Origin of the sequence: Arthrobacter zhaoguopingii (assembly GCF_009828595.1) — a bacterium.
In the GTDB taxonomy this organism is placed as follows: domain Bacteria; phylum Actinomycetota; class Actinomycetes; order Actinomycetales; family Micrococcaceae; genus Arthrobacter_D; species Arthrobacter_D zhaoguopingii.
Genome location: NZ_WPNY01000001.1, coordinates 281,355 through 337,828 on the forward strand (window position 1 = coordinate 281,355; position 56,474 = coordinate 337,828).

The 56,474-nt window shown below is 66.2% G+C and carries 64 protein-coding genes (2 of these 64 cut by a window edge); 49 read left to right on the plus strand and 15 right to left on the minus strand.

Annotation, left to right across the window (positions count from 1 at the left end):
- The 36 genes from GVV86_RS01360 to truA form a co-directional block, all read left to right on the plus strand.
- Positions 1-742 carry the end of a DNA-directed RNA polymerase subunit beta' gene (locus GVV86_RS01360; RefSeq protein ID WP_159800977.1) on the plus strand. Its footprint begins 3,149 nt before the window's first position, so the window shows 742 of its 3,891 coding nt (coding positions 3,150-3,891); its start codon lies off the left edge, out of view; its stop codon occupies positions 740-742.
- A 515-nt stretch (positions 743-1,257) separates the two neighbouring features.
- Positions 1,258-1,632, plus strand: a complete 375-nt coding sequence (gene rpsL, locus GVV86_RS01365) for a 30S ribosomal protein S12 (RefSeq protein ID WP_120164735.1) — start codon at positions 1,258-1,260, stop codon at positions 1,630-1,632.
- A 1-nt stretch (position 1,633) separates the two neighbouring features.
- The gene (gene rpsG / locus GVV86_RS01370) at positions 1,634-2,104 is read left to right on the plus strand and encodes a 30S ribosomal protein S7 (protein ID WP_043440595.1); all 471 of its coding nucleotides are present in this window, start codon (positions 1,634-1,636) and stop codon (positions 2,102-2,104) included.
- Positions 2,105-2,188: 84 nt separating this feature from the next.
- On the plus strand, positions 2,189-4,303 hold the full coding sequence (gene fusA, locus GVV86_RS01375; RefSeq protein ID WP_159617667.1) for an elongation factor G: 2,115 nt from the start codon (positions 2,189-2,191) through the stop codon (positions 4,301-4,303).
- A gap of 209 nt (positions 4,304-4,512) precedes the next feature.
- Positions 4,513-5,703 carry an elongation factor Tu gene (gene tuf / locus GVV86_RS01380; protein ID WP_120164739.1) on the plus strand — a complete coding sequence of 397 codons (1,191 nt, stop codon included), beginning with the start codon at positions 4,513-4,515 and terminating at the stop codon, positions 5,701-5,703.
- A 906-nt stretch (positions 5,704-6,609) separates the two neighbouring features.
- A complete protein-coding gene (locus GVV86_RS01385; RefSeq protein WP_159800979.1) occupies positions 6,610-7,446 on the plus strand; it encodes a PDDEXK family nuclease in 837 nt (278 codons plus the stop codon).
- A 652-nt stretch (positions 7,447-8,098) separates the two neighbouring features.
- A complete protein-coding gene (rpsJ, locus tag GVV86_RS01390) occupies positions 8,099-8,407 on the plus strand; it encodes a 30S ribosomal protein S10 (protein WP_026531952.1) in 309 nt (102 codons plus the stop codon).
- Between the two features lie 16 nt (positions 8,408-8,423).
- Positions 8,424-9,080: a 50S ribosomal protein L3 gene (gene rplC / locus GVV86_RS01395; protein WP_159617665.1), complete on the plus strand. Its 657-nt coding sequence runs from the start codon at positions 8,424-8,426 to the stop codon at positions 9,078-9,080.
- Between the two features lie 4 nt (positions 9,081-9,084).
- Complete coding sequence (gene rplD, locus GVV86_RS01400) at positions 9,085-9,708, plus strand: 50S ribosomal protein L4 (RefSeq protein ID WP_159617664.1); 624 nt, start codon at positions 9,085-9,087, stop codon at positions 9,706-9,708.
- Positions 9,705-10,010, plus strand: coding sequence for a 50S ribosomal protein L23 (gene rplW / locus GVV86_RS01405; protein ID WP_120164745.1), 306 nt, complete (start codon positions 9,705-9,707; stop codon positions 10,008-10,010). The genes rplD and rplW overlap by 4 nt, the downstream gene beginning before the upstream one ends.
- Before the next feature lie 31 nt (positions 10,011-10,041).
- Positions 10,042-10,881, plus strand: a complete 840-nt coding sequence (rplB, locus tag GVV86_RS01410; RefSeq protein ID WP_120164747.1) for a 50S ribosomal protein L2 — start codon at positions 10,042-10,044, stop codon at positions 10,879-10,881.
- A 12-nt stretch (positions 10,882-10,893) separates the two neighbouring features.
- Complete coding sequence (gene rpsS / locus GVV86_RS01415; protein ID WP_026549122.1) at positions 10,894-11,175, plus strand: 30S ribosomal protein S19; 282 nt, start codon at positions 10,894-10,896, stop codon at positions 11,173-11,175.
- A 38-nt stretch (positions 11,176-11,213) separates the two neighbouring features.
- A complete protein-coding gene (gene rplV / locus GVV86_RS01420) occupies positions 11,214-11,579 on the plus strand; it encodes a 50S ribosomal protein L22 (protein WP_120164749.1) in 366 nt (121 codons plus the stop codon).
- Positions 11,580-12,410: a 30S ribosomal protein S3 gene (gene rpsC, locus GVV86_RS01425; protein ID WP_120164750.1), complete on the plus strand. Its 831-nt coding sequence runs from the start codon at positions 11,580-11,582 to the stop codon at positions 12,408-12,410. It begins immediately after the preceding gene.
- On the plus strand, positions 12,411-12,827 hold the full coding sequence (gene rplP / locus GVV86_RS01430) for a 50S ribosomal protein L16 (RefSeq protein ID WP_049829176.1): 417 nt from the start codon (positions 12,411-12,413) through the stop codon (positions 12,825-12,827).
- Position 12,828: 1 nt separating this feature from the next.
- Positions 12,829-13,170, plus strand: coding sequence for a 50S ribosomal protein L29 (gene rpmC / locus GVV86_RS01435; RefSeq protein WP_159617663.1), 342 nt, complete (start codon positions 12,829-12,831; stop codon positions 13,168-13,170).
- Positions 13,167-13,472: a 30S ribosomal protein S17 gene (rpsQ, locus tag GVV86_RS01440; protein ID WP_159617662.1), complete on the plus strand. Its 306-nt coding sequence runs from the start codon at positions 13,167-13,169 to the stop codon at positions 13,470-13,472. The genes rpmC and rpsQ overlap by 4 nt, the downstream gene beginning before the upstream one ends.
- A gap of 263 nt (positions 13,473-13,735) precedes the next feature.
- Entirely contained in the window at positions 13,736-14,104 is a 369-nt protein-coding gene (gene rplN, locus GVV86_RS01445; RefSeq protein ID WP_049829173.1) for a 50S ribosomal protein L14, read from the plus strand.
- Positions 14,105-14,107: 3 nt separating this feature from the next.
- Positions 14,108-14,485 (plus strand): 50S ribosomal protein L24, encoded by a 378-nt coding sequence (gene rplX, locus GVV86_RS01450; RefSeq protein WP_120164755.1) that lies wholly within the window; start codon positions 14,108-14,110, stop codon positions 14,483-14,485.
- Positions 14,485-15,060, plus strand: a complete 576-nt coding sequence (rplE, locus tag GVV86_RS01455) for a 50S ribosomal protein L5 (RefSeq protein ID WP_120164756.1) — start codon at positions 14,485-14,487, stop codon at positions 15,058-15,060. The genes rplX and rplE overlap by 1 nt, the downstream gene beginning before the upstream one ends.
- Before the next feature lie 96 nt (positions 15,061-15,156).
- A complete protein-coding gene (rpsH, locus tag GVV86_RS01460; RefSeq protein ID WP_043440638.1) occupies positions 15,157-15,555 on the plus strand; it encodes a 30S ribosomal protein S8 in 399 nt (132 codons plus the stop codon).
- A gap of 17 nt (positions 15,556-15,572) precedes the next feature.
- Positions 15,573-16,109 carry a 50S ribosomal protein L6 gene (rplF, locus tag GVV86_RS01465; protein WP_120164758.1) on the plus strand — a complete coding sequence of 179 codons (537 nt, stop codon included), beginning with the start codon at positions 15,573-15,575 and terminating at the stop codon, positions 16,107-16,109.
- A 2-nt stretch (positions 16,110-16,111) separates the two neighbouring features.
- On the plus strand, positions 16,112-16,495 hold the full coding sequence (rplR, locus tag GVV86_RS01470; RefSeq protein WP_120164759.1) for a 50S ribosomal protein L18: 384 nt from the start codon (positions 16,112-16,114) through the stop codon (positions 16,493-16,495).
- Complete coding sequence (gene rpsE / locus GVV86_RS01475; RefSeq protein ID WP_120164761.1) at positions 16,492-17,229, plus strand: 30S ribosomal protein S5; 738 nt, start codon at positions 16,492-16,494, stop codon at positions 17,227-17,229. The genes rplR and rpsE overlap by 4 nt, the downstream gene beginning before the upstream one ends.
- Positions 17,229-17,447, plus strand: a complete 219-nt coding sequence (rpmD, locus tag GVV86_RS01480) for a 50S ribosomal protein L30 (RefSeq protein WP_120164763.1) — start codon at positions 17,229-17,231, stop codon at positions 17,445-17,447. The genes rpsE and rpmD overlap by 1 nt, the downstream gene beginning before the upstream one ends.
- A complete protein-coding gene (rplO, locus tag GVV86_RS01485; RefSeq protein WP_159617661.1) occupies positions 17,447-17,938 on the plus strand; it encodes a 50S ribosomal protein L15 in 492 nt (163 codons plus the stop codon). Before rpmD ends, rplO begins: the two co-directional genes overlap by 1 nt.
- A 202-nt stretch (positions 17,939-18,140) precedes the next feature.
- Positions 18,141-19,454, plus strand: a complete 1,314-nt coding sequence (gene secY, locus GVV86_RS01490) for a preprotein translocase subunit SecY (protein WP_159617660.1) — start codon at positions 18,141-18,143, stop codon at positions 19,452-19,454.
- Complete coding sequence (locus tag GVV86_RS01495; RefSeq protein WP_159617659.1) at positions 19,451-20,023, plus strand: adenylate kinase; 573 nt, start codon at positions 19,451-19,453, stop codon at positions 20,021-20,023. Before secY ends, GVV86_RS01495 begins: the two co-directional genes overlap by 4 nt.
- A 10-nt stretch (positions 20,024-20,033) precedes the next feature.
- Positions 20,034-20,861, plus strand: coding sequence for a type I methionyl aminopeptidase (map, locus tag GVV86_RS01500; RefSeq protein ID WP_159801190.1), 828 nt, complete (start codon positions 20,034-20,036; stop codon positions 20,859-20,861).
- A 206-nt stretch (positions 20,862-21,067) separates the two neighbouring features.
- The gene (gene infA, locus GVV86_RS01505) at positions 21,068-21,289 is read left to right on the plus strand and encodes a translation initiation factor IF-1 (RefSeq protein WP_019481515.1); all 222 of its coding nucleotides are present in this window, start codon (positions 21,068-21,070) and stop codon (positions 21,287-21,289) included.
- Positions 21,290-21,310: 21 nt separating this feature from the next.
- Positions 21,311-21,424 carry a 50S ribosomal protein L36 gene (gene rpmJ, locus GVV86_RS01510; protein ID WP_043440658.1) on the plus strand — a complete coding sequence of 38 codons (114 nt, stop codon included), beginning with the start codon at positions 21,311-21,313 and terminating at the stop codon, positions 21,422-21,424.
- Between the two features lie 164 nt (positions 21,425-21,588).
- Entirely contained in the window at positions 21,589-21,966 is a 378-nt protein-coding gene (gene rpsM / locus GVV86_RS01515) for a 30S ribosomal protein S13 (protein ID WP_120164771.1), read from the plus strand.
- 140 nt (positions 21,967-22,106) lie between these two features.
- Positions 22,107-22,508: a 30S ribosomal protein S11 gene (gene rpsK, locus GVV86_RS01520; RefSeq protein ID WP_120164773.1), complete on the plus strand. Its 402-nt coding sequence runs from the start codon at positions 22,107-22,109 to the stop codon at positions 22,506-22,508.
- 155 nt (positions 22,509-22,663) lie between these two features.
- Entirely contained in the window at positions 22,664-23,674 is a 1,011-nt protein-coding gene (locus GVV86_RS01525; RefSeq protein ID WP_120165531.1) for a DNA-directed RNA polymerase subunit alpha, read from the plus strand.
- A 60-nt stretch (positions 23,675-23,734) separates the two neighbouring features.
- A complete protein-coding gene (gene rplQ / locus GVV86_RS01530) occupies positions 23,735-24,355 on the plus strand; it encodes a 50S ribosomal protein L17 (protein ID WP_159617658.1) in 621 nt (206 codons plus the stop codon).
- 27 nt (positions 24,356-24,382) lie between these two features.
- Entirely contained in the window at positions 24,383-25,336 is a 954-nt protein-coding gene (gene truA / locus GVV86_RS01535; RefSeq protein WP_159617657.1) for a tRNA pseudouridine(38-40) synthase TruA, read from the plus strand.
- Here the strand turns inward: truA and GVV86_RS01540 are convergent.
- A complete protein-coding gene (locus tag GVV86_RS01540) occupies positions 25,333-26,001 on the minus strand; it encodes a prepilin peptidase (protein ID WP_159617656.1) in 669 nt (222 codons plus the stop codon). The two genes, truA and GVV86_RS01540, sit on opposite strands and share 4 nt — an antisense overlap.
- A 223-nt stretch (positions 26,002-26,224) precedes the next feature.
- On the opposite strand from GVV86_RS01540, the gene GVV86_RS01545 reads away from it, so the two are divergent.
- Entirely contained in the window at positions 26,225-27,016 is a 792-nt protein-coding gene (locus GVV86_RS01545; RefSeq protein WP_159800981.1) for a response regulator transcription factor, read from the plus strand.
- A gap of 75 nt (positions 27,017-27,091) precedes the next feature.
- Positions 27,092-27,673, plus strand: coding sequence for a dihydrofolate reductase family protein (locus GVV86_RS01550; RefSeq protein WP_159800983.1), 582 nt, complete (start codon positions 27,092-27,094; stop codon positions 27,671-27,673).
- A gap of 88 nt (positions 27,674-27,761) precedes the next feature.
- Here GVV86_RS01550 and GVV86_RS01555 read toward each other — a convergent pair whose 3' ends face one another.
- From GVV86_RS01555 to GVV86_RS01600, 10 genes are all read right to left on the minus strand, one after another.
- Complete coding sequence (locus tag GVV86_RS01555) at positions 27,762-28,784, minus strand: DUF808 domain-containing protein (protein WP_159617653.1); 1,023 nt, start codon at positions 28,782-28,784, stop codon at positions 27,762-27,764.
- A 183-nt stretch (positions 28,785-28,967) separates the two neighbouring features.
- Positions 28,968-29,426 (minus strand): Hpt domain-containing protein, encoded by a 459-nt coding sequence (locus tag GVV86_RS01560; protein ID WP_159800985.1) that lies wholly within the window; start codon positions 29,424-29,426, stop codon positions 28,968-28,970.
- Between the two features lie 110 nt (positions 29,427-29,536).
- Positions 29,537-30,415, minus strand: coding sequence for a type II secretion system F family protein (locus GVV86_RS01565; RefSeq protein WP_159800987.1), 879 nt, complete (start codon positions 30,413-30,415; stop codon positions 29,537-29,539).
- A gap of 9 nt (positions 30,416-30,424) precedes the next feature.
- The gene (locus GVV86_RS01570) at positions 30,425-31,198 is read right to left on the minus strand and encodes a type II secretion system F family protein (protein ID WP_246669836.1); all 774 of its coding nucleotides are present in this window, start codon (positions 31,196-31,198) and stop codon (positions 30,425-30,427) included.
- A gap of 185 nt (positions 31,199-31,383) precedes the next feature.
- Complete coding sequence (locus tag GVV86_RS01575) at positions 31,384-32,838, minus strand: TadA family conjugal transfer-associated ATPase (RefSeq protein WP_159800991.1); 1,455 nt, start codon at positions 32,836-32,838, stop codon at positions 31,384-31,386.
- 14 nt (positions 32,839-32,852) lie between these two features.
- On the minus strand, positions 32,853-34,052 hold the full coding sequence (locus GVV86_RS01580; RefSeq protein ID WP_159800993.1) for a CpaE/TadZ family protein: 1,200 nt from the start codon (positions 34,050-34,052) through the stop codon (positions 32,853-32,855).
- Positions 34,049-34,810, minus strand: coding sequence for a Flp pilus assembly protein CpaB (gene cpaB, locus GVV86_RS01585; protein WP_159800995.1), 762 nt, complete (start codon positions 34,808-34,810; stop codon positions 34,049-34,051). Before cpaB ends, GVV86_RS01580 begins: the two co-directional genes overlap by 4 nt.
- 68 nt (positions 34,811-34,878) lie before the next feature.
- A complete protein-coding gene (locus tag GVV86_RS01590; RefSeq protein WP_159800997.1) occupies positions 34,879-35,928 on the minus strand; it encodes a pilus assembly protein TadG-related protein in 1,050 nt (349 codons plus the stop codon).
- Positions 35,916-36,353 (minus strand): TadE/TadG family type IV pilus assembly protein, encoded by a 438-nt coding sequence (locus GVV86_RS01595; protein WP_343206276.1) that lies wholly within the window; start codon positions 36,351-36,353, stop codon positions 35,916-35,918. The genes GVV86_RS01590 and GVV86_RS01595 overlap by 13 nt, the downstream gene beginning before the upstream one ends.
- 56 nt (positions 36,354-36,409) lie before the next feature.
- On the minus strand, positions 36,410-36,625 hold the full coding sequence (locus tag GVV86_RS01600; protein ID WP_159801001.1) for a Flp family type IVb pilin: 216 nt from the start codon (positions 36,623-36,625) through the stop codon (positions 36,410-36,412).
- Positions 36,626-37,124: 499 nt separating this feature from the next.
- Here GVV86_RS01600 and rplM point away from each other — a divergent pair, with 499 nt between their 5' ends.
- From rplM to glmM, 3 genes are all read left to right on the plus strand, one after another.
- Positions 37,125-37,568 carry a 50S ribosomal protein L13 gene (gene rplM, locus GVV86_RS01605; RefSeq protein ID WP_159617642.1) on the plus strand — a complete coding sequence of 148 codons (444 nt, stop codon included), beginning with the start codon at positions 37,125-37,127 and terminating at the stop codon, positions 37,566-37,568.
- A gap of 41 nt (positions 37,569-37,609) precedes the next feature.
- Complete coding sequence (rpsI, locus tag GVV86_RS01610) at positions 37,610-38,107, plus strand: 30S ribosomal protein S9 (RefSeq protein WP_159801003.1); 498 nt, start codon at positions 37,610-37,612, stop codon at positions 38,105-38,107.
- A 125-nt stretch (positions 38,108-38,232) separates the two neighbouring features.
- Positions 38,233-39,597 carry a phosphoglucosamine mutase gene (gene glmM, locus GVV86_RS01615; protein WP_159801005.1) on the plus strand — a complete coding sequence of 455 codons (1,365 nt, stop codon included), beginning with the start codon at positions 38,233-38,235 and terminating at the stop codon, positions 39,595-39,597.
- Positions 39,598-39,703: 106 nt separating this feature from the next.
- On the opposite strand, the gene GVV86_RS01620 is transcribed toward glmM, so the two are convergent.
- The 3 genes from GVV86_RS01620 to coaA are packed head-to-tail and all read right to left on the minus strand — an operon-like array spanning position 39,704 to position 42,003.
- Positions 39,704-40,129 (minus strand): hypothetical protein, encoded by a 426-nt coding sequence (locus GVV86_RS01620; RefSeq protein WP_159801007.1) that lies wholly within the window; start codon positions 40,127-40,129, stop codon positions 39,704-39,706.
- Positions 40,130-40,177: 48 nt separating this feature from the next.
- A complete protein-coding gene (locus GVV86_RS01625; protein WP_159801009.1) occupies positions 40,178-41,029 on the minus strand; it encodes a M15 family metallopeptidase in 852 nt (283 codons plus the stop codon).
- Complete coding sequence (gene coaA / locus GVV86_RS01630; protein ID WP_159617637.1) at positions 41,026-42,003, minus strand: type I pantothenate kinase; 978 nt, start codon at positions 42,001-42,003, stop codon at positions 41,026-41,028. Before coaA ends, GVV86_RS01625 begins: the two co-directional genes overlap by 4 nt.
- Before the next feature lie 63 nt (positions 42,004-42,066).
- Between coaA and glmS the strand changes: the two genes are divergently transcribed.
- From glmS to mgrA, 8 genes are all read left to right on the plus strand, one after another.
- The gene (glmS, locus tag GVV86_RS01635) at positions 42,067-44,010 is read left to right on the plus strand and encodes a glutamine--fructose-6-phosphate transaminase (isomerizing) (RefSeq protein WP_159617636.1); all 1,944 of its coding nucleotides are present in this window, start codon (positions 42,067-42,069) and stop codon (positions 44,008-44,010) included.
- Between the two features lie 21 nt (positions 44,011-44,031).
- Positions 44,032-44,388: a holo-ACP synthase gene (locus GVV86_RS01640; RefSeq protein ID WP_159617635.1), complete on the plus strand. Its 357-nt coding sequence runs from the start codon at positions 44,032-44,034 to the stop codon at positions 44,386-44,388.
- A gap of 48 nt (positions 44,389-44,436) precedes the next feature.
- A complete protein-coding gene (locus GVV86_RS01645; RefSeq protein ID WP_159617634.1) occupies positions 44,437-45,987 on the plus strand; it encodes an NAD(P)H-hydrate epimerase in 1,551 nt (516 codons plus the stop codon).
- Positions 45,988-46,169: 182 nt separating this feature from the next.
- A complete protein-coding gene (gene glgX, locus GVV86_RS01650; RefSeq protein WP_159801011.1) occupies positions 46,170-48,356 on the plus strand; it encodes a glycogen debranching protein GlgX in 2,187 nt (728 codons plus the stop codon).
- Positions 48,357-48,448: 92 nt separating this feature from the next.
- Positions 48,449-50,767: a malto-oligosyltrehalose synthase gene (gene treY, locus GVV86_RS01655; RefSeq protein WP_159617632.1), complete on the plus strand. Its 2,319-nt coding sequence runs from the start codon at positions 48,449-48,451 to the stop codon at positions 50,765-50,767.
- On the plus strand, positions 50,764-52,515 hold the full coding sequence (gene treZ / locus GVV86_RS01660; protein WP_159801013.1) for a malto-oligosyltrehalose trehalohydrolase: 1,752 nt from the start codon (positions 50,764-50,766) through the stop codon (positions 52,513-52,515). The genes treY and treZ overlap by 4 nt, the downstream gene beginning before the upstream one ends.
- 17 nt (positions 52,516-52,532) lie before the next feature.
- Positions 52,533-54,068 carry an FAD-dependent monooxygenase gene (locus GVV86_RS01665; protein ID WP_201291321.1) on the plus strand — a complete coding sequence of 512 codons (1,536 nt, stop codon included), beginning with the start codon at positions 52,533-52,535 and terminating at the stop codon, positions 54,066-54,068.
- Positions 54,069-54,107: 39 nt separating this feature from the next.
- On the plus strand, positions 54,108-55,154 hold the full coding sequence (gene mgrA, locus GVV86_RS01670; protein WP_159801017.1) for an L-glyceraldehyde 3-phosphate reductase: 1,047 nt from the start codon (positions 54,108-54,110) through the stop codon (positions 55,152-55,154).
- 86 nt (positions 55,155-55,240) lie between these two features.
- Here the strand turns inward: mgrA and GVV86_RS01675 are convergent, their stop codons facing one another.
- Positions 55,241-56,474, minus strand: the 3' portion of a protein-coding gene (locus tag GVV86_RS01675) for a family 4 glycosyl hydrolase (protein WP_159801019.1). Its footprint extends 125 nt past the window's final position; the window shows 1,234 of its 1,359 coding nt (coding positions 126-1,359); the start codon falls outside the window, past its right edge; the stop codon is at positions 55,241-55,243.

The window sequence follows — 56,474 nt, forward strand, 5'->3', positions numbered from 1 at the left end:
TCGCCTGGTGGTCACCCCTGACGACGGCTCGGAGGAGATCGCGTACCCGGTCCTGCGCCGTGCACGCCTGCTGGTCGCCGACGGCGAGCACGTCGAGGTCGGGCAGCAGCTCGTCTTCGGTGCGGTCGACCCCAAGCAGATCCTGCGTATCCTCGGCCCGCGCAAGGCCCAGGAGTTCCTGGTGGACGAGGTCCAGCGCGTGTACCGCAGCCAGGGTGTCGGCATCCACGACAAGCACGTGGAAGTCATCGTCCGGCAGATGCTGCGCCGCGTGACCGTCATCGAGTCCGGTGAATCGGATCTCCTCCCCGGAGAGCTGGCCGAGCGCCGCCGCTTCGAGGACGAGAACCGCCGCGTGGTGTCCGAGGGCAAGAAGCCGGCCTCAGGCCGTCCCGAGCTCATGGGCATCACCAAGGCCTCACTCGCCACCGAGTCGTGGCTGTCGGCCGCTTCCTTCCAGGAGACCACGCGTGTTCTCACGCAGGCCGCCATGGAAGGCAAGAGCGATCCGCTGCTGGGCCTGAAGGAGAACGTGATCATCGGTAAGCTCATCCCGGCCGGAACCGGCCTGGACCGCTACACGAAGATCACGGTCGAGCCCACCGAGGAAGCCAAGGCCAACCTCTTCACCGGTCCGAGCGCGTTCAGCGACTTCGACTACGCCGGCGTCGAGGGCGGAATGAACCCCGAGTTCCACGCCATCCCCCTGGATGACTACGACCTCGGCAACGACTTCCGCTAGGAAGCCCGCGCTGCGCGAGCAGCGGTAGAACACGGCGGAAGGCCCCGGACCCGAAACGGTCCGGGGCCTTCCCCGTTCCCGGTGTCCCGGTCTGGTTTCGGGGGCCCGGGACGCCCGCCCGGTTCCGGCAGCAGCCGCCGCGGCCCCCAGCTGCCGCCGTCGTCGTCGCGGCTTCATGCGCCGCCGTCAGCGGAGCATTCCACCGCCTCGATCCGCGTGTTTCCGGGCCAGGGGAGGGGGAGCGGCGCGGCCGCGGCCCAATCTCTGCTAGACTTGACCTCAATTGTTTGTGTGGCAGTGGATTGGCGTTGCGAAACGTATCTCCGTGTTGTAGGGATCTTGTACAACGAATGCCACATTTTTGCACGCCTACGGTCGTTTTGCGGCAGCTAGTCAGGCGGCGCCAAACGACTGAGAACCCCCGCTCACGGGTGGTCCGCTGCCCCCGGGGTTTCGGATGACCGCAGGGTCGGGCTAACAGAGAACTCATCCGAGACATTACGGAGAACACGAAAGTGCCTACGATTAACCAGCTGGTCCGCAAGGGCCGGTCACCGAAGGTCGCCAAGACCAAGGCGCCCGCACTGAAGGGCAGCCCGATGAAGCGCGGCGTCTGCACCCGCGTCTACACGACCACCCCGAAGAAGCCGAACTCCGCGCTCCGCAAGGTTGCCCGCGTGCGTCTCAACGGCGGCATCGAAGTCACCGCCTACATCCCCGGTGTTGGGCACAACCTTCAGGAACACTCCATCGTGCTGGTGCGCGGCGGACGTGTGAAGGACCTTCCGGGTGTCCGTTACAAGATTGTCCGTGGGGCGCTGGATACCCAGGGCGTCAAGAACCGTAAGCAGGCCCGCAGCCGCTACGGCGCAAAGATGGAGAAGAAGTAATATGCCTCGTAAGGGCCCGGCCCCGAAGCGGCCGCTCGTTGTAGATCCCGTCTACGGTTCCCCCCTGGTCACTCAGCTGATCAACAAGGTTCTCGTCGACGGCAAGAAGTCCACCGCCGAGCGCATCGTCTACGGTGCACTCGAAGGCGCACGCGCCAAGTCCGGCGGCGACCCCGTCGCAGCACTGAAGAAGGCAATGGACAACGTCAAGCCGACCCTCGAGGTCCGCTCACGCCGTGTCGGTGGCGCCACCTACCAGGTTCCCGTCGAGGTCAAGCCGGGGCGTTCGACCGCCCTCGCCCTCCGCTGGCTGGTCGGGTACTCCAAGGCCCGCCGCGAGAAGACGATGACCGAGCGCCTGCAGAACGAAATCCTCGACGCCTCCAACGGCCTCGGCGCCGCAGTCAAGCGCCGCGAAGACACGCACAAGATGGCCGAATCCAACAAGGCCTTCGCACACTACCGCTGGTAAAACGAGCTCCCGGCGGGGCCTGCCGATCGGCAGTTCCCGCCCGGGGGTCCAGCAGAACTCCATCTTCGTCAAAAGGGAGACACCGTGGCACAGGACGTGCTTACAGACCTTACAAAGGTCCGCAATATCGGCATCATGGCGCACATCGATGCCGGCAAGACCACTACTACCGAGCGCATCCTGTTCTACACGGGTGTAAACCACAAGATCGGCGAGACCCACGACGGCGCCTCGACGACCGACTGGATGGAACAGGAAAAGGAACGCGGCATCACCATCACGTCTGCCGCCGTGACCAGCTTCTGGCACAACAACCAGATCAACATCATCGACACCCCCGGCCACGTTGACTTCACCGTCGAGGTTGAGCGCTCACTGCGCGTCCTCGACGGCGCCGTCGCCGTGTTCGACGGCAAGGAGGGCGTTGAGCCCCAGTCCGAGACCGTCTGGCGCCAGGCCGACAAGTATGAAGTTCCCCGCATCTGCTTCGTCAACAAGATGGACAAGCTCGGTGCCGACTTCTACTTCACCGTCGACACCATCATCAGCCGCCTCGGCGCCAAGCCGCTGGTCCTCCAGCTGCCCATCGGTGCCGAGAACGACTTCATCGGCGTCGTCGACCTGATCGAAATGCGCGCCCTGGTCTGGCCGGGCGACGCCAAGGGCGACGTGACGATGGGTGCCAAGTACGAGGTCCAGGAGATCCCCGCCGATCTCAAGGAAAAGGCCGAGGAATACCGCGCCGCGCTCGTCGAGACCGTGGCAGAGTCCTCCGACAACCTCATGGGCAAGTACCTCGAGGGTGAAGAACTCACCGTCGAGGAAATCAAGGCCGGCATCCGCAAGATGACGATCGCCTCCGAGGTCTACCCGATCCTCTGCGGCTCCGCGTTCAAGAACCGCGGCGTCCAGCCGATGCTTGACGCCGTCGTCGACTACCTGCCGTCCCCGCTCGACGTTCCCGCCATGGTCGGTCACGACCCCCGCGACGAGACCGTCGAGATGACCCGCAAGCCGAGCACCGACGAGCCGTTCTCGGCCCTGGCGTTCAAGGTTGCGACCCACCCGTTCTTCGGCCAGCTGACCTTCATTCGGGTGTACTCCGGACAGGTCTCCGCCGGCACCCAGGTGGTCAACTCCACCAAGGGCAAGAAGGAGCGCATCGGCAAGCTGTTCCAGATGCACGCCAACAAGGAAAACCCTGTTGACGAGGCGCTGGCCGGCCACATCTACGCAGCGATCGGGCTGAAGGACACCACCACCGGTGACACCCTCTCCGATTCCGGCAGCCAGATCGTCCTCGAGTCCATGAGCTTCCCGGAGCCCGTGATCTCGGTTGCGATCGAGCCCAAGACCAAGGGCGACCAGGAGAAGCTGTCGACGGCTATCCAGAAGCTCTCGGCCGAGGACCCGACCTTCCAGGTCTCCCTCAACGAGGACACCGGACAGACGATCATCGCCGGTATGGGCGAGCTCCACCTGGACATCCTGGTGGACCGCATGCGCCGCGAATTCAAGGTCGAGGCGAACGTGGGCAAGCCTCAGGTCGCCTACCGCGAAACGATCAAGCGCACGGTCGCCAAGCACGACTACACGCACAAGAAGCAGACCGGTGGATCGGGCCAGTTCGCGAAGATCCAGATCGCGATCGAGCCGCTGGACACCGCCGAAGGCGAGCTGTACACCTTCGACAACAAGGTCACCGGTGGACGCGTTCCGCGCGAGTACATCCCCAGCGTTGATGCAGGCATCCAGGATGCCCTCAACGACGGCGTGCTCGCCGGCTACCCGGTTGTCGGCATCAAGGCGACGCTGCTTGACGGCGCCTACCACGACGTCGACTCCTCCGAAATGGCCTTCAAGATCGCCGGTCGCATGGCGTTCAAGGAAGCCGCTCGGATGGCGCAGCCGGTGCTGCTCGAACCGCTCATGGATGTTGAGGTCCGCACGCCCGAGGAGTACATGGGCGAAGTTATCGGCGACCTGAACTCCCGCCGCGGCCAGATGCAGTCCATGGAGGACGCAAGCGGCGTAAAGGTCATCCGCGCCCTCGTGCCCCTGTCCGGAATGTTCGGTTACATCGGCGACCTGCGGTCCAAGACCCAGGGCCGCGCCGTGTACTCGATGCAGTTCGACAGCTACTCGGAGGTCCCCAAGGCTGTTGCCGACGAGATCATCCAGAAGACCCGCGGTGAGTAACTTCGGATCCCCGGTCGGCAACGGCTGAGGCATCCGGCGGGGCCGGCGGACATCCCGTCCGCCGGCCCTCCACCAGCCAACGGCCCCTCGGGGCCGGCAGTACCCTGCAATTTCAAGAAAACCAAAGCCCCCAAGTAGACTTGCATGAGTTTCAGCTGCGAAAAGCGCGGCTGGGAAGCAAATCTTCTCAAACGTTCTAGGAGGAACCCGTGGCGAAGGCAAAGTTCGAGCGGACTAAGCCGCACGTTAACATCGGCACCATCGGTCACGTTGACCATGGAAAGACGACGTTGACGGCTGCCATTTCCAAGGTGCTTTACGACAAGTACCCCACTCTCAACGAGCAGCGTGACTTCGCGTCGATCGACTCGGCTCCCGAGGAGAAGCAGCGCGGCATCACCATCAACATCTCGCATGTTGAGTACCAGACTGAGAAGCGCCACTACGCACACGTAGACGCTCCCGGTCACGCTGACTACATCAAGAACATGATCACCGGTGCGGCACAGATGGATGGCGCCATCCTCGTTGTTGCCGCAACCGACGGTCCGATGGCCCAGACCCGCGAGCACGTTCTGCTCGCCCGCCAGGTTGGTGTTCCCTACCTGCTGGTCGCGCTGAACAAGTCCGACATGGTCGAAGACGAGGAACTGCTTGACCTCGTCGAGATGGAGGTCCGCGAGCTGCTCAGCGCGCAGGGCTTCGACGGTGACGAAGCTCCCGTCGTCCGCGTTTCCGGCCTGAAGGCCCTCGAGGGCGACGCCCAGTGGGTCAAGTCCGTCGAGGACCTGATGGCTGCTGTGGACGAGTCCGTTCCGGACCCGATCCGCGACAAGGACAAGCCCTTCCTCATGCCTGTCGAGGACGTCTTCACCATCACCGGCCGTGGCACCGTTGTAACGGGCCGCGCCGAGCGTGGAACCCTGAAGATCAACTCCGAGGTCGAGATCGTCGGCATCCGTCCGGTCCAGAAGACCACGGTTACCGGTATCGAGATGTTCCACAAGCAGCTCGACGAAGCATGGGCTGGCGAGAACTGTGGCCTGCTGCTCCGCGGCATCAAGCGCGAAGATGTCGAGCGCGGCCAGGTCATCGTCAAGCCGGGTTCGATCACCCCGCACACCGACTTCGAGGCCAACGTCTACATCCTGGCCAAGGACGAGGGCGGGCGTCACAACCCGTTCTACTCGAACTACCGCCCGCAGTTCTACTTCCGCACCACGGACGTAACCGGCGTCATCACCCTCCCCGAGGGTACTGAAATGGTTATGCCCGGCGACAACACTGAGATGACCGTTGCGCTCATCCAGCCGATCGCAATGGAAGAGGGCCTCGGCTTCGCTATCCGCGAAGGCGGCCGCACCGTTGGTTCGGGACGTGTCACCAAGATCATCAAGTAGTCTTCCGACTGCCTGAGTCTTAACGGAAGGGCCCCGCTGCTTCGGCAGCGGGGCCCTTTTGTGTGCACCGCTCCCGGTTGCGTCCCGGGTGCCCGAAATCGACGGCGGCGCCGGATTTATCCGGTCCGTTTGTCGCAATCGGGTACGCCGGTCGCATTCAGGTACGCCGGTCGCAGTGTGCGGCGGCGGTGGCCCCGCGGGCCGGCAGCCCCGGAGGAGGTTCCCGGGGACGGTTGCGACCCGGGTGCCGGAAAGCGACGGCGGCGCCGGATTTGTCGGGTCCGCGCGTCGCAATCGGGTCCGCACGTCGCAATCGGGGACGCCGGTCGCCTTCAGGTACGCCGGTCGCAGTGTGCGGCGGCGGTGGCGCTGCCCTCGGGCGGTCATCGGGGGAGGGTTCCCAGGGCCGGTTGCGTCCCGGGTGCCCGAAAGCGACGGCGGCGCCGGATTTGTCGGGTCCGCGCGTCGCAATAGGGTCCGCCGGTCGCATTCAGGTACGCCGGTCGCAGTGTGCGGCGGCGGTGGCGCAACCGCAAGGCGGTCACCGGGGGAGGTTCCCGGGGGCGGTTGCGTCCCGGGTACTCGAAAGCGACGGCGGCGCCGGATTTATCCGGTCCGTTTGTCGCAATCGGGTACAGAGGTCGCACCCTGTGGCGACGACGTCGAACGGGAAGGGTACTCGCGAGCAGCACTCCGCCGGCCCGGATGCGGTTGCCGATCCACATAACGACGGCCACGGCTGGCGGACAGAGGCCCTGCCGTCAATGTTGAGGCATGACGACGTATTCCACGCTCAGAACTTTCGTGCTGTCTACTGCGGAACTCTCGGCTCAGGGCCTGAGCTCCCGATCGCTCCAGCGGAGCTGCGCAGCCGGAGACCTGGTTCGGATCCGGCAGGGGCTCTATGTGACCAGCAAAAGATGGGCCGCCCTCGATCGCTGGGACCGCTATCGAATGAGGGTCCTGGCCGTGCACCTGACAGCGGACCACCCGCCCGTCTTCTGCCGTGAAACGGCGGCGCTGGTCCATGGACTACCGCTTGTCACGGTCCCTTCCCACGTGCATGTCCAGCAACTCCCCGACGGCTCGGCGCACTCGCGCGGAGGGGTCCGGCGTCATTGCAGCTCGATGACTGCGCCCCCGGTGGTCCGCATTTCCGGGCTGCAGGTGACTTCGCTCGAGTCGACGATCGTCGCCCTAGCCATCGGTTCGGGTTTCCCTGCCGGAGTTCTCGCTCTCGATGACGCGCTGCGTCGGGGGACGACTGATCTGGCAAGGGTATCCGAGCTGGCGCAGATGGCGCGGACGGCTGCCGCCCGGACTCGGATTGCAGCGGTGCTCGATTTTGCCTGCGGCGACGCCGAGTCACCGGGGGAGTCGCTAAGCCGGGTGCAGATGATGGTGATGGGCTTCCCGGCGCCGGAACTGCAGCGGGTGTTCAGTGATGCTCGGGGATTCATCGGCCGCGTCGACTTCTACTGGCCGGAGGCACGTCTCGTGGGGGAGTTCGATGGGCTGGTGAAGTACTCGAAGCCGGAGTTCCTCAACGGCAGGACCCCCAGCGAGGTCGTCATCGAGGAAAAGCGCAGGGAAGACCGGCTGCGGGCGCTCGGACTGCGTGTGGTGCGCTGGACCTGGGACGACCTTCGCGATCCCGCACTCCTGCGTGAGCTTCTCACCTCGGCAGGCCTTGTTCCGGGGCGGCCCATCATTCCGGGACGTGTACTCCGCGCCCGAGGATAGGAACTACCTGACTCTCTGGAGCGCGCCGGCGCATCAGCCAGCGTGTCAGTGCCCGGCAGGGGTGGTTGCAATCCGCACCGACCGCCGAAAACGACAAACTGCCCCGATATTTCCGGTCCGCAGGTCGTTTTCGGGCGTGCTGGTCGGGATCAGGTGCGCGGGTCGTCATCGGGCGCAGCCGGCGACGTCGGCACGCCCGCCGCCCGGCGCGGCACCCTACGCACTGCTGACGGCCGGGGGAGAGGCCGGTCACACCGCTTACCGGGCGCGACACGCCGCGCAGAGAGCCGCAAATCCCCGCGGATTGGCGTTTGCACGGTATCTCTGCCAGACTAGACAAGTTGTTCAAGTGCTTGCGCGTGCGGTTTGAGACCCGGGTCCCGGTCAGGATAATGCCTGATGCAGGGTCAAGGTTCACCGGTCAGCGTGGCCCAAATATAATCCATCCCGTTCAGCCTGGCTGATATGCGCGGAGTGTGTGTGTCGAGAAAAACGCGACACGCCCGAGCGCGGGGGTCGGAGCCTCAGCAGGGTGAGGAACCCGGAATCGTCCGGATTCAGCCTGTGGGGGAGCGCCGAACAACGGGCGCAGACAATGTACGTACCGGAACTGCCCCCGGCAGTTTTCATGTAGAGAGAGAGTCGAGACGCCATGGCGGGACAGAAGATCCGCATCCGGCTGAAGTCATATGACCACGAGGTCATTGATGTTTCAGCGCGGAAGATCGTTGAGACGGTGACGCGCGCAGGCGCTACGGTAGTTGGCCCCGTGCCGCTGCCGACGGAGAAGAACGTTTTCGTTGTGATCCGGTCCCCGCACAAGTACAAGGACAGCCGTGAGCACTTTGAAATGCGCACTCACAAGCGTCTGATCGACATCATTGACCCCACGCCTAAGGCCGTTGATTCGCTGATGCGTCTCGACCTGCCTGCGGACGTGAACATCGAAATCAAGCTGTAAGGGAGAGCGGATACACATGTCTACTTCACTTACGCGCCAGGTCAAGGGCCTGCTGGGCATCAAGCTCGGCATGACCCAGGTCTGGGATGAGAACAATCTCCTCGTTCCTGTCACCGTCGTCCAGGCAGACTCGAACGTCATCACGCAGCTGCGCACCGCGGACAAGGACGGCTACAGCGCCGTGCAGATCGGCTTCGGCCAGATCGACCCCCGCAAGGTGACCAAGCCGCTGGCAGGCCACTTCGACAAGGCCGGGGTCACCCCGCGCCGTCACGTGGTCGAGCTGCGCACCGCCGACGCCGACACCTACGAGCTGGGCCAGGAACTCTCCGTTGAGATGTTCGCTGCCGGCCAGACGGTCGACGTTATCGGCACCACCAAGGGCAAGGGCTTTGCCGGCGTCATGAAGCGCCACGGTTTCCACGGCGTCGGTGCCTCGCACGGTGCCCACAAGAACCACCGCAAGCCCGGCTCCATCGGTGGTGCGTCCACCCCCAGCCGCGTCTTCCGGGGCATGAAAATGGCCGGCCGCATGGGCGCCGTTCGCCAGACCACGCTGAACCTCACGGTTCACGGCGTGGACGCCGAGAAGTCGCTGCTGCTGATCAAGGGCGCTGTACCCGGCGCCCGCGGCCAGGTCGTCCTCGTACGCACCGCCGTGAAGGGAGCATAGCCAGATGGCTGTCCAAACAGTAAAGGTTGATCTCCCCGCAGAGATCTTCGACGTTCAGACGAACGTGCCGCTGCTGCACCAGGTTGTCGTGGCCCAGCTTGCGGCTGCCCGTCAGGGTACCCACAAGACCAAGACCCGCGCCGAGGTGAGCGGTGCAGGCCGCAAGCCGTTCAAGCAGAAGGGCACCGGCCGCGCCCGCCAGGGTTCGATCCGCGCCCCGCACATGACCGGTGGTGGCGTTGTCCACGGGCCCACGCCCCGCGACTACAGCCAGCGCACCCCCAAGAAGATGAAGGCCGCCGCGCTGCGCGGAGCCCTCTCGGACCGCGCCCGCAACGGCCGCATCCACGTTCTTGAGTCCCTGGTGGCCGGCGACAAGCCGTCGACCAAGGGTGCCATCGAGACGCTGCGTTCGATCTCCGAGCGGCCCAACCTGCTCGTGGTCATCGAGCGCGCCAACGACGTATCGGCTCTGTCGGTACGCAACGTCCCCGGGGTTCACGTGCTGTACGTTGACCAGCTCAACACGTACGACGTGCTGGTTTCCGACGATGTGATCTTCACGAAGGCCGCCTACGACGTGTTCGTCCAGTCGGCTGACGCAACATCGAAGGAGGAGGCCAAGTGAGCGGCAGCATCGCAAAGGATCCGCGCGACGTCGTCATTGCACCCGTCGTCTCGGAAAAGAGCTACGGCCTGATCGACGAAGGTAAGTACACCTTCCTGGTCGACCCGCGTTCCAACAAGGAAGAGATCAAGCTGGCCGTGGAGAAGATTTTCTCCGTCAAGGTCGACTCGATCAACACCATCAACCGTGTCGGTAAGCGCAAGCGCACCAAGTTCGGCTGGGGACAGCGCAAGGGCACCAAGCGTGCCATTGTGTCCCTCAAAGAAGGCACAATCGACATCTTCGGCGGTCCGCTCGCCTAGAGCGGAGACCACTTTAACGAGGAAATGACACATGGGAATCCGTAAATACAAGCCGACAACGCCGGGCCGCCGCGGCTCCAGCGTTGCCGACTTCGCAGAAATCACACGATCGACACCGGAGAAGTCCCTGGTGCGTCCGCTCCCCAAGAAGGGCGGCCGTAACAACACCGGCAAGATCACGACCCGTCACAAGGGTGGTGGACACAAGCGTCAGTACCGTCTGATCGACTTCCGCCGACACGACAAGGACGGCGTTGACGCCCGCGTAGCTGAGATCGAATACGATCCCAACCGCACGGCGCGCATCGCACTCCTGCACTACGTTGATGGCACCAAGCGCTACATCGTTGCGCCGAACAAGCTCAAGCAGGGCGACTTCGTCGAGGCCGGAGCCGGGGCTGACATCAAGCCCGGCAACAACCTTCCGCTGCGCAACATCCCCGTTGGTACGGTCATCCACGCTGTGGAGCTCCGTCCGGGCGGCGGCGCCAAGATGGCCCGCTCCGCCGGTGCGTCCGTCCAGCTCGTCGCCAAGGAAGGTCGCTTCGCCCAGCTGCGTCTGCCTTCCGGTGAAATCCGCAACGTCGACGTCCGCTGCCGTGCAACGGTCGGCGAGGTCGGCAACGCCGAGCAGTCGAACATCAACTGGGGCAAGGCCGGCCGTAACCGCTGGAAGGGCATCCGCCCGACCGTCCGTGGTGTGGCCATGAACCCCGTCGACCACCCCCACGGTGGTGGTGAAGGTAAGACCTCCGGTGGACGCCACCCGGTCAACCCCAACGGCAAGGCAGAGGGACGCACCCGCCGTCCCAACAAGGAAAGCGATTCACTTATTGTGCGTCGTCGTCGTTCCGGCAAGAACAAGCGATAGGAGCCTGGGAACATGCCACGCAGCCTGAAGAAAGGCCCCTTCGTCGATCAGCACCTTTACGTAAAGGTCGCTCGCGAGAACGAATCGGGCACAAAGAACGTCATCAAGACGTGGTCCCGCCGCTCCATGATCGTCCCCGACATGCTCGGGCACACGATCGCGGTGCACGACGGACGCAAGCACATTCCGGTGTTTGTCACCGAGTCGATGGTCGGGCACAAGCTCGGCGAATTCGCTCCTACGCGGACCTTCCGCGGCCATGTTAAGGACGACCGCAAGGGCAAGCGCCGCTAGGCGCTGGCTTTTACGGCTAAGACGAGAGAAGGAAAGCAATGGAAGCCAAGGCAATTGCGCGTCATATCCGCGTAACGCCTATGAAGGCCCGGCGCGTCGTCAACCTTGTTCGTGGTAAGCAGGCGAATGAGGCTCTGGCTATTCTGAAGTTTGCCCCACAGGTTGCTTCAGAGCCGGTATTCAAGGTAGTTCAGTCAGCAATGGCCAATGCCCGCGTTCTCGCGGACCGCGATGGCGTTGCTTTCGACGAGGGCGACCTGGTCATCAGCGAAGCATTTGTCGATGAAGGCCCCACGATGAAGCGGTTCCGTCCGCGTGCCCAGGGCCGCGCGTTCCGCATCAACAAGCGGACCAGCCACATCACAGTTGTAGTCGCTACCCCTGAGAAAGTGGAGGTCCGCTAAGTGGGACAGAAAGTAAACCCGCATGGGTTCCGACTCGGCATCACCACGGACCACAGGTCTCACTGGTTTGCTGACAGCAACAAGCCGGGCCAGCGCTACAGGGACTTCGTCCGCGAGGACATCAAGATCCGTCAGCTCATGTCCACGGGCATGGACCGCGCCGGCATCGCCAAGGTCGAGATCGAGCGCACCCGCGACCGTGTCCGCGTGGATATCCACACGGCACGTCCGGGCATCGTCATCGGCCGCCGCGGCGCCGAAGCGGACCGCATCCGCGGCGAGCTCGAAAAGCTCACCGGCAAGCAGGTTCAGCTGAACATCCTCGAGGTCAAGAACCCCGAGATCGAGGCTCAGCTTGTCGCCCAGGGCGTCGCCGAGCAGCTTTCCTCCCGCGTGGCCTTCCGCCGCGCGATGAAGAAGGCAATGCAGTCGGCACAGCGCGCAGGAGCCAAGGGCATCCGTGTCCAGTGCTCCGGCCGCCTGGGTGGCGCCGAAATGAGCCGCTCGGAGTTCTACCGCGAAGGCCGTGTGCCCCTGCACACCCTCCGCGCGAACATCGACTACGGGTTCTTCGAAGCCAAGACCACCTTCGGCCGCATCGGCGTGAAGGTCTGGATCTACAAGGGTGACGTCACCGCGAAGGAACTGGCAGCCCAGGCTGCAGCAGCTCCGTCGCGTGGCCGTGGCGGAGACCGTCCGGGCCGTGGCCCCGCCGGTGGCGACCGCGACCGCGGCGGAGACCGCCGCCGCCGTCCCGCCGCCGAGGCGCCGGCAGCTGCACCCGCCGAAACCGCCGCAGCTCCCGCAGCGGCTGAAGGAGGACAGGCTTAAATGCTTATCCCACGTCGAGTCAAGTTCCGTAAGCAGCACCACCCGGGTCGTTCCGGCGCTGCGACCGGCGGCACCGAGGTCAGCTTTGGCGAATGGGGTATCCAGGCTCTGAGCCCGGCATACGTCACCAACCGCCAGATCGAGTCGGCCCGTATCGCCATGACCCGCCACATCAAGCGTGGCGGCAAGGTCTGGATCAACATCTATCCGGACCGTCCGTTGACCAAGAAGCCTGCCGAAACCCGCATGGGTTCCGGTAAGGGTTCGCCCGAGTGGTGGGTGGCCAACGTCAAGCCGGGACGGGTTCTGTTTGAACTGTCCGGTGTTTCCGAAGAGGTAGCCCGCGAAGCCCTGCGCCTCGCGATCCACAAGCTGCCGTTGAAGGCACGCATCGTGCGTCGTGAGGGTGGTGAATAGCATGGCAGTGGGTTCAAAGGAACTAGGAACGGATCAGCTTGACGGGTTCGATAAGGATCGTCTCGTCGAGGAGCTCCGCAAGGCCAAGGAGGAGCTGTTCAACCTCCGCTTCCAGTCGGCCACAGGCCAGCTGGAAAGCCATGGCCGCCTGCGCCTGGTCAAGCGCGACATCGCCCGCATCTACACGGTGCTGCGTGAGCGCGAGCTGGGCATCCGGCCCGACGTCGTTGTGACCGTTGAGGAAGCAAAGACCGAGGAGAAGCCGGCCAAGAAATCCAAGAAGGCCTCCACTAAGGACGCCAAGTCCGTGGACACCGAGGCTTCTGAGGAGGACGCCAAATGAGTGAGCAGAAGAGCGAAGCCGTGACCGACGCAACTGGAACCGACGCCGAGGCTCGCGGGTACCGCAAGGTCCGCCGCGGCTACGTCGTTTCGGACAAGATGAACAAGACCATCACCGTCCAGGTGGAGGACCGCGTCAAGCACGCGCTGTACGGCAAGGTTCTGCGCCGTACGTCGAAGGTCAAGGCCCACGACGAAGAGAACACCGCCGGCATCGGCGACCTGGTTCTCATCTCGGAGACCCGGCCGCTGTCCGCCACCAAGCGGTGGCGCCTGGTCGAGGTCATCGAAAAGGCCAAGTAGCACCAGCTGCGCAGATGCCCCGGACACGATTCGTGTCCGGGGCATTTTCGCGATACGATAAGAATCTTGTCTGTCTGGTGGGCTGGCGCATGCCCTCACACCGGCAAATAGGCAAAAGCCCGATGATCTTGTTCAACACAAATCCGCTCTAAACCGCAGCGCGTTTCGGCGCGCATTTGTGCTGAGTACCAGTATTACGGGGCCCACCCATATCCGTTCCGCAAGGCTCGATGAGAGAACCAGCGCGACGACAGGAGTAATAAGTGATTCAGCAGGAGTCGCGGCTCAAGGTCGCCGACAACACGGGGGCCAAGGAAATCTTGACCATCCGTGTTCTCGGAGGATCCGGACGCCGCTACGCAGGCATCGGCGACGTCATCGTCGCCACCGTCAAGGACGCAATCCCCGGCGGCAACGTCAAGAAGGGCGACGTCGTCAAGGCGGTCATCGTCCGCACCAAGAAGGAACGCCGCCGCGCGGACGGTTCCTACATCAAGTTTGATGAAAACGCAGCAGTGATCCTGAAGAACGACGGCGACCCCCGCGGTACCCGTATCTTCGGCCCTGTCGGCCGCGAACTGCGCGACAAGCGTTTCATGAAGATCATTTCACTGGCGCCGGAGGTGCTCTAGCCCATGGCACAGAAGACTGGAAAGCTCAAGATCAAGAAGGGTGACCTGGTTCAGGTCATCACCGGAGCCAAGCAGGAGCGCGGCGGCGACCGCGGCAAGCAGGGCAAGGTCCTCAAGGTGTTCCCGGAGACCAACCGCGTGCTCGTCGAGGGCATCAACCGGATCACCAAGCACACCAAGGCCACCCAGCATGAGGGTCACAGCCACGGCGGCGGCATCCAGGTCGTCGAGGCACCGCTGCACATCAGCAACGTTGCCATCGTTGACCCCGAGACCAAGAAGCCGACCCGCGTGGGCTACCGCACCGAGACCGTCGAGCGCGACGGCCGGCAGCGCACCGTCCGCATCCGCGTGGCCAAGTCATCAGGGAAGGATCTGTAATGACTGTTGAAACCGCAGAGACCAAGGTTCTCCCTCGCCTCAAGGCCCGCTACGCCGCTGAAATCAAGTCTGCCCTGCAGGAAGAGTTCAGCTACGCCAACGTCAACCAGGTTCCGCGCCTGGTGAAGGTTGTCGTGAACATGGGTGTTGGAGATGCCGCCAAGGACTCCAAGCTCATCGACGGCGCCGTCAAGGACCTCACCGCGATCACCGGCCAGAAGCCCCAGGTGACCAAGGCCCGCAAGTCCATCGCCCAGTTCAAGCTTCGTGAGGGTATGCCCATCGGCGCCCACGCGACGCTGCGCGGCGACCGCATGTGGGAATTCGTCGACCGCCTGGTGTCCCTCGCCCTGCCCCGTATCCGCGACTTCCGCGGCCTCAACGGCAAGCAGTTCGACGGCAACGGCAACTACACCTTCGGCCTCACGGAGCAGTCGATGTTCCACGAGATCGACCAGGACCGTATCGACCGCGTGCGTGGCATGGACATCACCGTCGTCACCACCGCCAAGACCGACGCCGAGGGCCGCGCGCTGCTGAAGGCGCTTGGCTTCCCGTTCAAATCCGAAGATTAATCTAACTACGTTGCAGGTCCGTTCCGGCCGGGGCGAGCGAAAGCCCGCTCCTGACCCGGGATCCGGAAACCGTTACGAGGAAGGGCAAGAGCCCACATGACAATGACAGATCCTGTCGCAGACATGCTCACGCGTCTGCGCAATGCAAACTCGGCGTACCACGACTCCGTGTCGATGCCGTACAGCAAGCTCAAGGCTCGCGTAGCCGACATCCTGAAGGCCGAAGGCTACATCGCCGGCTGGAAGGAAGAGGAAGCGGAGGTCGGCAAGAAGCTGACCATCGACCTCAAGTTCGGCCCGGACCGCCAGCGTTCCATCGCCGGCATCCGCCGCATCTCCAAGCCGGGTCTCCGCGTTTACGCGAAGTCCACCAACCTGCCCCACGTGCTGGGCGGCCTTGGAATTGCCATCCTGTCCACGTCCTCCGGTCTGCTCACGGACCGCCAGGCATCCAAGAAGGGTGTGGGTGGGGAAGTCCTCGCCTACGTCTGGTAGCGGGAAGGGAAAGAAAAATGTCACGTATTGGACGTCTCCCCATCACCGTACCTGCAGGTGTTGAGGTCAAGGTCAACGGCAGTGAAGTCTCCGTCAAGGGATCCAAGGGCGAGCTGAGCCACACCGTGCCCAGCCCGATCGAGGTCTCGCTCGAGGACAGCACCCTCACCGTCAGCCGGCCCAATGACGAGCGCGTTTCGCGCTCACTGCACGGCCTCACCCGCACGCTGATCTCCAACATGATCGTCGGAGTCACCGAGGGGTACAAGAAGAACCTTGAGATCGTGGGCACGGGTTACCGTGTCCAGGCCAAGGGAAGCGACCTGGAGTTCGCTCTGGGCTACAGCCACCCGGTTGCCGTCAAGGCCCCCGAGGGCATTGTCCTGACTGTCGATTCCCCCACCAAGCTTTCGGTGTCGGGCATCAACAAGCAGCAGGTCGGCGAGGTCGCTGCAAACATCCGCAAGCTGCGCAAGCCCGACCCGTACAAGGGCAAGGGCATCCGCTATGCAGGCGAGATCATCCGCCGCAAGGTCGGAAAGGCCGGTAAGTAACCATGGCAATCAGCATCAATAAGAAGCGCTCCTCCAAGAGCAAGTCCGCCTCCCGCGGACGCCGCCACCTGCGCGTGCGCAAGCGCGTCTCGGGGACCGCGGTCCGTCCGCGCCTGGTCGTCAACCGTTCGGCCCGCCACGTATTCGTGCAGGTCGTCGACGACACCAAGGGCATCACCGTGGCTTCCGCCTCGACGCTCGAAGCGGACCTGCGCGCCTTTGACGGCGACAAGACCGCCAAGGCCAAGCGTGTTGGCGGGCTCGTCGCAGAGCGCGCGAAGGCTGCCGGTATCGAAGCTGTCGTTTTCGACCGCGGCGGTAACAAGTACCACGGCCGTGTCGCGGCCATCGCAGACGGCGCACGCGAAGGTGGGCTGTCACTGTGACCGAAGAAAACAAGGCAAAGGAAGCGCCATTGAATACGGCTACAGAGCAGCCAGCAACCGACGCCCCGGCTGCCGGTTCGACTGAGACCGCATCGGCCGACAGCCGAGGCGACCGTGGCTCCCGCGGAAGCGGGCGCGGCGGCGAGCGTGGCGGCAAGAGCGACCGTGGTGGCCGTGGTGGCCGCGACGGGCGCGACGGCGGCCGTGACGACAAGGACAAGTTCATTGAGCGCGTCGTCACCATCAACCGCGTCGCCAAGGTCGTCAAGGGCGGCCGCCGCTTCAGCTTCACCGCCCTCGTGGTGGTAGGCGACGGCAACGGCATGGTCGGCGTCGGCTACGGAAAGGCCAAGGAAGTTCCCTCGGCCATCCAGAAGGCCGTCGAGGAAGCCAAGAAGACGATGTTCCGCGTCCCGCGCATCGGTGGAACCATCCCGCACCTGGTGCAGGGTGAAGCCGCTGCCGGCGTCGTACTCCTTCGTCCCGCATCCCCGGGTACCGGTGTTATCGCCGGTGGTCCGGTCCGCGCGATCCTCGAGTGCGCAGGCATCCACGACGTCCTGTCGAAGTCCCTCGGTTCCTCCAACGCCATCAACATCGTTCACGCGACCGTTGACGCGCTGCAGAGGCTCGAAGAGCCCCAGGCCGTGGCAGCCCGCCGTGGCCTGCCCCTGGACGAGGTTGCCTCGCACCAGATGCTCCGCGCCATCGCAGCACAGAAGGTAGGTGCGTAATGACCGCGATCACTCCCAAGCGCGTGCAGGTGAGCACGGCGAAGCTGCAGATCACTCAGATCAAGTCCGCCATTGGCGGCAAGCAGAACCAGCGCGACACCCTGCGGTCCCTCGGACTGAAGCGGATCGGCCACACCGTGGTCCGTGAAGCCGATGCTGTGACCGTCGGCATGGTCAACACGGTTCCGCACCTCTTGAAGGTTGAGGAGGCCAAGTAATGGCAGAGGAAAAGACAGCGGCTGTAGCCGAAGGAAAGACGGAGCGCGTTCACGCTCTGAAGGTCCACCACCTGCGTCCGGCCCCCGGAGCCAAAACCAAGAAGACCCGTGTGGGCCGTGGTGAAGGTTCGAAGGGTAAGACGGCAGGCCGTGGCACCAAGGGAACCGCAGCCCGCTACCAGGTGAAGGCAGGATTCGCAGGCGGCCAGCTGCCGCTGCACATGCGTCTGCCCAAGCTGCGCGGGTTCAAGAACCCGTTCCGCGTCGAGTTCCAGGTTGTAAACCTGGACAAGATCTCGGAGCTCTACCCCAACGGTGGCGAAGTGACCGTCGAGTCGCTCGTCGCCCTGGGTGCGGTGCGCAAGAACCAGCCCGTGAAGGTGCTGGGGACCGGCGACATCACCGTGGCAGTCGATGTGAAGGCTAACCGCTTCTCCTCGACCGCAGCCGAGAAGATCGCCGCCGCCGGCGGCTCAATCAGCCAGCTTTAGGCAGATCCGCTCGTGATCCGGCTGTGTTCAACCACGGCCAGGAACTAGACTCTTGGTGGGCCGGTGCAATCCGGCCCACCAGGAGTTTTCCGGCTTAAGCGCCGGCTCATCTCCGCCCGGTTCTCAGACATCGGGCTTCGACCGTTAGACTCGGTTGTTGTGTACTGTCCGCTTCGGACATCCAAGACCTTCAGGAGGACGCTTGCTAAGCGCTATTGGCCGGGCATTCCGGACGCCAGACTTGCGGCGCAAGCTGTTGTTCACGCTGGGCATCATCACCATCTTCCGGCTCGGCGCGTTCATCCCGGCCCCCGGAGTCGACTACGGCAACGTCCAGCAGTGCCTGAGCCTTGGCAACACGCAGGGCGGCCTCTACGAGTTCGTCAACCTGTTCAGCGGCGGTGCCCTGCTGCAGGTGTCGGTCTTCGCCCTGGGCATCACCCCCTACATCACCGCGAGCATCATCACGCAGCTGCTGCGCGTCGTGATTCCCCGCTTCCAGGAACTCCATGAGGAAGGCGCCCAGGGCCAGTCGCGGCTGACCCAGTACACGCGCTACCTCACGATCGCCCTCGGCCTGCTCAACGCGACGACGCTGGTGTCGCTCGCGCGCTCCGGGGCTCTGCTGGGCGACTGCCCGGTGCCGCTGATCCCGGACGACTCCCTGATCACCATCATCCTGCTGATCATCACCCTTACCGCGGGCACCGGCCTCATCATGTGGATGGGCGAGCTGATCACCGAGAGGGGTGTCGGCAACGGCATGTCCCTGCTGATCTTCACCGCCATCGTGGCAAGCTTCCCCACCTCCCTCGGCGAGATCCTGCGCACCCAGGGCTGGACGGTCTTCCTGGGCGTGATGCTCATGGGCGTGGTGGTCGTGGCGCTCGTCATTTTCGTCGAGCAGTCCCAGCGCCGCATCCCCGTGCAGTACGCCAAGCGGATGATCGGGCGCCGCACCCTCGGCGGCAGCAGCACCTACATCCCGATCAAGGTCAACATGGCCGGCGTGATCCCCGTGATCTTCGCGTCCTCCATGCTGTACCTGCCGACGCTGATCGCGCAGTTCAACACCCCCACGGACGGCCAGACGCCGCCGCCGGAGTGGGTCAACTGGATCACCACCTACCTCGCGACCGGTGACCACCCGCTGTACATGGCGGTGTACTTCCTGATGATCGTGTTCTTCACGTACTTCTACGTGGCGATCACGTTCAACCCGGACGAGGTCTCCGAGAACATGAAGAAGTACGGCGGCTTCATCCCGGGTATCCGGGCCGGCCGCCCCACGGCGGAGTACCTGCAATACGTGCTCTCCCGTATCACCCTGCCGGGCGCGATCTACCTGGGCCTCGTCGCCCTGATCCCGCTGATCGCCCTGGTGGCGATCGGCGCCAACCAGAACTTCCCGTTCGGCGGCACGTCGATCCTGATCATGGTGGGCGTGGGGCTGGAAACCGTAAAGCAGATCGACGCGCAGCTCCAGCAGCGCCACTACGAAGGGCTCCTCCGATGACAAGAATGCTGATTATCGGCCCTCCGGGTTCGGGCAAGGGAACGCAGGCAGCGCGCATCTCCGAGCGCCTCGGCGTGGTCGCCATCTCCACCGGCGACATCTTCCGCGACAACGTCAAGCGCGAGACGCCGCTGGGCGTCGAGGCGAAGAAGTACATGGATGCGGGGGACTTCGTGCCCGACAGCGTCACCAACCTCATGGTGCGCGACCGGCTGAAGGCCGACGACGTGCAGGACGGCTTCCTGCTCGACGGCTACCCGCGCACGGCCGCCCAGGTGGCCGAGCTCGACGACATCCTCGCCGAGAACTCCTTGAGCCTCGACGTGGTGCTTCAGCTCACGGCCGAGGACGAGGAGCTGGTGCGCCGGCTGCTGGGACGTGCGTCCCTTGACGGGCGCAGCGACGACAACCAGGACGTCATCCGGCACCGGCTGCGCCTGTACCACGAGCAGACCGCGCCGGTCGTCTCGCAGTACACCGAGCGCGGCATCGTCACCCAGGTGAACGGGATCGGCAGCATCGACGAGGTCACCGAGCGGGTCATGAACGCGCTCAAGGTCGCCAGCTAGGCCGCCGGACATTTTGCGCCAGCCCAAGATTGAGTACAAAACACCCCGCCAGATCCTGAGCATGCGCGAGGCCGGCCTGGTACTGTCCCGCGGACTCGACGCCGCGGTCGGGGCCGCCCGGGTAGGGGTCAGCACCCGCGAGCTGAATACCGTGTTCGAGGAGGTGCTCCGGGATGCCGGGGCCACCTCGAACTTCCTGGGCTACCACGGCTTCCCCGCCAGCATCTGCACGTCGGTCAACGAGGAGGTGGTCCACGGCATCCCCGGGGACTACGTGCTGCAGGACGGGGACATCATCTCCATCGACGCCGGCGCCGTCGTGAACGGCTGGCACGCCGACTCCGCACGCACCACCATCGTGGGGACGCCGCGGGAGGAGGACGTGCGCCTGTCGCAGGTCACCGAGGAGGCGATGTGGCGGGGGATCGCCGCCCTTGCCGGCGCCAAGCACGTGGGCGACATTGGGGCCGCCATCGACGACTACGTCTCTGAGCTTCCGGGCCAGCGGCTCGGCATCCTTGAGGACTACGTGGGACACGGCATCGGAACCCGGATGCACCAGGAGCCCGACGTCCTGAACTACCGCAGCTCGCACCGCGGGCCGAAGGTCCGCCCCGGGCTCTGCCTGGCCATCGAGCCGATGCTCGTCCTTGGGGGACTCGAGACCAAGGTGCTCGACGACGACTGGACCGTGGTCACCACCGACGGCAAGCGCGCCTCGCAGTGGGAGCACACCGTGGCCGTCCACGACGGCGGCATCTGGGTGCTCAGCGCCGAAGACGGCGGAGCGTCGAAGCTTGAACCGCTCGGCGTAGTCCCGGTTCCCGTCCGCGCCTGAGCTCCCGTCCGACCGCATCCGCAGGACACCGATTTAACTTCTCCGCGCCCATGGCGTAGTGTTGTCTGTTGGTTGTCTCTGCTTTTTGTGCCCATTTCGGGCCGGGCGGCCCGCCGGCTTACGAGCCGTCGCCGCCCCGAGGTCAGACAATCAAAACCCAAACCCGTCCACCGTGCAAGCGGTGGGCATCGACGTTAGCGGAGGATATGGCCAAGAAAGACGGTGTCATTGAGATTGAAGGCACTGTGAACGAGGCGCTGCCCAACGCGATGTTCCGCGTTGAGTTGGCCAACGGTCACATTGTTCTCGCCCACATCTCGGGAAAGATGCGCCAGCACTACATTCGAATCCTTCCTGAGGACCGGGTAGTAGTGGAACTCAGCCCGTACGACCTCACCCGGGGCCGTATTGTCTACCGCTACAAATAAGAATCAACTCGAAGGAAAACCATGAAGGTCAACCCGAGCGTGAAGCGGATCTGTGAAAAGTGCCAGGTGGTTCGCCGCAAGGGCAACGTTCTCGTCATCTGCGAAAACCCGCGCCACAAGCAGCGCCAGGGTTAATCAGCCTCCTAGAGGTCGACCCCACGCGTAGTTCAGTTCATTAAGGCAAAGCAGCATCGCGCTTCCGCGCAGTGCACACCCCCGGCACGGAGGCCGGGGACCGGAAAACCTTCCGGGTACGCTTTGGCTCAGACCTCCGGTATCACCAAAGGAGAACAGCCTCTATGGCACGTCTCGCTGGCGTAGACATCCCCCGCGAAAAGCGGGTTGTCATCGCGCTTACTTACATCTACGGCGTGGGCAAGACCCGTGCAGAGAAGACGATCGCGGATACGGGCATCAGCCCCAACACCCGCGTGAAGGACCTCACCGATGCAGAGCTCGTCCAGCTCCGCGACTACGTTGAAGGAAACTTCAAGGTTGAGGGCGACCTCCGGCGCGAGGTCGCAGCCGACATCCGCCGCAAGGTCGAAATCGGCAGCTACGAAGGCATTCGGCACCGCCGCGGCCTTCCCGTGCGTGGACAGCGCACGAAGACCAACGCTCGTACCCGCAAGGGCCCGAAGCGCACCGTCGCAGGCAAGAAGAAGGCCGGCCGCTAGTTCCCTGACGGCTCCCTAACCGGGCTCGCAAAGCTCGCCCGGCCAGGGGACCCTCGCCATCAGGGGCCCTTTAAGTAGGGTCTCCGGTTGGAACTTCGAGCTGACCCAATGCTTTACCCAATACCTTCGTAGGAGAAGTAATGCCCCCCAAGACTCGTGGAGCGGTGCGCAAGCCGCGTCGCAAGGATAAGAAGAATATCGCGCTCGGCCAGGCGCACATCAAGAGCACCTTCAACAACACCATCGTCTCGATCACGGACCCCAGCGGAGCAGTCATCTCCTGGGCCTCCGCCGGCGAGGTTGGGTTCAAGGGCTCACGTAAGTCCACCCCGTTCGCTGCGCAGCTGGCTGCTGAAGCCGCTGCGAAGCGCGCTCAGGAGCACGGCGTCCGCAAGGTCGACGTCTTCGTCAAGGGCCCGGGATCGGGACGCGAAACCGCAATTCGCTCGCTGCAGGCCACCGGCCTGGAGGTTGGCTCCATCTCGGACGTCACCCCCAGCGCCCACAACGGCTGCCGCCCCCCGAAGCGCCGCCGCGTCTAATCGGCTTTTCGGCCACCGCACCGCCTTGCAGCAGCCCCGGCTGCCGCAGGGCGGTTCGGTGCCGTTATCCAAAGCTTTTGAGCCGGCTCATCAGCTATCCCTTTCCACCATTTGTGTTGCGTCATATAGCGGATGCACCCTGAAAGGAAATGTACGTGCTTATTGCACAGCGCCCCACCCTGACTGAAGAAGTAGTCGCCGACAACCGCTCGCGGTTCGTGATCGAACCCCTCGAGCCTGGCTTCGGCTACACCCTCGGCAACTCGCTCCGCCGTACCCTCCTGTCCTCCATCCCCGGTGCAGCTGTCACAAGCATCCGTATCGATGGAGTCCTTCACGAATTCACGACGGTTCCCGGTGTCAAGGAAGACGTCACCGAGATCATCCTGAACATCAAGAACCTCGCGGTGTCCTCCGAGCACGACGAGCCCGTCGTGGCGTACCTGCGCAAGCAGGGCCCCGGCGTTGTCACCGCGGCAGACATCGCACCGCCGGCCGGTGTGGAGTTCCACAACCCCGACCTGCACATCGCCACCCTGAACTCGAAGGGCAAGTTCGAGCTCGAGCTGACCATCGAGCGCGGTCGCGGCTATGTCTCGGCCTCCCAGAACAAGTCCGGAGACTCGGAGATCGGCCGCATCCCGGTCGACTCCATCTACTCGCCGGTCCTGAAGGTCACCTTCCGCGTCGAGGCGACCCGTGTTGAGCAGCGCACCGACTTCGACCGCCTGATCGTCGACGTCGAAACCAAGGACGCCATCGCCCCCCGCGACGCCGTCGCTTCGGCAGGCACCACCCTGGTTGAGCTGTTCGGGCTGGCCCGCGAACTGAACATCGCGGCCGAAGGCATCGAAATCGGTCCCTCGCCCACGGACGCGGCCCTGGCCGCCGACATGGCGCTGCCGATCGAGGATCTCGAGCTGACGGTCCGCTCCTACAACTGCCTCAAGCGTGAGGGCATCCATTCCGTGGGTGAACTCGTTGCCCGCTCCGAGGCCGACCTGATGGACATCCGCAACTTCGGCGCGAAGTCCATCGACGAGGTCAAGGCGAAGCTCGTCGAGCTCGGTCTGTCCCTGAAGGATTCCCCTCCCGGGTTCGACCTTGCCGCCCGCGCCGCTGCCATCGAAGAGGACGACGCCGCCTACGGCGACGAAGAGCTCTAATACGATAACTGCCTGACCGCCGCCCGGCGGCGGTCAGGTCCACTATGAGGAGAAATCACCATGCCCACACCCACTAAGGGCCCACGTCTCGGAGGCGGTCCGGCGCACGAACGCCTGATGCTCGCCAACCTGGCCGCCTCGCTGTTCGAGCACAAGCGCATCACCACCACCGTCACCAAGGCGAAGCGGCTCCGCCCCTACGCCGAGCGTCTCGTCACCTTCGCCAAGAAGGGCGACCTCGCCTCGCGCCGCCGCGTCCTGGGCGTCATCAGCAGCAAGAGCATCGTTCACGAGCTCTTCACTGAGATCGCACCGGCCGTCGCCAACCGCGAGGGCGGCTACACCCGCATCACCAAGATCGGCAACCGCAAGGGCGACAATGCTCCCATGGCTGTCATCGAGCTGGTCCTCGAGCCGCTGTCGGCCAAGCAGGCAGTCGTAGCCGAGGCCGAGCAGGCCAAGGCAGCCCCCGCCGCTCCGGCCGAGGAGACCGCAGCGCCGGTCGAGTCAGCCGAAACCGTCGAGGCGACCGAGACCGCTGAAACCGCCGAGACCGTCGAGGCGACTGAAACCGCCGAGACCGCAGAGTCGACCGAGGCTGCAGAGCCCGCAGACACCGCTTCCTCCACCGACGAGGCCGCAGCGTCCGATGACGCCGAAGCCCCCGAGGCCAAGAAGTAACTTCGCCGAAGCTGGTTGAATAAGTTCGTGAATGATCAGTTGCCCGCCGGACCCGAGAGGTCCGGCGGGCTTCTGCGTGTCCGGCTCGATATCGCCTACGACGGCGCTCCCTTCGCCGGCTGGGCACTGCAGCCGGGCCACGTCACCGTGCAGGGGGTGCTCGAGGAGGCCCTCTTCACGCTGCTGCGGCGCACCGCCCGCCTCACGGTGGCCGGCCGCACCGACGCCGGTGTCCATGCCCGCGGCCAGGTGGCCCACGTCGACCTGTCGCCGGCCGAGTGGCACGGCATCGGCCGGGGGAAGGACGTGGCGCCGGGGGAGGCCCTGACGCGGCGCCTGGGCGGCACGGTGAACCGGGTCCTCTCCGATCAGCTCACCGGGCGGGGACGCTCGATCAAGAACTCCATCCCGGCCGTCGTCGTGAAGAAGGCTGACCTGGCGCCGGCGGGCTTCGACGCCCGCTTTTCGGCGCTGTGGCGCCGCTACAGCTACACCATTGCCGACTCCCGCGTCGAACGCGACCCCCTCGCCCGCCGCACGGTGCTCTGGTACCCCGGGGAACTGGATGTGGAGCTGCTCGACGCCGGCGCCGCGCAGCTGACCGGCCTCCAGGACTTCCGGGCGTTCTGCAAACCGCGGGAGGGTGCCACCACGGTGCGCGAGCTGCAGCGCTATGCCTACCGGCGGCGGTCCGACGGGATGATCGAGGTGACGATCCAGGCCGACGCCTTCTGCCACAACATGGTGCGCGCCCTCGTCGGATCCACCCTGCGGGTCGGAAGCGGCGAACTGCCCGTCGCCTGGATCGCGGAGCGCCTTGCCGCCCGGGTGAAGGACGCCCGTTCCGTGCTGGCGCCCCCGCACCCGCTGGTGCTTGAGGAAGTGGCCTACCCCGGGGTTGAGGAGCTTGGTCTGCGGGCGGAGCTGACCCGCGCCCGCCGGGCCGCTGAGGAGCCACGCGAAGCCGCTGGAGGGGCTTAGCCCGGCAAGGAGGCCTCAGGGCTTCCGTCAAGGAACAGCACCGCCAGGACGGCCGCCAGGATCATGCCGGGGCCGAAGGGAAAGCTGGTGTTTCGGGTGCCGCGCCCCGAGAGCAACAGGGCAATACCCGCCAGGCCCCCGAAGATGAACCCGCCCAGCAGCGCCGCCAGCCAGGCCCCGACGCCGACATAACCGCCGTACAGGCCAAGGACCCCGGCTAGCTTCACGTCACCCATGCCCATTCCGGCGGGGGAGATGAAGGCCAGCAGCAGGTAGAACAGGAACATCACGGCGCCGCCGAGCAGCGCGCCCACCAGCGGCCGCCAGCCGCCCTCAACCGCCGCGGTGAGCAGCGCTATTCCCGTGACGGCGAGGAACGGCAGCAGCAGAGCGTTCGGCAGGAGCTTGGAACGCAGGTCGATCGCCGCGAGCAGCACCCCGAAGACGGGCAGCACCAGGTACAGCAGGACCTCCGTCGGTGCTTCGGCTTTGAGGGCGCCGAGGGCACAGAACAGGCCGGTGAGGACGGCGACGGGCCACCGCCAGCGGCCGGGGAGGACGGTCCGTGGATCCCGTGCCGCCAGCGGGAACATCCGGTAGGCGGTAAGGCCGCCCGCGACGGCGCACACGAGCGCGAGGATGGCCCCCGGTGCGGCGTCAGGCATGGGTCGGCACCTGCCGGCAGACCCCGTCGGTACTGCCCTGAATCGTGGAAATCCGTAGGTAAATCAACTTTCCCCTGTCGTTGGATCAACCATCATTATCACTCCTGTTGGTACAGGAGTGACGAGGGTTACTATTGTCCTATTCAGCGGGGGTCCTGCGAGGTGTGGGCCGCGGTAAGACCCGAATGCGAGGCGCATAACTGGACTGAAGGCGGAAGGCGTTATGAACGATCCTGGGGTGGCGGTCGTTATTGAGGACGACGACGATGTCCGGAACCTCCTGAGCGCCGTCCTGCGGCAATCAGGGTTTGAGGTCCATGCTGCGCCCACGGGCCGCGACGGCGTCCGCCTGGTCCGCGAGGTGGAGCCGATCGTCGTCACGGTCGACCTCGGCCTGCCCGACATCGACGGCTACGAGGTGCTGCGCCGGGTCCGGGCCTTCAGCGACTGCTACGTCGTCATCCTGACCTCGCGCGCGGATGAACTCGATGCCCTCATGGGCCTTCAATCGGGGGCCGATGACTACCTCACCAAGCCGTTCCGTCCCCGCGAGCTGCGCGCCCGCATCGCGGCGATGATGCGCAGGCCCCGGTCCGGTTCGGCCGGCGTAGCCCTAATGGGCGGTGGATCCTCCGGATCCGTTCCCGGCCCCGGCGGTGCCCGGAGTGCGCGGACGAGCACCATCAATGTGCTGCGGCACAACGGGCTGGTGCTTGACCACCACGCACGGACCGTCTCCGTGGACGGCGCCGAGCTGTCCCTGACCCGCAGCGAGTTCGACCTGCTCCACGCGCTCCTTCTGGGCCGGGGCGCCGTGCGAACGAAGACCGACCTGGTCAAGGTGGTCCGGGGCGAGGCCCCCGGGGCCCCGACCTACATCAGCGATTCCGACGAGCGGGCCATCGAGGTCCACATGGGGAACATCCGGCGGAAGCTGTGCGAGGACCCCCGGAACCCCCGGTGGTTCCAGACGGTGCGCGGCGTGGGATACCGGCTGACGCCCGAGCAGCCCTAAAGCGGTTTTGTTTAACGCAGGGTGTACGCCGGGCGCGGTGTCGGCGATACTGTGGGCGGAAGCAGAGGAGCGCCCATGGGCAAAGTAGTTCTGTACAGTTCGGTTTCGGTTGACGGCTTCATCGCGGACGAGGACGACCAGCCCGGACCGCTGTTCGACTGGCTGCTCAGCGGTGACGTGCCGCTGGACGAGAGCGGCGAGTTGAAGGTGTCACAGGCGTCCTACGACTACACCAGGGCGTACTGGGACCAGATCGGGGTGACTGTCGCCGGCCGCAGGGTCTTCGACATGACGGATGGCTGGGGTGGGAAGCCCCCAAGCGGGATCGATCACGTGGTCGTCGTGACGCACCGTCCCGCGCCTGAGGGCTGGGACCCGGGGGCACCGTTTCACTTCGTCGACGGCGTCGAGGCCGCCGTGGCCAGGGCGCAGGAGCTTGCGGGGGACCGCATCGTCGAGGTCGCAGCCGGCGACGTCGGTGGTCAGGCGCTTGCCGCGGGCCTGGTCGACGAGGTGCGCATGGACGTCGTCCCCGTCGTGCTCGGGTCCGGCAAGCGCTACTTCGGGCCGGTCCACGCGCAGCACCTGTTGGAAGGACCTGAAGAGGTGATTGAGGGCGACCGGGTGCTTCACCTGCGCTATCGGGTGCGCCGTTGAGCGGCTACACCCTCAGCCGTGACGAGCACCTCAAGCAGGGGAGCCCAGGCACAGGTGGCGCCAAGGGGCGCCACCTGCCCGGCGGGGGCTAGGAGGCCGTATCGGCGTCGTGTTTGTCCGGCCGGTAGCCGGCGACCGCGGCGCGGATATCGCCCTCTTCGTGCCCGCCCTTCTTCTTGCCGAACGGCAGCACCTTCAGCAACGGGTGCACGACCGCCATGACCAGGAGGCCCCAGGCGAGTCCGAGGATAGCCGAGCACAGGGTGTTTACCAGCCAGGCCAGGAAGCCGCCCACGACCGCGATTCCGACGAACGGGTGCTCCAGGGTGTGGACCAGGTCGTACGGGGCGTGCCAGCCCAGGTCATAGGCTCCCTGCAGCATGATGTGGCCGCCGACCCAGAGCATGGCGATCGTCCCAATGAAGGTGATCGCGGCCAGTACGGCAGGCATGGCCTTGACGAGCGCCTCGCCGATCCGTTTGGAGCCCGCGGAGTCTTTTTTGGCCAGGTGCAGGCCGATGTCGTCCATCTTGACGATGAGCGCGACGGCGCCGTAAACGAGCACCGTGATCGCCAGCGCCACCACGACCAGAATGATCGCCCGGGCCCAAATCGACTCACTTGCCACCTCGTTGAGCGAGATGACCATGATCTCGCAGGAGAGGATGAAGTCGGTGGTGATAGCACCCTTGGTGACCTTGGCCTCCGCTTCCGGGCCACGCTCCACCACGGGCGCCTCTTTGGCCTCGTGGTGGCCGCGGATCTTGTGCCACACCTTCTCGGCACCCTCGTAGCACAGGTAGGTGCCGCCGAGCATGAGGATGAACGGGATGACCGCTGGGATGAAGGTGCTGATCAGCAGCAGCGCCGGCAGGATGATCAATAGCTTGTTCCGCAGCGAGCCCCAGAAGATCCGCTTGATCATCGGCAGTTCGCGCGACGGGTCCGCTCCGGAGACGTACTGCGGGGTGACGGCGGCGTCGTCGATCACCACGCCGGCGGCCTTGGCCCCCGCCTTGGCGGCCCCGGCGGCGACGTCGTCCACCGAGGCGGCCGCAATGCGGGCAATGGCTGCGACGTCGTCGAACAGGGCGAAGAGACCGCCGCTCACAGGTGGCCTCCGCACTGCTTGGAGGTGGACGGCTGGGCGGAGAGGCCACGGTTGAGGCGCGTGATCAGCATGCTTAGAGTATAAGGTCGCGCGGGGCTCCTCGATCTACCTCCGCCGGTTTGCGAAGCTGCGTCTTAGCGTGGCGGTTGCGGGGAGCTGAAGTGGTGTCCGGCCGTCTCGCAGTTACACGCAGCGGCTGGTGAGCAGGTAGGTGGTGCGTAGCTCCACGACGGTATCCCGTCCGCACCGCTCCAGGGCGGGCAGGGCGCCGAGCGCCTCGCGGATCTGGAAACGGCGGAGGAAGCCTTCGATCCGGGAGGCCAGTGCCGACAGCCGGGGTGCGCCGACCATGGTGGAGGCGGCCCGAAGGTTGACCACTGCCTCAAGGGCCGCTTTGGCATCTTCCTCGGCCAGAGACGAGGTGAGACGGTGGATGCGCTCGTCCCAGAACGCCACGTAGTCGCTTACGAAGGCCCGTACCGTGGCGACATCCTCGAGTTCCTGCTCGAGCTCTTCCAGCACCGTGGGATCCAGCAGCGGCGCAGCGCCGGCATCACCCGCGCCGGGGCAGACGGCGGAGGTCTGCGCGGAGCGGGCAGCGCCTTGGCTGTCCTGACTGGGTTCGTACGGTGTTGTTGGCACTCTCTAAGGCTACTTTCGAAGTCTATGGAAGAGCGGGGAAAAAGCCGATACTTCGCAAAAACTGCGGCATTACTGTGGATCATCCGGTGGGCGGTCCAGGAAATATCGGTCTATCTAAAGGCGTCCATCACATTTATGGCGGCCGGGCCAAGGATGACAATAAACAGCACGGGAAAGATCAGCAGCAGCAGGGGGAAGAGAACCTTCACCGGAAGCTGCATTGCCTTTTCCTCGGCGCGCTGGCGGCGCTTCACCCTCGACTGCTTAGCCTGTGTCCGGAGGACCGTTGCAATGCCGATGCCGTACCGGTCCGCTTGGACGACAGCCCGCACAAAGCTCCGAAGATCGGGAACCGATGAGCGATCGGCGAGCGCCTTGTAGGCCTCGACGCGCGGTCGTCCGACTTGAATATCCTGCAGAGTACGGATGATTTCCTCCGCAAGGGGACCCTTGCCATTCTGACCCGCCCGAGCCATCGCGGCTTCAAAACCGAGCCCAGCCTCCACCGAGATAAGCATCTGGTCGAGCGTGTTGGGCAATTCCAGTTCAATCGCTTGTTGTCGCTTCGTGCCACTGTTGTAGACCAGGAGATCCGGAACGAAATAGAAGAAAAGACAAAGAAAAATTGCGAAAAGGACGATCATTGCCGAAGGATTTTTGCTGATAAAGAGGAGCCCAAGGATGGCCCCGATCAGTCCCAGCGCCGGCTTGGCGACGAGCAGCCGGTCCAGCGGCATCGACGCAGGACGGCCCGCGAGCGCCAGCCATCGGTCGAGCTTGGTCACATACCCCGCAGGAGTAAGTTTCCTGGCTACGTCGCTGAGGGCGGGTTTCCGTGCGCCCAGTTCGGACGTCGAGGAATCAAGCCCTGCCCCGAGGTTGGTCCGAATGGCTGCTGCTGCCTTGCGGTCGTTCGCCAGGAGCGCCCACGCCATATAGGTGATTGGCAGAATGACGGACGAGATGTAGATCCATGCGATCGGAGCCATCGGGTCCTCCTAGAACCTAACCTTGACGATGCGGCTCAACCAAAAGCCGCCAAGCGCGAACATGAGCAGGCTTCCGATCAGCATCCCGATTCCCCTGATGTCCTCAACGAAAATGTTGAGGTAGCCAGGGTTGATGAAAGCGAAAGCGACCGCGACGCCGACCGGCAGGGCCATGAGGACATAGGCGGACATTTTTCCTTCGGCGCTCAGCGACTTGATCTGGCCCTTGATTTCGCTCCGTTCCCGGATGGTTCCCGCGACCTCTTCGAGGACTCCCGCCAGGTCTCCGCCTACCTCCCGGTTGATCTGGATCGCCTGTGCTACCCACTTGAAGTCCTCGCTGCGCATTCTTGCCGCGGCCTCTTCAATAGCCTCATGCGAGTCCTTACCAATCCGGGTTTCGTTGACAATGCGCGCGAGTTCTTCAGAGGTTGGAGCGTCGGCTTCCTTTGAGGCAGCGTCGATGGAACGCATCATGCTGTGACCGACCCGGAGGCCGCCGATGAGCATCTGGATGGTGTCGGTGAGCTGCGCATCGAACTTGGACCGGCGTTTGTCTGTAAGTACCGACAACAGCATCTTCGCGAGAAGTGGGGTGAGCACGGCGAACAGGATCCCGAGCAGCAGGTTGGCGATCAGGGTTCCGACAATTCCCAGCAGAAGTGCGGCAACGAGGACCAGAACGGTGAAGTCCGCAGGTTTGGTCTTCAGGCCCGCGTTGTACAGGGCGGCCGGGCTGTACAGTCCGCCGGAGGAGCCGATGGCCCCGTCCACGGCGGACACCGTCGACTCCGTCACCCGACTGAAGACGGACAACTCCGGATGACCGTTCGGACGGCGGCGTTCCAACGGTATGGCCTTCCGCCGCGGCCGGAACACGACGGTTGAGACGAGAAACAAGGCCACCGTACACATCACCATGGCGGTCACCGCTAGAGCGGGAGACCCCCATACCGCACTTCCCACGATCATCTCCGTCCCGGACGATGCTCGGGCACCGCAAAGACGGCCGGGGAAACACCGATCCCCAGCTCGGAGAACCGGTCGAGGAAACGTGGACGGATTCCGGTGGCTATCGGGCGGCCCAGGAAACGGCCCTGCTGGTCCATGCCCGCGGCATAGTCGAAGAGGAACGCATCCTGCAGCGTGACGATCTCTCCTTCCATGCCCTGCACCTCGGTGACGTGGGTGACCCGCCTGCTGCCGTCCCGCATACGGGTGAGCTGGATGATCAGATCGACGGCCGAGGAGATCTGTTCGCGGATAGCTCGCAGGGGAAGATCCATTCCTGCCATGAGGACGAGGGTTTCCAGGCGGGCGATGGCGTCGCGCGGTGAGTTTGCGTGCACCGTCGACAACGACCCGTCGTGCCCGGTGTTCATCGCCTGCAGCATGTCGAGGGACTCACCGCCACGTACCTCGCCCACAATAATGCGGTCGGGGCGCATACGAAGTGAGTTCCGAAGCAGCTCCCGAATCCCGATAGCACCTTTGCCTTCAATATTGGCTGGGCGGCTTTCAAGCCTCACGACATGTTGCTGTTGGAGCTGGAGCTCCACCGCATCTTCGATGGTGATGATCCGGTCGCCTTCGGGGATGAAGGATGAGACGACATTCAGCATGGTCGTCTTTCCGGTGCCGGTACCCCCGGACACGATGATGTTCAGCTTTGCCTTGACACAGGCATCGAGCAGTTCAGCCATCTCGGGAGTGAGGGATCCCCACTCGATGAGGTTCTGCACGGTGAGCGGCACCTTGCTGAACTTTCTGATGGTCAGCGAAGAACCGTTGACTGCCAGGGGCGGGATGATGGCGTTCACGCGGGAACCGTCTTCAAGGCGCGCGTCAACGAGGGGCGATGATTCATCGATGCGGCGGCCAACGCGGGAGACGATCTGCTCAATGACCTTCCGCAGGTGATCGTCCGAGTTGAACCGTGCTTCAGTCAGTGCGAGGTGCCCCTGGCGCTCCACGTAGATCTGGTCGAATCGATTGACCATAATCTCGGTGATCGAGGGGTCCTCCAGCATGCGCTGCAGTGGCCCGTACCCCATCACTTCGTCAGCGATCTCCCGGATCAGCCGGCGCCGTTCCTCGGGCGACAGGGGCACCTGTTCTTCATCGATGACGGACGACAACTCGTCCCGGGCGCTGGCCCTCAGATCCTCCTCCGAGATTGAGGAATCGCTGAATCGGGTGCCCATCCGGTCGAAAAGGGCTTTGGCCGCCCTCTGCTTCAATCCAGCGAGCGCGTCCACCGGGGTATCGGTCCGGTCTGCCGCCAGGGTGGACAGAACGGACGGAGCGCTGGACGGCCGGACGAGGGGCTGGGGATCAACCGGGACATCGGCGGGGGAGGGGTCGGTATCGGCGGGTTCGGAAGTGACGCCTCCCGCAGCGTCATCCCGGCGGATGTTTGACATTCTTTCCGAAAGCTTCACGACACGACCTCCCGTCGATGCATTTTGATTTTCCGGGGCGGAACCCAGCTCGGATCAAAGCGGTCCACCAGTTTTTGCAAACCGCCCGTTGCCGCGTCCTTGGTCTTCGCCTGGAGTACCGGAACGCCACAGTTGGTCGAAAACGGAAGAGTGCGGGACCGCGGGATGACGACGTCAATTGGGGCATTGATGGTGGACTCGACGTCCTGCACCGAAAGCCCGCTTTTCCGATCGGCAAAGTTGAGAACGATGTGGCGTCCCTGCGGCATCAGCTGCAGTGCTTTCAGGGCAGTGAACGACTTGTTCAAGCCGCGGACGCTCGGCACATCCATGCCGCAAATCCACACGCCGTCCGTTGCCTGCTCCAGCGCGGCGAGGCAATGCTCGCCCAGTCCGGGGGCGGTGTCGACCACGACGTACTTAAATTCACTCGCCAGTTGATCAAGGAGGCGGGTGACATGGTCTGCGGTGATGTAGTCGGACTCGGCCGGCGTCTTGGGGGCGCACAGCGTGTAGATGCCCGCTGGATGCGGCGTGAGGAAGGCCTTGAGCACCATTGAGTCCTGGGCGGCGGCGCCGCGGACGGCTTCGCTGATTGTATGCTCGGGTTCGAGCAGCAGTCCTGACGCGACATCCCCAAACTGGAGGTCTAAGTCGACGAGGACAACACCCATCGGCGCTACCTTGCCCAGCCCTATTGCCAGGTTCGTCGCGACTGTCGTCTTGCCGACGCCGCCTTTGGGAGACATCACAGCAATGACGCGTCCCCGGTCGTGTTCCAGTTCGGGACCGGGCGCGAGATTGCGTCGGCGGCTGGCCGATGACAGGCAGGCCCGTTCGAGCAGCAGCCGCAGGTCGTTGACGTTGACATCCGGACTGACGACATCGCGGATGCCGGAGTGCATGGCCCGGAGGAGGAGGTCGGGGTTCGACTCGGTCACCAGCAGCAGGCTGATCTCCGGGTGCTGAAGATCGAAGACGGTTGCAAGCTTGAGCGCGTCCTCAATATTCACCCCGGGACCGAGGATGAGCACCTCGGCAGGAGCACCCGTCAAACCCTGCAGCAGTTCATCGGGCCCATTGACGAGAACTTCCGGCGGAAGTGCCTGAAGGTCACCGTGCAGGGCGCCGGCGATGGCCTGGCGTACGCGGCCCTCGAAATCGCGGACACCTGTGATTGCGACGAAACGGGTCATTCCCAGATCTTTCCCAGGTTGGTGATGGGCGGGGTTTTGTTCTCGGAAAGTTCGGACTCCTTGGACAGCCAAAGGCTTCCGTACTCGGCTGCAAAGATGAGTTTCGCAGCATCAGCATCGGTGCGCGCCACCGTGATGAACGCAGAGCCGCCGGGGAGTGCGACGTTTTCATCACCCGCCGAGCTCTCTGTATTTGGGGCCGCCTGTTGCACGGCGGTGATTAACACGTCGTGGAACAGCACCTTGGTTGTCTGCCCCCAGCCTTTGACTTCCGGCGGAACGGGAGCATCCGCCGGGACACTGCCAGTTTCGAACGATGCGTACACTCCGACCTTGTCACCGGCCTGAATGCGGGCACCGACGATGCGTTCGGGTGCGAGCAGGAGGGTTATCTCCTCGAGTCCATCGGGGACCGGAACCGTCCCGGGCGAGAACTGCTCGGGGTTTACAAGCTTTGTGGAAAGCACCTGCTCACCCGGTTCGAGATCGGCTGCGGTGACCTTCCCAGTCTGGCTTGTGAGGTCCGCGACGGCCGTCTCGGGAACCGCCGCCTTTGCAAGCGCCTTCCGCTGGACGCTGGCGCCGATCTCCTCGGCAGGCGTCCCGGCGGGGATGCGTTCGACCACCACGAGGACGTTGACCGGCTCGAGCTTTGCCTGGGCGCGGGCTTCGGCACCCTGGACGTAGAGAAAAAGCAGCGCTGTGCCGATAACCCCCAGCAGTAAGGCTGCAATCCCCCCAAGAAGGCGTGTCTTCAATTTGATGCTCCTTGATAGCTGCTGAGCGTTAGACCCATTTTGGACGACAGTAAATGGTTACAGTGCGCTCATCGTGTCAGACTCACCACTGAAGCCCCATAGTTAGGCAATCCGGGGGCCACTGGCATCTCGTCCAAAGCGACAAAGCGGGTGAAACGGCCGGCTATCGCACGGCAATCTCCGGTACATCCAGCCGGTGCTGGGCTGCTCACCATGCCCGGCCCGCCGCCTGAGAGTTTGTATGCGGTGATTTCGAAGGCCGCGAAGCCGATGACTCGATATACCGTATTGGATCCGTTCGCGGTCGCTTGATCAAACAGTGGGATGAGGACCGGTTCGTTCAAAAGAGTTGCGAGCATGCCGTTGCACTCGGCATCGGTCGGATAAACATTTCCTGGTCGCCCATCAACCGTGGCACTGGTGCTGATCTCCGCCGAGCATCCGACGCCGGTCGTGTCAAGCCATCCAAATCCTCCAGGTAGGTACCCGTTTTCAGGGGGACAGCCGGGAAAAACCGGGGGACTTGTGTCGTAGCGCAGAAGTACCGGAGCGGAACTGGGATTGCCGGTGAAGGAGCCAGTTGCATTGAGTTCGGCGCGCTGGCTGGAAGAAAGAAACTGCATGAAGATGCACTTGCTGACAGTCCAGGGGAAGGCGGAGCCGCCCGAGGGTGGCCCCCAGGAGGCCTCGGCGGACGCGCCAATATCCGAGGTCTCGATGCCGAAGATCCGTGCGAAATTGAGCGAGAGGCTGTCTGCCCCTGTTGCTGCGTCGCGCGCATTGGTTTCAACGCGCACAGTCCCGGGTACCGAAAGGTCAATTGAAGCAACGCCGCTTGAGTCGTCGTTGGCGTTTCCGTCGGCCATGTCCTCGCCCGTCGGGGTAACGGCCGCGATCGTGCAGAGATCTCCGCGCGCACAGTCACCCGCGATGGCAAGGGCCGCGGCGTCGGCGCCGTTCTGAAGTTGCGCCTTCTCGGCGTACATTGCCCCCACGTCCACGACCAGAGCAGTAAAGCCCAACAGGGCCACCATCAGGACCGCCACGATGACTGTGGACGCACCCTGTTGGCTGTTGTCTCCTGTTAATCGCTTGAGCAGTGTTATCAACCGCCGCATCGCATTTGTCCAATCCCCTCGAGGTCCAGCGGGAACAGTGCCGGCAAATCCAGAAATTGCGCTTCGAGCAGACCGGTCATCGAGTTCAGGGTCACAGTGGTCCTAATCGTGACGGTTTCATCGGGGTCGGAGCAGTCGCCCGTAGGCACAACGGCCACAGTCAGATCTTCGAGACTGGGCGAGGCTTCAAGCGTGGTGTTGGTCAGATCCAGGGTGGGCTGCCCCAGATGGATTGCGGCGTGCCGTGCCCCTTCGCGGGCCGCATGGGTGAGTGCGATCTGCACGTTATAAGCGCGACCGAACTCCACCATGCCGATCAGGATGATGAGAAGAAGCGGCAGCAGCATGGCCGTCTCCACGGCAACGGCGCCGCGTTCCCTGCACAATCTCTTCACGACCGTTCCCCGTTCCGGAAGGAGTGGCACTGGATAGAAAGGCGCCCCTGGTGCGGCGAGGCCGTCACCAGGGGCGCAACTCGAAATTAGGGGCCTGCCGGCACGTCGTCCAGTTCGTCGCTGACGTCCGTGAACATCTGAGCGATTTCGGGGCCGAGAATGATGACCGCGGCCAGGACGAGGACGGCGATGAAGGCGACCATGATGCCGTACTCCACCATGGTGGCGCCCTTTTCCTCGCGGATGAGGCGGGCCTTGGCGGTGTGAAGGACGGTTGAGACCGTTGCGTAAAGTGCGAGCATGACTAACTCCTTGGGATTTTCAGGACGAACCGTGGACGGATTGCCCGTGGCTGCGGCTGGCCCAGCGCCAGCTCTGATCACAAGCTAGCAACCGAATGCGCCCTTATAGTGGGATCTGTGCCGATCCTGTGGGAACCCTGATACTCCTGTGAATGTCCTGCGGGTTTCCTGCGGGAAGGGTGCGCCAGCAGTGCGCCAAAGGTGCGGTTGGGTCCGAAGTGGGGGCTCCGGACGGGCCGGCCAAGTGCTTTTGACCTGAGGCCCTGCCCCGCGCTAACCTTGGTAGTCGTTGTGCGTATCCCAACTCGATACGTCTGCGCCTTCGGAGCGGCTCAGTTGCAGAGCCACCTGGCCCGGAGGAGCAGCCGAGGTTTCCGGGATAACTGGTTGTATTTCAGCCCTCACCTGAAGTTCCGGTAACGCATGAATAAGCTGAGCCTGCGTCTACGGAAAAATCCGTGGTGTGGGCGACACCGAATAAGAAACGAAGGCCATAACCGTGCGCACGTACACCCCGAAGCCAGGCGACATCACCCGCCAGTGGCACGTCATTGACGCAACCGACGTTGTCCTAGGCCGTCTTGCCAGCCAGACCGCCATCCTGCTGCGCGGAAAGCACAAGCCGACCTTTGCACCCCATATGGATATGGGCGATTTCGTCATCATCATCAACGCCGACAAGGTTGCCCTCACCGGCGCCAAGCTCGAGCAGAAGCGCGCCTACCGCCACTCGGGTTTCCCGGGCGGCCTGAAGTCCACCAACTACGCCGAACTCCTGGAGAAGAACCCGGAGCGCGCGGTGGAGAAGGCCATTAAGGGCATGCTCCCCAAGAACTCGCTGGCTGCCCAGCAGATCGGCAAGCTCAAGGTCTACCGCGGCGCCGAGCACCCCCACGGTGCCCAGCAGCCTAAGACTTACGAAATCACCCAGGTCGCCCAGTAGTCCTGGCCACCACACACTAAGAAATTAATTCAAGGAGAACCGTGGCTCAGAACCCTGAAGAGCTGAATGATTCAACTGAGGAGCTTACGAGCTACACCTCAGAGTCCACCGAGGCCAGCGAAACCGCGACGAAAGAGCGCCCCGCGCTCACCGTCGGCGGCGGCGCTGTTGGACGACGCAAGGAAGCAGTCGCCCGCGTGCGCCTCGTCCCCGGCACCGGCAAGTGGATCGTCAACGGGCGCGAGCTCGCCGATTACTTCCCGAACAAGCTGCACCAGCAGGAAGTCAACGACCCGTTCAAGCTCCTCGAGCTGGACGGCGCCTACGACGTCATCGCCCGCATCCACGGCGGTGGCCCCTCCGGCCAGGCCGGCGCACTGCGCCTCGGCGTCGCCCGCACCCTGAACGAGATCGACCGGGAGAACAACCGCCCGGCTCTGAAGAAGGCCGGCTTCCTGACCCGCGACGCCCGCGTGATCGAGCGCAAGAAGGCCGGTCTCAAGAAGGCCCGCAAGGCCCCGCAGTACTCGAAGCGCTAGTCTTACCGCTTCGTTCCAAGCATCACCAGCGCCCGTCCGGCCTGCCGGGCGGGCGCTGCGCTTTAACCCCAGCGTGGGCAAGCCTGCGGGCCGCTGCCACCGTTTCTCACCTAGGATGTACAGCGATGAGCACATTATTTGGTACCGACGGCGTCCGTGGACTGGCCAACGGCCTGATCACGGCGGAACTCTCCCTGCAGCTTGCCCAGGCGGCTGCCGTGGTGCTCGGCCACAACGCGGTCGAAGGCGGGCGCAGGCCCACGGCGGTCATCGCCAGGGACCCCCGCATCAGCGGGGATTTCATCGCCGCGGCCATTGAGGCCGGGCTCGCCAGCTCCGGTATCGACGTCTACGACGCCGGGGTGCTCCCGACGCCTGCCGCGGCCTTCCTCGTGGCCGACCTCGACGCCGACTTCGGCGTCATGATCTCCGCCTCGCACAACCCCGCGCCGGACAACGGCATCAAATTCCTTGCCCGCGGCGGACAGAAGCTCGACGACGCCCTCGAGGACGCCATCGAAGCGGAGCTGGCCAAGCCCCAGCCGCGGCCCGTAGGCGCCGACGTCGGGCGGATCCGGCGCTTCGCCGACGCCGAGGACCGCTACATCGTGCACCTGCTCCAGACCCTCCCGCACCGGCTCGAGGGGCTCAAGGTGGTCCTCGACTGCGCCCACGGCGCAGCCAGCGGCTGCTCCCCGGAGGTCTTCTCCAACGCCGGCGCCGAAATCATCGTCATCGGAGCCGACCCGGACGGCAACAACATCAACGACGGCTACGGCTCCACCCACATGGAACGCCTCCAGGCCGCCGTGCTCGAGCACGGCGCGGACCTTGGCATCGCCCACGACGGCGACGCCGACCGCTGCCTCGCGGTGGACCACGAAGGCACGGTGGTGGACGGCGACCAGATCATGGCCGTGATGGCGATCGCCATGAACGAGGCCGGCCGGCTGACCGACAATACCCTCGTGGCCACCGTGATGAGCAACCTCGGACTCAAGCTGGCCCTGCGCGACGCCGGCATTACCATCCGCGAGACCGGGGTGGGGGACCGGTACGTCCTCGAAGAGATGCGCGACGGCGGTTACAGCCTCGGCGGCGAGCAGTCGGGCCACGTCATCTTCGCCGAGTACGCCACCACGGGCGACGGCGTCCTGACCGGGCTTCAGCTCGCCGCACAGGTCGCCGCCACCGGGCGGAGCCTGAAAGACCTCGCCGGGGTGATGAACAAGCTTCCGCAGGTGCTGACCAACGTCAAGGGCGTCGACCGGGCCGCAGTGAAAACTGACGCCGGCGTGCAGCAGGCTGTGCGCGAGGCCCAGGAGGTGCTCGGCGAGACCGGCCGGGTGCTGCTGCGCCCCTCGGGCACCGAACCCGTGGTGCGGGTGATGGTCGAAGCCGCCGACATGGACACCGCACAGCGCATTGCGGGGGAGCTGGCCGAGACGGTCCGCACCCGGCTCGCCCTGCAGCCGGCCCCGGCGGTCTAGGAGCGGGCCGCGCGGCGGCGGCCTCCGTGATCCTGAAGCCGGGGCCTTCTGCATCGCCGCAATTCCTCGATTAGTCAGAGGTGCAGGGCGGAGTATCACGCGCCGTTCAGTTCACTTTCTGTTTGCCTCTCGCGCGCGACGCGGCGCCAACCCCTCCGGCTGTGAGAACGAGCCCGGTGGCCATGACCCAGGTGATTGCCCAACCCCAGGACTGGTACGTGACCTTCCTGCCGTTCACCGTTGACTGCCAGGTGCACTCGATCCCCATGGGCCAGATGGTCCATTCACCGCGGACGACGGAGCCTTCGTTGAACTCCGACGACGGGAGATCAAGCCCCGCGGTGCCCGGGCCGTGGGACTCGTGGCAGAGAAAGGACGCCGAGTCCGCCGGCTTGTGCACGTAGACCCCGAGCGAGAGGAGGCACAGCAGGCTGCCGCAGAGCAGTGCGACAACCGCAATGAACGTCCACGCTTCGGATCGGCGGGTCCCCGGCTCCGTTCTGATTCCCGCTTCGCTCTCTCCAGCCCCCATGGTCCCAAGGGTAGGGGACGCCGCGGACCGGTGGGGAAGAACCGGGGGCTAGTACCCCGGTGCGGGCGGAAGCCCGAAATGCTCCTCGAGGGTCGCGGTGCCCGCCGCCTTCATCGCCCCGGCGATCTCCGGTCCGACATAGCGGAAGTGCCAGGACTCGGCCGAGAACCCGGTAACCTCGTGGTGTCCCTGCGGGTAGCGCAAGATGAAGCCGTACCGGGCGGCGTGCTGTGCGGTCCACCGGGCGGCCTCGGTGTCCCGGAAACACAGCACCAGCGTGCAGGTGCCGTCGGCCTGGCCGATGTCGAAGGCCAGCCCGGTCTGATGCTCCGAATGGCCCGCGCGCGCCGACACCTCGTCCGCCTGCGCCTCATCGCCGTACTGGCCCACCCAGTGGTTGTAGGTCGCCGCCTGCTCCTCGAACGAGCGGTACCCGCTGACCAGCGTGAGCCCCACCCCGTCGGCCGCTGCGGCCGCGAACATCTTCTCCACCGCCGCCGCCGCGTCGGGGCGCAGGCGCACGCGCTCGGCGGCCACGGTGCGCTCGACCCGGGGCACCACAAGCTTCGGCGGGACGAAGTCCTGCGGCGACAGCGGGCGGCGCTTGTTCACCACGACGCCGGGGGAGGCCGGGTCGGAATGCGCCTTGTCGGGCATGGCTTTGTCCGACGCGGCATTGTCCGAACCGGCTTTGGCCGGTGCCGGCGCGGCGGCCTGCGTGCCCTCCTTCGCGGGGGCCGCGGCGGGGCTGCGCTGGGCGGGCGCGGGAAGTTCCGCCGTTGACGCCGGCGCCCCTGCTCCGGAGCCGTCGGGCCCTCCGCCACAGCCGGTGAGGAGGACGGCGAGGACGGCGGCGGCCACCGGACCGGCGCCGAGGCGCCGCTGACCGGGCGTCCTCACGTCTTCCGCAGCAGCATTCGCCGGATCGAGTGATCGGCTTCCTTGGTGAGCACGAGCTGCGCCCGGCCGCGGGTGGGCAGGACGTTCATGATCAGGTTCGGTTCGTTGATGCGCTTCCAGATGCCCCGGGCGGTGGTGGAGGCTTCTTCGTCCGTCAGGGCCGCGTAGCGGTGGAAATAGGACTGGGGGTCGGCGAACGCACCGCTGCGCAGCGACTGGAACCGCTGGATGTACCACTCCTCGATGTAGGAGGTCTTCGCATCGACATAGATGGAGAAGTCGAAGAAGTCGCTCACCGCCAGCCCGGTGCGCCCGTCCGCCCGCGGCCGCGCCGGGGCCAGGACGTTGAGCCCCTCCACGATCAGCACGTCGGGGCGGCGCACCACGATTTCCCGGCCCGGAACGATGTCATAGGAAAGGTGCGAGTACCAGGGGGCGCGGACCTCCTCGGCGCCGCTCTTGACCTCGCTGACGAAACGCAGCAGCCGGCGGCGGTCGTAGGACTCCGGGAAGCCCTTGCGCTGCATCAGGCCGCGCCGCTCGAGCTCGGCGTTGGGGTAGAGGAAGCCGTCGGTAGTGACCAACTCCACATTGGGGGTGTCGGGCCAGCGCCGCAGCAGCTCCTGCAGCACCCGGGCCGTGGTGGACTTGCCCACCGCCACCGAGCCGGCCACCCCGATCACGAAGGGGGTGCGGGTGGTCTTCTCCCCGAGGAAGGTGGTGGTTGCGGCATGCAGTTCCCCGGCGGCGGCCACATACAGGTTCAGCAGCCGTGACAAGGGAAGATACACCTCGCGGATCTCCTCGAGGCTGAGGACATCGCCCAGGCCGCGGAGCCGCTGGGCGTCTTCGACGGTGAGCGGTGACTGCATCTCCATTGAGAGGCGCGACCACATCGGCCGGTCGAGCTCGACGAACGGGGTGAAGGTTTCGGCGCCGTTCGCCTGCTGGGTGCCGGGGCTTCGTTCGCTCACCCTTAGGATTCTGCCCCGTGGCCCTTACATTAACAAACGCACCGTGCCGGTAGGCTTGGAGGCATGTGTGGAATCGTAGGTTATGTAGGCCGGGACCACGGCCAGGGAAATCAGGCACTGGACACCACGGTGCCTGCAGTCAATGGTGGGGCCGGCACTGACGGCCAGCACGGAGCGCTCGACGTCGTCATGGAAGGACTGCGCCGCCTCGAATACCGCGGCTATGACTCCGCCGGGGTGGCAGTGCTCACGCCGTCGGGCATCGAGTCCCGCAAGAAGGCCGGCAAGCTCACCAACCTCGTCGACGAACTCGCCGCCGCACCGCTGCCGCGCTCGCTGACGGGCATCGGCCACACCCGCTGGGCCACCCACGGCGGCCCCAACGACCAGAACGCCCACCCGCACCTCGCCGACAAGGGCCGGCTCGCCGTGATCCACAACGGCATCATCGAAAACTTCGCCGAGCTCAAGGCCGACCTGTCAGCCGCCGGCATCGAGTTCCTCTCCGACACCGACACCGAGGTGGCCGCCGGCCTGATCGGCTCCATCTACCGCGGGCTGGTGGACAGCGGCGCCTCCGGCGACCTGCTGACGCAGGCCATGCAGGAGGCCTGCCAGCGCCTTGAGGGCGCCTTCACCCTGCTCGCCATCCACGAGGACCAGCCCGGCGTCGTCGTCGCCGGCCGCCGGAACTCCCCGCTCGTCGTCGGACTCGGCGACGGCGAAAACTTCCTCGGCTCGGACGTCTCGGGCTTCATCGACTTCACCCGCCGCGCCGTCGAACTCGGCCAGGACCAGATCGTCACCATCACCCCCGACGAGGTCACCATCACCGACTTCTTCGGCGCACCCGCCGAAGGCCGGGAGTTCCACGTCAACTGGGACGCCGCCGCGGCCGAAAAGGGCGGCTACGACTCCTTCATGGAGAAGGAGATCAACGACCAGCCCGACGCCGTGGGCCAGACCCTGCTGGGCCGCTCCGACGCCGCCGGCAACCTGGTGCTCGACGAGCTGAGGATCAGCGAGTCCATCCTGCGCACCGTCGACAAGATCGTGGTCCTGGCGTGCGGCACCTCCGCCTACGCCGGCCAGGTGGCCAAGTACGCCATCGAACACTGGTGCCGGATCCCCACCGAGGTCGAGCTGTCCCACGAGTTCCGCTACCGCGACCCGATCGTCAACGAGAAGACCCTCGTCGTGGCCATCTCCCAGTCGGGCGAGACCATGGACACCCTGATGGCGGTGCGTTACGCCCGCGAGCAGGGCGCCAAGGTGGTGGCCATCTGCAACACCAACGGCTCGACCATCCCGCGCGAGTCCGACGCCGTGCTCTACACCCACGCCGGGCCCGAGATCGCCGTTGCCTCGACCAAGGCGTTCCTCGCGCAGATCACCGCCGCCTACCTGCTGGGCCTGTACCTGGCGCAGCTGCGCGGCAACAAGTTCCGCGACGAGATCGCCGAGGTGATGGAGGACCTCGCCGCGGTTCCGGCGAAGATCCAGGCCATCCTCGACGACGCCGACAAGATCAAGCAGCTCGGCCGGGACATGTCCGGGGCCAAGTCGGTGCTCTTCCTGGGCCGCCACGTCGGGTTCCCGGTCGCCATGGAAGGCGCCCTGAAGCTCAAGGAACTGGCCTACATCCACGCCGAAGGCTTCGCAGCCGGCGAGCTGAAGCACGGCCCGATCGCCCTGATCGAGGAGGGCCAGCCGGTCGTCGTCGTCATGCCCTCGTCCTCGGCGCCGAACTCGCTCCACGCCAAGGTGGTCTCCAACGTCCAGGAGATCCGCGCCCGCGGCGCCATCACCATCGTGATCGCCGAAGAGGGTGACACCTCGGTCGAGGCGTACTCCGAGCACGTGTTCTACGTGCCGGCCAGCCCCACCCTGCTGGCACCGCTGCTGACCACCGTCCCGCTGCAGATCTTCGCCCTGGCCCTGGCCTCGGCGAAGGGCTACGACGTCGACCAGCCGCGCAACCTCGCCAAGTCGGTCACCGTTGAGTAACACCCCGGGCAGGGCCCGGCCGTGATCGTCGGAATCGGGGTCGACGTCGTCGACGTCGACCGGTTCCGGCGTCAGGTCGAGCGCACCCCGGGGCTGATCGACCGGCTGTTCGTCCCTGCGGAGCGCGGGCTGCACATCCGTTCCTTGGCGGCGCGGTTCGCCGCCAAGGAGGCTGTGGCCAAAGCCCTCGGGGCGCCCGCCGGCATGAACTGGCAGGACTGCGAGGTGCGCGTCGACGAGGCCGGCGCGCCCTCGATCGTGCTCACGGGCACCGTGGACGAGGCCGCCCGGCGAAAGGGCATCGCCTCCTGGCACCTGTCGATGAGCCACGACGGGGGCCTCGCGAGCGCCATGGTCGTCGCCGAGGCGCCGGGGTAAATAGTAACCAGACTGACTAATTTGGTGCTGGCCGCTAAGCTCGTACATATGCTTCAAGCCTTCACCGCCGGCCAGGTCCGCGCAGCCGAGGAACCCCTCCTCGCTGCCGGGCAGGGCGCTGCGCTGATGCAGAAGGCCGCCCACGGGCTCTTCGCCGTGGCGGCCGGCATGCTCCAGAACTCCGGCGGCCTGTACGGGCGGACGGTCGTGGTGCTGGCCGGCGGCGGCAACAACGGCGGCGACGCCCTCTACGCCGCGGCGCGGCTGGCCCGGCGCGGCATGGGCGCCACCGCCGTCGCCGTCTCCGAACGGATCCACCCCGACGCCCTGGCCGCCTTCACCGCGGCCGGAGGCCGCCTCGAGCGGCTCACCGCCGACACCACGGACGCGCTGGCCGCACGGTGCGCCTCGGCGGACCTGATCCTCGACGGCATCCTCGGCACCGGCGCCAGCGGAGCCCTCCGCGGCCCGGTGGCGGACCTGATCGACGCCCTCAACGCCAAGGCCGGCCCGCGCGGTGACCGCGGGCCGCAGGTGCTGGCCTGTGACGGACCCAGCGGGGTCGACCTTGACTCCGGGCGGGTCGAGGGCCCGGTGCTGCGCGCCGACGCCACGGCGACCTTCGGCGCCGCCAAGGCCGGGCTGCTCACCGGAGCCGGAGCGCTCGCGGCCGGGGAACTCAACGTCATCGACATCGGCCTGGGACTGGCCAACGGCGCCGCGCCCGCACCGGCGGTCCGCCGCCTCGAACTCTCCGACGCCGCCGCGCTCTACCGCAGGCCCCGGACCACCGACCACAAATACACCCGCGGTGTGCTCGGCATCGCCGCCGGCTCCGAACAGTACCCGGGGGCCGCGGTCCTGGCCACCGGCGCCGCCCTGGCCACCGGTGTCGGCATGGTGCGCTACCTCGGCCCGCGCAGCGTCGGGGCCCTCATCAACAGCGTTCACCCCGAAGCGGTGTGCTCCACCGGTAGCGTTGCCGAAGCCCGGTCCCAGGCCTGGCTCGTGGGGCCCGGAGCGGTCGGGGACCCCGAGCAGGCCCGCCGCGCGCGGGACGCGATCACCAGCGGGCTCCCCGTCGTCGTCGACGCCGGAGCGCTCGCCGAGGTGCCCCGGACGGTGGGCCCCCAGGTGATCCTCACCCCGCATGCCGGCGAACTCGTCGCCTTTCTCGCCGGCCGCGGCCGCCCGGCCACCCGCGAAGCCATCGAGGCGTCGCCGGCCGAGTACGCGCTGGAGACGGCGCGCCTCACCGGGGCCACCGTGCTGCTCAAGGGCTACACGACGGTGACCGCAGCGCCGAGCGGGGAGATCTTCAGCCAGGCCGACGCCACGCCCTGGCTGGCCACCGCCGGGTCCGGGGACACCCTCGCGGGCATCCTCGGCGCCCTCGCCGCCGCAGCGGCCGAGGACGGCTCCGCCGCCGCCCGGGCCGGCGTGCCCGAGGGCGCGAAGTGGGCCGCCGTGGCCGCGGCCGCGGCGCTGATCCACGGCCGGGCCGGCCAGCGGGCGGCGCAGCGGGGCCCGGTGATCGTCTCGGAACTCCCGGGGGAGATCGGCGCCGTCGTCGCCGGCCTCCTGGCGGTACCGGATTGACCGGTGTTCACGTGCCCGTTACCCGCGTGAGGTACACCATGGGAAGGCGCCCCGGCGCCGGCTGCGGTCCGCGCGGCCTGCCGGCGCGGACCGCCGATCCCGGGCGCCGCACCGGCAGCCCCGGCCCATCCTGACTTTCCCCCACCAACACACTTTCGATGAACACACCAAGGAGCACAAACATGGAACTATGGCCCGGCGAAGCGTATCCCCTGGGGGCGACCTATGACGGTACGGGGACGAACTTCGCGCTCTACAGTGAAATTGCGGAGTCCGTCGTGCTCTGCCTGTTTGACGATGACGGCACCGAGACGCAGATCCCCCTGAAGGAAGTCGACGGCTACGTCTGGCACGGCTACCTGCCGCAGGTCGCCCCCGGCCAGAAGTACGGCTACCGGGTCCACGGCCCGAACAACCCCGCCGAGGGGCACCGCTGCAACCCGAACAAACTGCTGCTCGACCCGTACGCCAAAGCCGTCCACGGACAGATCGACTGGGACCAGGCGCTCTTTGGCTACAACTTCGGGGACGAGTTCTCGGTCAACAACGAGGACTCCGCCCCGCACATGATGCTCGGCGTCGTCGTCAACCCGTTCTTCGACTGGGATGGTGACCGCATGCCGCGCACCCCCTACCACCAGTCGGTCATCTACGAGGCGCACGTCAAGGGCCTGACCCAGCTGCACCCCGAGATCCCTGAGGAGCAGCGCGGCACCTACGCCGGCGTGGCGCACCCCGCCGTCGTCGCCCACCTGCAGAAGCTCGGCGTCACCGCCATCGAACTGATGCCGGTGCACCAGTTCGTCAACGACAGCACCCTGCAGGAAAAGGGACTCTCCAACTACTGGGGCTACAACACCATCGGGTTCTTCGCCCCGCACAACAGCTACGGCTCAGCAGGAGACCAGGGCGAGCAGGTCCAGGAGTTCAAGGCGATGGTCAAGGAACTCCACCTCGCCGGTATCGAAGTGATCCTCGACGTGGTCTACAACCACACGGCGGAGGGCAACCACCTCGGTCCGACCCTCTCCATGCGCGGCATCGACAACTCGGCCTACTACCGCCTCGTTGAAGACGACAAGCAGTACTACATGGACTACACCGGCACGGGCAACTCCCTGAACGTCGGCAACCCCCACTCGCTGCAGCTGCTCATGGACTCTCTGCGCTACTGGGTGACCGAGATGCACGTCGACGGCTTCCGCTTCGACCTCGCCTCCGCCCTGGCCCGCGAGTTCTACGAGGTCGACCGGCTCTCGGCGTTCTTCGAACTCGTCCAGCAGGACCCGGTGGTCTCCCAGGTGAAGCTGATCGCCGAGCCGTGGGACGTCGGACCCGGCGGCTACCAGGTGGGCAACTTCCCGCCGCAGTGGACCGAGTGGAACGGCAAGTACCGGGACACCGTGCGCGACTTCTGGCGCGGCGAGCCCTCAAGCATCGGCGAGTTCGCCTCCCGCCTCACCGGTTCGGCCGACCTCTACGAGCACTCCGCCCGCCGGCCCGTGGCCTCGATCAACTTCGTTACGGCCCACGACGGCTTCACCCTGCGCGACCTCGTCTCCTACAACGAGAAGCACAACGAGGCCAACGGAGAGAACAACAACGACGGCGAATCGCACAACCGGTCCTGGAACGGCGGCGTCGAAGGCCCCACCGACGACCCGAAGGTGCTGGGGCTGCGCGCACGCCAGCAGCGCAACTTCATCGCCACCCTGCTGCTCTCCCAGGGCGTCCCCATGCTCCTGCACGGCGACGAGCTCGGGCGCACCCAGGACGGCAACAACAACACCTACGCCCAGGACTCCGAGCTCAGCTGGGTGCACTGGGACAAGATGGACCAGCCCCTGCTCGAGTTCACGGCGGCCGTCAACCGCCTGCGGTCTGAGCACCCGACCTTCCGCCGCCGCCGCTTCTTCGACGGCCGTCCGGTCCGCCGGGGCGAGGGCGAGGCGCTGCCGGACATCGTGTGGCTCGACACTTCCGGCGAGCTCATGGCACCCGAGGACTGGGACAGCGGCTTCGGCCGCTCGATCGGGGTCTTCCTCAACGGGCAGGGAATCCGGGGACGTGACGCGCGCGGCCAGCGCATCACCGACGCCAACTTCCTGATGTACTTCAACGCCCACGACGAGGCAGTCGACTTAACCATCCCGGCCGAGGAGTACGCGCCGTCCTGGGACGAGGTCATCGACACCGCGGGCAAGTACGCGGACACCGAGGCCATTCCGGCCGGGACGACGATCTCCGTCGAGGCCAAGTCGATGGTCGTGCTGAGGTCGCACACCGAAGCCGAGGATCACGACCACTCGGTGGCGGCGTCGCTGGCGATCCTCGCCAACGAGGTCACGTCGAAGACCGGCTCCGCCTAAGCGGCACCACGTCCGCAGCACTGCGTGATCCGGTTGCCGGGCCCATCCGGGCCCGGCACCCAGCAGCACCCCATCCCTCCAGGAGGAAATGCGTGAAGACACCGAAATCGACCTACCGGCTGCAGATTCGAAGCGAGTTCGACCTGCGCGAAGCCGCGGCCCTGGTGCCGTACCTGCACGACCTCGGAGTGGACTGGGTGTACCTTTCGCCGATCCTGACGGCGGAGAAGGGCTCCGGCCACGGATATGACGTCACCGACCCCACCACGGTCGACCCGGCCCGCGGCGGACGGGAGGCTCTCTCCGAGCTTTCCGCCGCCGCGCGGGCCGCCGGGATGGGCGTGCTCGTTGACATCGTCCCGAACCACATGGGCATCGAGACCCCGGCCGACAACCCCTGGTGGTGGGAGCTGCTGCGCGGGGGCCGGGACTCCCGCATGGTTGAGGCCTTCGACGTCGACTGGGACGCCGGCGGGGGCCGCATCCGGATCCCGGTACTCGGGGACGGCCCGGACGAGGAGTCCGCTCTGGAGATCGTCGATGGTGCACTGCGCTACTACGACCACCGCTTCCCCCTTGCCGAGGGGTCCTTCGCCCCCGGTGACACCGCGGCCGAGGTCCACGCCCGCCAGCACTACGAACTGGTGAACTGGCGGCGCGCCGACAGCGAACTGAACTACCGCCGCTTCTTCGGCGTGAACACCCTCGCCGGCCTGCGCGTCGAGGTGCCCTGGGTCTTCGAGGAAAGCCACAGTGAGGTCCGCAGCTGGTTCGACGACGCGCTCGTGGACGGGCTGCGCATCGACCACCCCGACGGCCTCGCCGACCCCGTCGGCTACCTGACAGACCTGCGCCGCCTCACCGGCGGCGCCTACGTCCTGGTCGAGAAGATCCTCGAACCGGGGGAGGAGCTTCCAGAGGGCTGGGCGTGCGAGGGAACCACCGGCTACGACGCGCTCGCCGAGATCGATCGGCTGTTCACCGATCCGGCCGGGGAACACGAACTGACCTCCCTGGTGCCCGTCGAGCCGTTCCACGAAATGATCCACGGCACCAAGCGGGGGATCACCGACGGGATCCTGCGCTCGGAAGTGCTGCGGCTGGCCCGGCTCGTCCCCGGGGATGCGGGCCTCGACCCGGCCGAGGCCGCCGACGCCCTGGCCGAACTGCTGACCTGCTTCCCCGTCTACCGCAGCTACCTGCCCGACGGCGCCGGCTACCTCGCGGACGCCGTGCGGGACGCCTCGGTGCGCCGCCCCGACCTGGCCGCCGCCGTCAAGACCCTTCACCCGCTCCTTGACCCGTTCCTTGAGGGCGGCCCGGACGCTGAACTTACGGAACTGGCCCGCAGGTTCCAGCAGACTTCGGGCATGGTCATGGCCAAGGGCGTGGAGGACACCGCGTTTTACCGTTACAACCGCCTCGTTTCGCTCAATGAGGTGGGCGCGGACCCGTCGATCTTCGCGCTCGATCCGCTGGAGATGCACCGCCGCCTGCTCGGGCGCTCGACCGGCAACCCGCTGTCGATGACCACGCTCAGCACCCACGACACCAAGCGCAGCGAGGACACCCGGGCACGCATCACCGTCCTCTCCGAACTGCCCGGGGAGTGGGCCTCGGCCCTTGCCGCTCTCAACGAGGCCGCACCGATCGGCGACGCGTCCTTCGCGCCGCTGCTGTGGCAGTCCCTGATCGGAGCGTGGCCGCTGAGCCGGGAACGCGCCCACGCCTACGCCGAAAAGGCCGCACGCGAGGCCGACGCCAGCACCCACTGGACCGCACCGGACGAGGAATTCGAAGCGGCGATGCACGCCGCCGTCGACGCCGCGTTCGACGACGCGCGCGTGTCGGAGCTTCTGACCTCCTTTGTGGAGTTGATCCAGCACCCCGGGTGGTCGAACTCCCTGGCGATGAAGCTCCTGCAGCTCACGATGCCCGGCGTCCCCGACGTCTACCAGGGCACCGAGTTCTGGGACACCTCCCTCGTCGACCCCGACAACCGGCGCGAGGTCGACTACGGGGCCCGGAAGCAGGCCCTCACCGACCTCGACTTCGGCGCCCAGCCCGCAGTGGGCGAGGACGGGCGGGCCAAGCTGCTCGTCGTCTCCCGCGCGCTGCGGCTCCGCCGGGACCGGCCGGAGCTGTTCGCCGGGTACGAGGCGGTGCACGCCTCCGGGCCCGCAGCGGACCACCTCTTCGCCTTCGACCGCGGCGGCGCCCTGACGCTCGTCACCCGCCTGCCCGCCGGGCTCGACCAGGCCGGCGGCTGGAACGGCACCACCGTTGAGCTTCCCGAAGGCCGCTACACCTCCGCCCTCACCGGCGAAACGTTCGACGGCGGCACCGTCCCGGTCGCCGACCTGTTCTCAGCCCTACCCGTAGCGCTTCTCACCAAGGAGGATGCAGCATGAGCACGTTCGACGTCTGGGCCCCCCGCGCGGAGTCCCTGATCCTGACCGCCAACGGCACCGATTACCCGATGAGCGCCTCCACCGGCGGCTGGTGGAACGCCCCGGCGGACGCACCCTCCGGGCCCGGAATCGACTACGGGTACAAGGTGAACGGGTCATCCACCGCCGTGCCGGATCCGCGCTCGCGCCGCCAGCCCGACGGCGTCCATGCCCTGTCCCGGACCTTCGACCCGGCCGCGCACGAGTGGCAGGACGCCGGCTGGTCCTCACCCGGGATGGACGGCGGGGTGATCTACGAGATGCACCTTGGGACCTTCACCCGTGAGGGGACCCTCGACGCCGCCATCGAACGGCTCGACTACCTCGTTGACCTCGGCGTCCGGTATGTCGAACTGCTCCCGGTCAACGCATTCAACGGAACGCACAACTGGGGCTACGACGGGGTGCTCTGGTACGCCGTCCAGGAGACCTACGGCGGCCCGGCGGCCTACCAGCGCTTCGTCGACGCCGCCCACCAGCGCGGCCTTGGCGTCATCCAGGACGTCGTCTACAACCACCTGGGGCCCAGCGGCAACTACCTCGGCCAGTTCGGCCCCTACCTCACCGAGGGCCTGAGCAACACCTGGGGCGACTCCCTGAACCTCGACGGCCCGGCCTCCGATGAGGTCCGGCGGTACGTCATCGAGAACCTGCTCATGTGGTTCCGCGACTACCACGTCGACGGGCTGCGGCTTGACGCCGTCCACGCGCTGCACGACGAACGCGCCGTGCACATCCTCGAGGAATTCGCTGCCGAGACCGACGCCTGCGCGGCGGAACTCGGCAAGCCCCTGTTCCTCATTGCGGAATCCGACCTCAACAATCCGCGCCTGATCGAGGCCCGCACCGTGAACGGCTACGGGCTCGCCGGGCAGTGGAGCGACGACTTCCACCACGCGGTGCACGTGAACCTGACCGGCGAGACCGAGGGCTACTACGAGGACTTCAACTCCGTCGGCGCCCTCGCCAAGGTCCTGAAGGAGGGGTTCTTCCACAACGGGACCTACTCCTCCTTCCGGGAGCGCAGCCACGGCCGGCGCCTCGACGCCGACCGGGTGTCCCCGCTGCAGCTGGTCGTCTGCGCGCAGAACCACGACCAGATCGGCAACCGGGCCGCCGGCGACCGGATCAGTGCCGCCCTGAACCCCGCCCAGCTCGCACAGGCCGCGGTGCTGACCGTTGCCGGACCCTTCACCCCCATGCTGTTCATGGGCGAGGAGTACGGCGCCACCACGCCGTGGCCGTTCTTCACCTCTCATCCCGAACCGGAACTGGGCAGGGCGACCGCCGAGGGACGGCTCCGGGAGTTCGAGCGCATGGGGTGGGACCCCGAGGCGGTGCCCAACCCGCAGGATCCGGCGACCTTCGAGTCGGCCAAGCTCGACTGGGCCGAAAGCGAAAAGCCCGAACACCGGCAGCTGCTGAACACTTACCGGGAGCTGATCCGGCTGCGGGCCACCGAGCCGGACCTCAACACCCGCGACTTCCGCTCGATCGGGGTGGAGTTCGACGAGGCGGCCCGCTGGCTGCTGCTGCGACGCGGGCGAACTGCGGTGCTCCTGAACTTCGGCGCCGCCGAGTGCGAGGTCCCCCTGGCCGCCGACGGGGCGCAGGTGCTGCTCTCCACGGTGGACGGGGTCCGCACCGGGACCGATACGGTGACCCTGCCGGGCCACGGGTCCCTCATCCTCTCGCTCGCGGCCGGCTGACCATGGCCGCCTCCGAGGTGAGCACCGACGTCCTGATCGTCGGCGCCGGACCCACCGGACTGATGCTCGCGGCCTGGCTGCGCGGGCTCGGCGTGGACGCCGTACTCGCAGACGGCAAGGGCGAGCCCACCCGGGAGTCCCGGGCGCTCGGGATCCAGTCGCGCACCATGGAGATCTACGACCAGCTGGGGGTGATCGGCCCGGTGCTCGAGCAGGCCCAGAAGGCCTTCAGCATCAAGCCCGGCTACGGCCGGCGGTCCTTCGGGGAGGTCCCCTTGGCGGCCCTCGGGGAGGGGCTGACCCCGCATCCGGGGCTTCACTTCCTCGAACAGAGCAAGAACGAACGGATCCTCCTGGCCGAACTGCAGCGCAGGGGAGGGGACGTGCTGTGGAACCGGCGGCTGACGGGGCTCAGCACCCGCACCGGCGGTGTCACGGCGGAGTTCTCCGGCCCCGGGGGACCCCTCACCGTCACGGCCCGCTATGTGGTGGGCTGCGACGGCGGGTCCTCCGCGGTGCGGACGCTGAGCGGCATCCCCTTCGAGGGCGTCACCAACGAATACGTCTTCTATGTGGCCGATGCCCTCGACGTCCAAGGCCTCTCGGCGGCCACCGTTGAACTGCGGCTCAGCGGCGACGACTTCCTGCTCGCCTTCCCGCTGAAGGGGACGGAGGAGGGACAGACAAACCACCGGCTGATCGGGGTGCTGCGCAGCACCGGCACCGCCGACATCGTCGAGGACGTGGCGCGGGGGCGGCTGAGCGAGCTCTTCGGCGTCACCTACGGCACGTCCCGCTGGTTCTCCACCTACCGCGTGCACCACCGGGTGGCCGCGGCCTTCCGCGCCGGCCCCGTGTTCCTGGCCGGGGACGCCGGTCACATCCACTCACCCGTGGGCGCCCAGGGCATGAACACCGGGCTCCAGGACGCCCACAACCTCGCCTTCAAACTGGCCGACGTCCTCGCCGGACGGGCGGGGGAGGAACTGCTCGACCGCTACAACGCGGAGCGGCGCCCCGTCGCCCTGCGCCTGGTCAGCGTCACCGACAGGGTCTTCGCCGGCGTGACCTCCGGTGCCACCACCGCCCGCACGCTGCGGCGGATCCTTCCCCGTCTGGCCGGGCCGGTGGCCGTGCGCGTGCTGCCGGCCGCGCCCATCGCCCCCCGCTTCGCCGGGTACCTCGGGCAGATCCGCATCCACTACTGGATGAGCGAAGGGGCCAAGGCCGCGGCCCGCGGCCGCAGGGGCCGGGTGGTCGGGCGCCGCCTGCCGTGGACGGGCCCCAACTTTGCCCCGCTCGCCGACGCCGTCTGGCAGGTCCACAGCTACGGCGACACCGACGCCGAACTCGCTGACGCGCTCGGGCGGGCCCTCGGACTGCCGGTGCACCAGTTCCCCGCGGCTCCCGCCGCGGGCCTGCGCCCGGACCGGTTCTACCTGGTGCGCCCCGACGGCTTCGTCGCCGCCGAGGCCCCAGCCCACCGCGGGGTCTCCGCACTCCGGGCGGCCCTTCCTCCGGGGTGGACGCCCACCCCCGAAGCCCGCTCCTGACCGCCGGGCCGCGCCGAGGTGTCCGCATAGGATGGTTCCATGACCTATTCCCCCGCAGAAGACCGTTACGACTCCATGCCCTACCGCCGCGTCGGCCGCAGCGGGCTGCACCTGCCGGCCGTGTCCCTGGGGCTGTGGCACAACTTCGGGGACGACAAGCCCTTTGACACGCAGCGTGCCATCCTGCGGCGGGCCTTCGACCTTGGCATCACCCACTTCGACCTGGCCAACAACTACGGGCCCCCCTACGGCAGCGCCGAGACCAACTTTGGGCGCCACTTCGCCGACGACTTTCGGCCGTTCCGCGATGAGCTGATCATCTCCAGCAAGGCTGGATACGACATGTGGCCCGGGCCCTACGGCAACTTCGGCTCCCGCAAGTACCTGCTGGCCAGCCTCGATCAGTCCCTGAACCGCATGGGCCTTGACTACGTCGACATCTTTTACAGCCACCGCCCCGACCCGGAAACCCCGCTTGAGGAGACCATGGGCGCCCTGGACACAGCGGTGCGCTCCGGCCGTGCGCTCTACGCAGGCATCTCCTCCTACTCGCCCGAGAAGACGATCGAGGCCGCCGCGATCCTGCGCGGGCTCGGCACGCCGCTGCTGATCCACCAGCCCTCCTACTCGATGCTCAACCGCTGGGTCGAGAACGGCAGCCCGAACCTCCCTGAGGCCCTTGAGACGGTGGGCGCCGGTTCCATCGCGTTCTCGCCGTTGGCGCAGGGCCTGCTGACCGACCGCTACCTCAACGGGGTTCCCTCGGATTCGCGGGCGGCCGCGGACAAGTCTCTCTCCGGTGAGCACCTCTCCGAGGACAACCTGCGCCGGGTCCGGGGTCTCAACGAGATTGCTGAGGGCCGCGGGCAGAGCCTGGCGCAGATGGCGATCGCGTGGATCCTGCGGCCGCAGGCCAAGGGCACCCCGATCACCTCGGCCCTGGTCGGCGCCTCAAGCGTCGCCCAGCTCGAAAGCAGCGTCGGAGCGGTTGCCAACCTTGAGTTCACGAACGAGGAACTGCGCGCGATCGACGAGTTCGCCGTCGAGTCCGAGATCAACCTCTGGGCCGAGGCCCTGCAGGACTGACACCTTTCCACCGGGCCGGAGCCCGCGTGCCGCTCCGGCGGGACGCGGGCTCCGCCGTTTCCGGCCGGGGACGGTGACCGGGCCGGTCAGCTCCGCCAGCCGGCCGGCAGGGCGGGAAACGCCTGCTCGTATCCGGCGAGCACCGCGGCCGCGGCGTGCGCCGAGTCGATCAGCGGGTGCAGGCTGAACGCGCGCAGGGCGGCGTCGCGGTCCCCGTGTACGGCGGCCCGCACCGTCTCCTGCTCGACCGCCTTGACGGCGCTCATCAGGCCCAGCTGGTGCCCGGAGGGCGGACCCGTTGCGGGAAGCGGCTCGGCCCCGGCGGCAGACACCCGGGCCGGCACTTCGACGACGGCGTCCGCGGGCAGGCCCGGCACCGTGCCGCCGTTGCGGACGTTGAGGATCAGTTCGGCCGGGTTCCCCGTCAGCAGGGCATGCATCAGGTGCAGGGCGATGCGCTCGTAGCCTCCTCCGGCGAGGTCGGCCTCGTCGCGTTTCTCTCCGGCACCGCGTGCCTCGGCGAGGTAGCCGCTTTCGCGCTCGAGCCGGGCCGCCTCCCACAACCGATAGGGGTCCCCGGACCCCTCGAGGTCCGTGTAGAGCCGTCGCTGCTGGTCGAGGAGCACCTCGCCGCGGGTCCGCTCCGCCGAGCGTACGGCCCGCAGGGCCTCCCGGTGGAAGTAGTAGTAGAAGAGGTACTCGTTGGGCAGGGCGCCAAGGACCCGCGGCAGGTCCGGACCGAAGATCCGCCCTTCCTCGAAGGAGGAAAGGCGCACCGGATCGGCCAGCAAGGCGGGCAGGCGGTCCTCCCCGTCTGCGTGCAGACCCCGCAGCCAGCCAAGGTGGTTCAGCCCGAGGTAGTCGACGCCGGCCAGGGAACCGGGGACGGCGGGGAGCCCGGCGGCGGCCGCGGCGCGGGCCACCAGCCCCGAGGCGGAGTCACAGATGCCGATCACCCGATGACCCAGCACCGGCTGCAGCGCCTCGGTCACCATGCCGGCGGGATTGGTGAAGTTGACCAGCCACGCCTGCGGGCACTTCTCGGCCATCCTCCGCGCCAGGTCCAGCATGGCCGGAATGGACCGCAGCGCATAGGAAATCCCACCCGCTCCCACGGTCTCCTGGCCCAGCAGCCCCTCGGCCAGCGCGACCCGCTCATCGAGGACCCGCCCGGCCGGGCCGCCGCTGCGGATCGCGGCAAAGACGATGTCAGCCCCCTGCAGGGCCGTGTCAAGGTCGGGCTCGACGGTGACGGCGGGGGACCGGGTGGGGCCCTCGGCCCCGGCGGGCATGGCCGCCAGGACCCGGGCGACCGCGCGG

Excerpts from the sequence above, each read along its gene's own strand:
- rpmJ (WP_043440658.1), top strand. The coding sequence starts at position 21,311 with ATGAAGGTCAACCCGAGCGTGAAGCGGATCTGTGAAAAGTGCCAGGTG.
- GVV86_RS01550 (WP_159800983.1), top strand. The coding sequence starts at position 27,092 with ATGGGCAAAGTAGTTCTGTACAGTTCGGTTTCGGTTGACGGCTTCATC.
- GVV86_RS01645 (WP_159617634.1), top strand. The coding sequence starts at position 44,437 with ATGCTTCAAGCCTTCACCGCCGGCCAGGTCCGCGCAGCCGAGGAACCC.
- rplR (WP_120164759.1), top strand. The coding sequence starts at position 16,112 with ATGGCAATCAGCATCAATAAGAAGCGCTCCTCCAAGAGCAAGTCCGCC.
- rplQ (WP_159617658.1), top strand. The coding sequence starts at position 23,735 with ATGCCCACACCCACTAAGGGCCCACGTCTCGGAGGCGGTCCGGCGCAC.
- GVV86_RS01590 (WP_159800997.1), bottom strand. The coding sequence starts at position 35,928 with ATGCGGCGGTTGATAACACTGCTCAAGCGATTAACAGGAGACAACAGC.
- GVV86_RS01565 (WP_159800987.1), bottom strand. The coding sequence starts at position 30,415 with ATGGCTCCGATCGCATGGATCTACATCTCGTCCGTCATTCTGCCAATC.
- GVV86_RS01495 (WP_159617659.1), top strand. The coding sequence starts at position 19,451 with ATGACAAGAATGCTGATTATCGGCCCTCCGGGTTCGGGCAAGGGAACG.
- infA (WP_019481515.1), top strand. The coding sequence starts at position 21,068 with ATGGCCAAGAAAGACGGTGTCATTGAGATTGAAGGCACTGTGAACGAG.
- GVV86_RS01580 (WP_159800993.1), bottom strand. The coding sequence starts at position 34,052 with ATGACCCGTTTCGTCGCAATCACAGGTGTCCGCGATTTCGAGGGCCGC.
- rplC (WP_159617665.1), top strand. The coding sequence starts at position 8,424 with ATGTCTACTTCACTTACGCGCCAGGTCAAGGGCCTGCTGGGCATCAAG.
- rpsQ (WP_159617662.1), top strand. The coding sequence starts at position 13,167 with ATGAGTGAGCAGAAGAGCGAAGCCGTGACCGACGCAACTGGAACCGAC.
- rpsS (WP_026549122.1), top strand. The coding sequence starts at position 10,894 with ATGCCACGCAGCCTGAAGAAAGGCCCCTTCGTCGATCAGCACCTTTAC.
- rplF (WP_120164758.1), top strand. The coding sequence starts at position 15,573 with ATGTCACGTATTGGACGTCTCCCCATCACCGTACCTGCAGGTGTTGAG.
- rplD (WP_159617664.1), top strand. The coding sequence starts at position 9,085 with ATGGCTGTCCAAACAGTAAAGGTTGATCTCCCCGCAGAGATCTTCGAC.
- rplX (WP_120164755.1), top strand. The coding sequence starts at position 14,108 with ATGGCACAGAAGACTGGAAAGCTCAAGATCAAGAAGGGTGACCTGGTT.
- glmM (WP_159801005.1), top strand. The coding sequence starts at position 38,233 with ATGAGCACATTATTTGGTACCGACGGCGTCCGTGGACTGGCCAACGGC.
- rplB (WP_120164747.1), top strand. The coding sequence starts at position 10,042 with ATGGGAATCCGTAAATACAAGCCGACAACGCCGGGCCGCCGCGGCTCC.
- GVV86_RS01575 (WP_159800991.1), bottom strand. The coding sequence starts at position 32,838 with ATGTCAAACATCCGCCGGGATGACGCTGCGGGAGGCGTCACTTCCGAA.
- rpsM (WP_120164771.1), top strand. The coding sequence starts at position 21,589 with ATGGCACGTCTCGCTGGCGTAGACATCCCCCGCGAAAAGCGGGTTGTC.
- rplO (WP_159617661.1), top strand. The coding sequence starts at position 17,447 with ATGGCAGAGGAAAAGACAGCGGCTGTAGCCGAAGGAAAGACGGAGCGC.
- rpsH (WP_043440638.1), top strand. The coding sequence starts at position 15,157 with ATGACAATGACAGATCCTGTCGCAGACATGCTCACGCGTCTGCGCAAT.
- rpmD (WP_120164763.1), top strand. The coding sequence starts at position 17,229 with ATGACCGCGATCACTCCCAAGCGCGTGCAGGTGAGCACGGCGAAGCTG.
- treZ (WP_159801013.1), top strand. The coding sequence starts at position 50,764 with ATGAGCACGTTCGACGTCTGGGCCCCCCGCGCGGAGTCCCTGATCCTG.
- rpsG (WP_043440595.1), top strand. The coding sequence starts at position 1,634 with ATGCCTCGTAAGGGCCCGGCCCCGAAGCGGCCGCTCGTTGTAGATCCC.
- mgrA (WP_159801017.1), top strand. The coding sequence starts at position 54,108 with ATGACCTATTCCCCCGCAGAAGACCGTTACGACTCCATGCCCTACCGC.
- glmS (WP_159617636.1), top strand. The coding sequence starts at position 42,067 with ATGTGTGGAATCGTAGGTTATGTAGGCCGGGACCACGGCCAGGGAAAT.
- GVV86_RS01545 (WP_159800981.1), top strand. The coding sequence starts at position 26,225 with ATGAACGATCCTGGGGTGGCGGTCGTTATTGAGGACGACGACGATGTC.
- rplV (WP_120164749.1), top strand. The coding sequence starts at position 11,214 with ATGGAAGCCAAGGCAATTGCGCGTCATATCCGCGTAACGCCTATGAAG.
- GVV86_RS01540 (WP_159617656.1), bottom strand. The coding sequence starts at position 26,001 with ATGCCTGACGCCGCACCGGGGGCCATCCTCGCGCTCGTGTGCGCCGTC.
- glgX (WP_159801011.1), top strand. The coding sequence starts at position 46,170 with ATGGAACTATGGCCCGGCGAAGCGTATCCCCTGGGGGCGACCTATGAC.
- rpsJ (WP_026531952.1), top strand. The coding sequence starts at position 8,099 with ATGGCGGGACAGAAGATCCGCATCCGGCTGAAGTCATATGACCACGAG.
- rplP (WP_049829176.1), top strand. The coding sequence starts at position 12,411 with ATGCTTATCCCACGTCGAGTCAAGTTCCGTAAGCAGCACCACCCGGGT.
- GVV86_RS01600 (WP_159801001.1), bottom strand. The coding sequence starts at position 36,625 with ATGCTCGCACTTTACGCAACGGTCTCAACCGTCCTTCACACCGCCAAG.
- rplE (WP_120164756.1), top strand. The coding sequence starts at position 14,485 with ATGACTGTTGAAACCGCAGAGACCAAGGTTCTCCCTCGCCTCAAGGCC.
- rpmC (WP_159617663.1), top strand. The coding sequence starts at position 12,829 with ATGGCAGTGGGTTCAAAGGAACTAGGAACGGATCAGCTTGACGGGTTC.
- GVV86_RS01620 (WP_159801007.1), bottom strand. The coding sequence starts at position 40,129 with ATGGGGGCTGGAGAGAGCGAAGCGGGAATCAGAACGGAGCCGGGGACC.
- rpsK (WP_120164773.1), top strand. The coding sequence starts at position 22,107 with ATGCCCCCCAAGACTCGTGGAGCGGTGCGCAAGCCGCGTCGCAAGGAT.